The 57,671-nt window shown below is 65.8% G+C and carries 49 protein-coding genes, 2 tRNA genes, 1 other RNA gene and 2 pseudogenes (2 of these 54 running past the window's edge); 20 read left to right on the top strand and 34 right to left on the bottom strand.

Annotated elements, in window-relative coordinates; all coding sequences use genetic code 11:
- The 3 genes in view from AB0O89_RS07395 to AB0O89_RS07385 are tightly spaced (at most 46 nt apart) and all read right to left on the bottom strand, a layout consistent with a single transcriptional unit that may run on beyond the window.
- A protein-coding gene (locus AB0O89_RS07395; protein ID WP_292710230.1) for a DUF4244 domain-containing protein crosses the window boundary here: on the bottom strand, positions 1-102 show its 5' portion. Its footprint begins 96 nt before the window's first position; 102 of the gene's 198 nt are visible here — the first part of the coding sequence; the start codon lies at positions 100-102; its stop codon lies beyond the left edge, outside the window.
- Positions 103-148: 46 nt separating this feature from the next.
- Positions 149-1,099 (bottom strand): type II secretion system F family protein, encoded by a 951-nt coding sequence (locus AB0O89_RS07390; RefSeq protein ID WP_363495706.1) that lies wholly within the window; start codon positions 1,097-1,099, stop codon positions 149-151.
- On the bottom strand, positions 1,096-2,124 hold the full coding sequence (locus tag AB0O89_RS07385) for a TadA family conjugal transfer-associated ATPase (RefSeq protein ID WP_363495703.1): 1,029 nt from the start codon (positions 2,122-2,124) through the stop codon (positions 1,096-1,098). Before AB0O89_RS07385 ends, AB0O89_RS07390 begins: the two co-directional genes overlap by 4 nt.
- Positions 2,125-2,510: 386 nt before the next feature.
- Here AB0O89_RS07385 and acs point away from each other — a divergent pair, with 386 nt between their 5' ends.
- Entirely contained in the window at positions 2,511-4,475 is a 1,965-nt protein-coding gene (gene acs / locus AB0O89_RS07380; protein WP_363495700.1) for an acetate--CoA ligase, read from the top strand.
- 116 nt (positions 4,476-4,591) lie between these two features.
- Here acs and AB0O89_RS07375 read toward each other — a convergent pair whose 3' ends face one another.
- Together AB0O89_RS07375 and AB0O89_RS07370 are read right to left on the bottom strand one after the other, a co-directional pair.
- Positions 4,592-5,059: a RidA family protein gene (locus tag AB0O89_RS07375; RefSeq protein WP_300592760.1), complete on the bottom strand. Its 468-nt coding sequence runs from the start codon at positions 5,057-5,059 to the stop codon at positions 4,592-4,594.
- 4 nt (positions 5,060-5,063) lie between these two features.
- Complete coding sequence (locus AB0O89_RS07370; protein ID WP_228178003.1) at positions 5,064-5,276, bottom strand: DUF4177 domain-containing protein; 213 nt, start codon at positions 5,274-5,276, stop codon at positions 5,064-5,066.
- Positions 5,277-5,395: 119 nt separating this feature from the next.
- On the opposite strand from AB0O89_RS07370, the gene AB0O89_RS07365 reads away from it, so the two are divergent.
- The 4 genes from AB0O89_RS07365 (at position 5,396) to AB0O89_RS07350 (ending at position 9,925) form a co-directional block, all read left to right on the top strand.
- Entirely contained in the window at positions 5,396-8,008 is a 2,613-nt protein-coding gene (locus AB0O89_RS07365; RefSeq protein ID WP_363495696.1) for a transglycosylase domain-containing protein, read from the top strand.
- A complete protein-coding gene (locus AB0O89_RS07360; protein ID WP_363495692.1) occupies positions 8,005-8,961 on the top strand; it encodes a metallophosphoesterase in 957 nt (318 codons plus the stop codon). The genes AB0O89_RS07365 and AB0O89_RS07360 overlap by 4 nt, the downstream gene beginning before the upstream one ends.
- 24 nt (positions 8,962-8,985) lie before the next feature.
- Positions 8,986-9,059: transfer RNA gene (locus AB0O89_RS07355), tRNA-Pro, on the top strand.
- 89 nt (positions 9,060-9,148) lie between these two features.
- Entirely contained in the window at positions 9,149-9,925 is a 777-nt protein-coding gene (locus AB0O89_RS07350; protein ID WP_363495689.1) for an HAD-IIB family hydrolase, read from the top strand.
- Here AB0O89_RS07350 and AB0O89_RS07345 read toward each other — a convergent pair.
- Positions 9,906-10,613: an FCD domain-containing protein gene (locus AB0O89_RS07345; protein WP_300591103.1), complete on the bottom strand. Its 708-nt coding sequence runs from the start codon at positions 10,611-10,613 to the stop codon at positions 9,906-9,908. The genes AB0O89_RS07350 and AB0O89_RS07345 overlap by 20 nt on opposite strands.
- Before the next feature lie 104 nt (positions 10,614-10,717).
- Between AB0O89_RS07345 and AB0O89_RS07340 the strand changes: the two genes are divergently transcribed.
- Positions 10,718-11,560, top strand: a complete 843-nt coding sequence (locus AB0O89_RS07340) for a DUF1295 domain-containing protein (protein ID WP_300591104.1) — start codon at positions 10,718-10,720, stop codon at positions 11,558-11,560.
- A 21-nt stretch (positions 11,561-11,581) separates the two neighbouring features.
- Here AB0O89_RS07340 and AB0O89_RS07335 read toward each other — a convergent pair whose 3' ends face one another.
- From AB0O89_RS07335 to AB0O89_RS07320, 4 genes are all read right to left on the bottom strand, one after another.
- On the bottom strand, positions 11,582-12,235 hold the full coding sequence (locus tag AB0O89_RS07335; protein WP_363495686.1) for a thymidine kinase: 654 nt from the start codon (positions 12,233-12,235) through the stop codon (positions 11,582-11,584).
- A 32-nt stretch (positions 12,236-12,267) separates the two neighbouring features.
- Complete coding sequence (locus tag AB0O89_RS07330; RefSeq protein ID WP_363495683.1) at positions 12,268-13,743, bottom strand: malate:quinone oxidoreductase; 1,476 nt, start codon at positions 13,741-13,743, stop codon at positions 12,268-12,270.
- A 52-nt stretch (positions 13,744-13,795) separates the two neighbouring features.
- Complete coding sequence (locus tag AB0O89_RS07325; protein WP_300592158.1) at positions 13,796-14,866, bottom strand: aspartate-semialdehyde dehydrogenase; 1,071 nt, start codon at positions 14,864-14,866, stop codon at positions 13,796-13,798.
- Between the two features lie 125 nt (positions 14,867-14,991).
- Positions 14,992-16,278 (bottom strand): aspartate kinase, encoded by a 1,287-nt coding sequence (locus AB0O89_RS07320; protein WP_292710192.1) that lies wholly within the window; start codon positions 16,276-16,278, stop codon positions 14,992-14,994.
- Positions 16,279-16,389: 111 nt separating this feature from the next.
- On the opposite strand from AB0O89_RS07320, the gene AB0O89_RS07315 reads away from it, so the two are divergent.
- Complete coding sequence (locus tag AB0O89_RS07315) at positions 16,390-16,881, top strand: hypothetical protein (RefSeq protein WP_363495680.1); 492 nt, start codon at positions 16,390-16,392, stop codon at positions 16,879-16,881.
- 9 nt (positions 16,882-16,890) lie between these two features.
- Here AB0O89_RS07315 and recR read toward each other — a convergent pair whose 3' ends face one another.
- The 7 genes from recR to ffs form a co-directional block, all read right to left on the bottom strand.
- Positions 16,891-17,484, bottom strand: coding sequence for a recombination mediator RecR (gene recR / locus AB0O89_RS07310; protein WP_363495677.1), 594 nt, complete (start codon positions 17,482-17,484; stop codon positions 16,891-16,893).
- A gap of 2 nt (positions 17,485-17,486) precedes the next feature.
- Positions 17,487-19,544 carry a DNA polymerase III subunit gamma and tau gene (locus AB0O89_RS07305; protein WP_363495674.1) on the bottom strand — a complete coding sequence of 686 codons (2,058 nt, stop codon included), beginning with the start codon at positions 19,542-19,544 and terminating at the stop codon, positions 17,487-17,489.
- A 20-nt stretch (positions 19,545-19,564) separates the two neighbouring features.
- Positions 19,565-22,108 carry a glycosyl hydrolase family 65 protein gene (locus AB0O89_RS07300; protein ID WP_363495671.1) on the bottom strand — a complete coding sequence of 848 codons (2,544 nt, stop codon included), beginning with the start codon at positions 22,106-22,108 and terminating at the stop codon, positions 19,565-19,567.
- Positions 22,105-22,926 carry an HAD-IA family hydrolase gene (locus AB0O89_RS07295; RefSeq protein ID WP_363495808.1) on the bottom strand — a complete coding sequence of 274 codons (822 nt, stop codon included), beginning with the start codon at positions 22,924-22,926 and terminating at the stop codon, positions 22,105-22,107. The genes AB0O89_RS07300 and AB0O89_RS07295 overlap by 4 nt, the downstream gene beginning before the upstream one ends.
- 91 nt (positions 22,927-23,017) lie before the next feature.
- A complete protein-coding gene (locus tag AB0O89_RS07290) occupies positions 23,018-24,250 on the bottom strand; it encodes an acetate kinase (RefSeq protein ID WP_363495668.1) in 1,233 nt (410 codons plus the stop codon).
- Positions 24,247-26,430: a phosphate acetyltransferase gene (gene pta / locus AB0O89_RS07285; protein WP_363495665.1), complete on the bottom strand. Its 2,184-nt coding sequence runs from the start codon at positions 26,428-26,430 to the stop codon at positions 24,247-24,249. Before pta ends, AB0O89_RS07290 begins: the two co-directional genes overlap by 4 nt.
- A gap of 50 nt (positions 26,431-26,480) precedes the next feature.
- Positions 26,481-26,580: signal recognition particle sRNA small type (gene ffs / locus AB0O89_RS07280), an RNA gene on the bottom strand.
- Positions 26,581-26,721: 141 nt separating this feature from the next.
- Between ffs and AB0O89_RS07275 the strand changes: the two genes are divergently transcribed.
- The 3 genes from AB0O89_RS07275 to AB0O89_RS07265 are packed head-to-tail and all read left to right on the top strand — an operon-like array spanning position 26,722 to position 31,242.
- Positions 26,722-27,735: a MoxR family ATPase gene (locus AB0O89_RS07275; RefSeq protein ID WP_363495662.1), complete on the top strand. Its 1,014-nt coding sequence runs from the start codon at positions 26,722-26,724 to the stop codon at positions 27,733-27,735.
- Between the two features lies 1 nt (position 27,736).
- A complete protein-coding gene (locus AB0O89_RS07270) occupies positions 27,737-28,957 on the top strand; it encodes a DUF58 domain-containing protein (RefSeq protein ID WP_363495659.1) in 1,221 nt (406 codons plus the stop codon).
- Complete coding sequence (locus AB0O89_RS07265; RefSeq protein WP_363495656.1) at positions 28,954-31,242, top strand: DUF3488 and transglutaminase-like domain-containing protein; 2,289 nt, start codon at positions 28,954-28,956, stop codon at positions 31,240-31,242. The genes AB0O89_RS07270 and AB0O89_RS07265 overlap by 4 nt, the downstream gene beginning before the upstream one ends.
- A 214-nt stretch (positions 31,243-31,456) precedes the next feature.
- On the opposite strand, the gene AB0O89_RS07260 is transcribed toward AB0O89_RS07265, so the two are convergent.
- The 3 genes from AB0O89_RS07260 to AB0O89_RS07250 are packed head-to-tail and all read right to left on the bottom strand — an operon-like array spanning position 31,457 to position 32,698.
- Positions 31,457-31,606 carry a hypothetical protein gene (locus tag AB0O89_RS07260; RefSeq protein ID WP_300594632.1) on the bottom strand — a complete coding sequence of 50 codons (150 nt, stop codon included), beginning with the start codon at positions 31,604-31,606 and terminating at the stop codon, positions 31,457-31,459.
- 10 nt (positions 31,607-31,616) lie between these two features.
- Positions 31,617-32,189, bottom strand: coding sequence for a PIN domain-containing protein (locus tag AB0O89_RS07255; RefSeq protein ID WP_300594635.1), 573 nt, complete (start codon positions 32,187-32,189; stop codon positions 31,617-31,619).
- A 2-nt stretch (positions 32,190-32,191) separates the two neighbouring features.
- A complete protein-coding gene (locus tag AB0O89_RS07250) occupies positions 32,192-32,698 on the bottom strand; it encodes a helix-turn-helix domain-containing protein (RefSeq protein ID WP_300594638.1) in 507 nt (168 codons plus the stop codon).
- Positions 32,699-33,001: 303 nt separating this feature from the next.
- On the opposite strand from AB0O89_RS07250, the gene AB0O89_RS07245 reads away from it, so the two are divergent.
- Positions 33,002-33,808 carry a hypothetical protein gene (locus tag AB0O89_RS07245; RefSeq protein WP_363495652.1) on the top strand — a complete coding sequence of 269 codons (807 nt, stop codon included), beginning with the start codon at positions 33,002-33,004 and terminating at the stop codon, positions 33,806-33,808.
- On the opposite strand, the pseudogene AB0O89_RS07240 reads toward AB0O89_RS07245, so the two are convergent.
- A pseudogene (locus tag AB0O89_RS07240) lies at positions 33,776-34,024 on the bottom strand (tyrosine-type recombinase/integrase); the annotation flags it as partial. The gene AB0O89_RS07245 and the pseudogene AB0O89_RS07240 sit on opposite strands and share 33 nt — an antisense overlap.
- Before the next feature lie 39 nt (positions 34,025-34,063).
- Here AB0O89_RS07240 and AB0O89_RS07235 point away from each other — a divergent pair.
- Positions 34,064-34,555 (top strand): annotated as a pseudogene (locus AB0O89_RS07235) (transposase); the annotation flags it as partial.
- 467 nt (positions 34,556-35,022) lie between these two features.
- On the top strand, positions 35,023-35,295 hold the full coding sequence (locus AB0O89_RS07230) for a helix-turn-helix transcriptional regulator (protein WP_363495649.1): 273 nt from the start codon (positions 35,023-35,025) through the stop codon (positions 35,293-35,295).
- Between the two features lie 106 nt (positions 35,296-35,401).
- On the opposite strand, the gene AB0O89_RS07225 is transcribed toward AB0O89_RS07230, so the two are convergent.
- Entirely contained in the window at positions 35,402-36,424 is a 1,023-nt protein-coding gene (locus tag AB0O89_RS07225; protein ID WP_363495646.1) for an SIR2 family protein, read from the bottom strand.
- Between the two features lie 157 nt (positions 36,425-36,581).
- Here AB0O89_RS07225 and AB0O89_RS07220 point away from each other — a divergent pair, with 157 nt between their 5' ends.
- Complete coding sequence (locus AB0O89_RS07220) at positions 36,582-36,773, top strand: helix-turn-helix domain-containing protein (RefSeq protein ID WP_363495643.1); 192 nt, start codon at positions 36,582-36,584, stop codon at positions 36,771-36,773.
- Positions 36,774-36,775: 2 nt separating this feature from the next.
- Here the strand turns inward: AB0O89_RS07220 and AB0O89_RS07215 are convergent, their stop codons facing one another.
- Entirely contained in the window at positions 36,776-37,192 is a 417-nt protein-coding gene (locus AB0O89_RS07215; protein ID WP_363495640.1) for a hypothetical protein, read from the bottom strand.
- On the opposite strand from AB0O89_RS07215, the gene AB0O89_RS07210 reads away from it, so the two are divergent.
- The 4 genes from AB0O89_RS07210 (at position 37,145) to AB0O89_RS07195 (ending at position 45,191) form a co-directional block, all read left to right on the top strand.
- A complete protein-coding gene (locus tag AB0O89_RS07210; RefSeq protein ID WP_363495637.1) occupies positions 37,145-38,899 on the top strand; it encodes a DNA methyltransferase in 1,755 nt (584 codons plus the stop codon). The two genes, AB0O89_RS07215 and AB0O89_RS07210, sit on opposite strands and share 48 nt — an antisense overlap.
- Positions 38,899-41,478: a DEAD/DEAH box helicase family protein gene (locus tag AB0O89_RS07205; RefSeq protein ID WP_363495634.1), complete on the top strand. Its 2,580-nt coding sequence runs from the start codon at positions 38,899-38,901 to the stop codon at positions 41,476-41,478. Before AB0O89_RS07210 ends, AB0O89_RS07205 begins: the two co-directional genes overlap by 1 nt.
- A gap of 5 nt (positions 41,479-41,483) precedes the next feature.
- A complete protein-coding gene (locus AB0O89_RS07200) occupies positions 41,484-44,348 on the top strand; it encodes an SNF2-related protein (protein WP_363495631.1) in 2,865 nt (954 codons plus the stop codon).
- A 147-nt stretch (positions 44,349-44,495) separates the two neighbouring features.
- On the top strand, positions 44,496-45,191 hold the full coding sequence (locus AB0O89_RS07195; RefSeq protein WP_363495628.1) for a hypothetical protein: 696 nt from the start codon (positions 44,496-44,498) through the stop codon (positions 45,189-45,191).
- A gap of 118 nt (positions 45,192-45,309) precedes the next feature.
- Here the strand turns inward: AB0O89_RS07195 and AB0O89_RS07190 are convergent.
- The 11 genes from AB0O89_RS07190 to AB0O89_RS07140 all read right to left on the bottom strand — a co-directional run bounded on the left by AB0O89_RS07190 (position 45,310) and on the right by AB0O89_RS07140 (position 56,361).
- Positions 45,310-45,399: transfer RNA gene (locus tag AB0O89_RS07190), tRNA-Ser, on the bottom strand.
- Between the two features lie 58 nt (positions 45,400-45,457).
- Positions 45,458-46,789 carry a DUF222 domain-containing protein gene (locus AB0O89_RS07185; RefSeq protein WP_363495626.1) on the bottom strand — a complete coding sequence of 444 codons (1,332 nt, stop codon included), beginning with the start codon at positions 46,787-46,789 and terminating at the stop codon, positions 45,458-45,460.
- Between the two features lie 66 nt (positions 46,790-46,855).
- Entirely contained in the window at positions 46,856-47,269 is a 414-nt protein-coding gene (locus AB0O89_RS07180; protein WP_300591000.1) for a VOC family protein, read from the bottom strand.
- Complete coding sequence (locus AB0O89_RS07175) at positions 47,266-47,613, bottom strand: DUF2200 domain-containing protein (protein WP_300590999.1); 348 nt, start codon at positions 47,611-47,613, stop codon at positions 47,266-47,268. Before AB0O89_RS07175 ends, AB0O89_RS07180 begins: the two co-directional genes overlap by 4 nt.
- Before the next feature lie 22 nt (positions 47,614-47,635).
- Positions 47,636-48,724, bottom strand: coding sequence for a crosslink repair DNA glycosylase YcaQ family protein (locus AB0O89_RS07170; RefSeq protein ID WP_300590998.1), 1,089 nt, complete (start codon positions 48,722-48,724; stop codon positions 47,636-47,638).
- Between the two features lie 41 nt (positions 48,725-48,765).
- Positions 48,766-49,182: a GNAT family N-acetyltransferase gene (locus AB0O89_RS07165; RefSeq protein WP_300590997.1), complete on the bottom strand. Its 417-nt coding sequence runs from the start codon at positions 49,180-49,182 to the stop codon at positions 48,766-48,768.
- A gap of 53 nt (positions 49,183-49,235) precedes the next feature.
- Positions 49,236-50,135, bottom strand: a complete 900-nt coding sequence (locus tag AB0O89_RS07160; protein WP_300590996.1) for a DMT family transporter — start codon at positions 50,133-50,135, stop codon at positions 49,236-49,238.
- Positions 50,136-50,209: 74 nt separating this feature from the next.
- Complete coding sequence (locus AB0O89_RS07155; protein ID WP_363495620.1) at positions 50,210-50,932, bottom strand: ABC transporter ATP-binding protein; 723 nt, start codon at positions 50,930-50,932, stop codon at positions 50,210-50,212.
- Entirely contained in the window at positions 50,925-51,863 is a 939-nt protein-coding gene (locus AB0O89_RS07150) for an ABC transporter ATP-binding protein (protein WP_363495617.1), read from the bottom strand. Before AB0O89_RS07150 ends, AB0O89_RS07155 begins: the two co-directional genes overlap by 8 nt.
- A gap of 1 nt (position 51,864) precedes the next feature.
- Positions 51,865-54,495 carry an FtsX-like permease family protein gene (locus AB0O89_RS07145; RefSeq protein WP_363495614.1) on the bottom strand — a complete coding sequence of 877 codons (2,631 nt, stop codon included), beginning with the start codon at positions 54,493-54,495 and terminating at the stop codon, positions 51,865-51,867.
- A gap of 3 nt (positions 54,496-54,498) precedes the next feature.
- The gene (locus AB0O89_RS07140) at positions 54,499-56,361 is read right to left on the bottom strand and encodes a hypothetical protein (protein WP_300590992.1); all 1,863 of its coding nucleotides are present in this window, start codon (positions 56,359-56,361) and stop codon (positions 54,499-54,501) included.
- A 130-nt stretch (positions 56,362-56,491) separates the two neighbouring features.
- Between AB0O89_RS07140 and AB0O89_RS07135 the strand changes: the two genes are divergently transcribed.
- Entirely contained in the window at positions 56,492-57,109 is a 618-nt protein-coding gene (locus AB0O89_RS07135) for a hypothetical protein (protein ID WP_300590991.1), read from the top strand.
- A gap of 93 nt (positions 57,110-57,202) precedes the next feature.
- Positions 57,203-57,671, top strand: the 5' portion of a protein-coding gene (locus AB0O89_RS07130) for an MMPL family transporter (RefSeq protein WP_363495610.1). It continues 2,291 nt past the right edge of the window; the window shows 469 of its 2,760 coding nt (coding positions 1-469); it begins with the start codon at positions 57,203-57,205; its stop codon lies off the right edge, out of view.

The following is a 57,671-nucleotide window of genomic DNA, read 5'->3' as shown; positions in this document are numbered from 1 at the left end:
CGCCGCCATCGTGGCAATCGCGTACTCCGCAGTGGCGGCGCCGGTCTCGTCCAGAAACAGCTCGCGCGCAGTACGCGAGGTCAAACGGGGCAGCGGGGACATGGGTTCTCCAATCGGTTGAGGCGGTGGGCACGGGGGATGGGCACGGTCAGGGAAGTGGAAGTGACACGGACGGCAGGATGCTGAGGAACATCGGCGCGACGCCCAGGCACAGGAAGGCAGGGAGCGTGCAGATGCCGAGCGGCAGGAGCAGCTTCGTCGACAGGCGAGCTGCCCGCAGGCGCCCGTCGACCCGCGCACGGTGACGGTCCAGCGCAGCAGCCGAGCGCAGCAACTCGACGGCCGGTACTCCCGCCGCCTCGGAAAGGAGGAGTGTGTCCCGGACCGCCACGGAATCGTCGGCATCCTCGCCACGCGCTGCGTCAACGAGCGTTCTGGCCCGCGACACCGACACGCCGCCACTGAGCGCTATCGCGGTGAGGTCGGCATCCATTCCCGGCATCGCGGCATCTCGGTGAGCGGCGAGCGCCAGCCGCGATGTCCAGCGTCGTCCCGCGATGAGCAGGCCGATGCCGACCGCGGCGCATGCCCATCCTGCCGGCTCACGCAGCAGGGTTCCGAGGGGATCGAATCCGAGGGCGAATGCGAGACCGATACCGACAGCCGGAAGCCAGCCCAGCAGTCGCGCCGTCGACGTCGGCTCGGCGAGGGCGACCCGGATCTCATCGGCTGACTCCGCGGTATCCCGCAGCACATCAGCGAAGGAACGGAGCGCGGGCGCCAACGGCGCCCCAACCGTCGTCGCGATGGACCACGCAGCAGCCACCTCTCGCCACATCCGTCGCTCGCGTTCCTGGACCGACTCCCCCACTGCATCGGCTCGCGTGAGGCGGAATCTGCGGCGTCGCTCTGGCGCGGGCTCGGCAGCCAAACTAGCGATCGCGCTGTCGAGCCGGGTACCACCGGCAGCCGCATGGACGACGCGCGACGCCTGCTCGTCCCCTTGCCGGGCCAGATGATCCCACGCACGGGCCGGAGTGACCCCAGCCTCGAGGAGCACCGCGATGCGGAGCACTGTCTCGGCTACCCGGGTCGTCATAACTCCTCCTCTATATGGAGACGACCGTCCGGACCGAGCGTGGGGTGACCGAGCGCGCCAATGCGGCGTCTGCCGTCGCGATCGCGGGTGACGTGGATGACGACGCCGATCGCACTGGTGACCTGCCGTGCGAGCGCGTGGTCGGTGAGGCCCGCGAGCGCGCCGAGCGCCTCGAGCCGAGCTGGGACATCGGCGAGGCTGTTGGCGTGCACCGTGCCGGCACCACCATCGTGACCGGTATTGAGCGCCGACAGCAGCTCGCGGATCTCCTCGCCGCGGCACTCCCCTACGACGAGTCGGTCCGGTCTCATCCGGAGCGCTTCGCGCACGAGGCGAGCGAGGCTGATCCCGCCGGCCCCCTCAAGGTTCGGTTGTCGCGCTTCGAGGCGTACGTGGTGAGGATGCTCGAGACGCAACTCGGCGACATCCTCGATCGTGAGGATGCGTTCGTCGCGCCCGGCCTCAGACAGAAGAGCTGACAGCAGTGTCGTCTTTCCCGCCCCCGCAGCTCCCGTGACCAGCACGTTCTCTCGGGCGCCCACGATCTCTCGCAGCCGGTCGCCGACGTCGGCATCGAACATGCCGCGCCGACCGAGCTCAGCCAGCGTGATCGATTCCAGGCGTGGAACGCGAATCGACACGAGCGTCCCGCTGACCGAGACCGGAGGAAGGACGGCGTGCACCCGCACACCGCCATCAAGCCTCACGTCAACGCAGGGGTGCGATTCGTCGATGTGCCGACCACCCGCCGCGATCAGGGAGACTGCCAGATCCCGCGCGTCGGTATCGGCAAGTTCGATGCCTGCCGCGCGACGCGGCCCCTGCCCTCGGTCGACGAACACTGCTGGTCCGTTCACGAAGACGTCAGTGGTCTCGGGGTCCTCCAGGTGGGGACGCAGCAGATCCAGTGACGGATGACGCAGCCACTCGGCTCCGCGCAGAGTCTCGCCCACCCGCACTCGGGGCGCACCGCCTCCTGCGCGCCCGGTGACGGACGGCGGAAGCGGTACGAAGAGGTCAGGCATGCCTCGACGGTAGGCATCCGGTTCCTCGCAGCCGACGCGCCAGCGCGAGAGCGCGGGTAAACGCATCGACCAGGCGAACTGGGGAGGAACGCTGCCCGGGCGACAGGAAAAAGCCCTCAGCACAAAAGAGGGCGGCATCCCATCGGGGGAGAGGGATGCCGCCGTGCGACACCGTTATCGGGGGTGGTCGGTGCCGCGATGCCAGAATCAGATGTTCGGCCGCGCACAAGCATACGCAACGAAAGGGACCGTCACAATCCGTTGTGGAGAATCTACATCCCCACTTCCGGAGGTAGTGTGCCCGTGCGGTGCTGACTAGCCTTTCGCTAGCTCTCGAGACGAGACGAATCTCGAGAACCCCTCCAGCCCGCGAAGGAGCGAGCCGAATGAGCAGTCAGATTGACCACCTGCTGAACGAGACCCGACGATTTGCCCCGTCCGCCGCGTTCGCCGAGAACGCGATCGGTGGCGCCGAGCTGTACCAGCGCGCCGCTGACGATCGCGAGGGGTTCTGGGCAGAGCAGGCGCGCGAGCTGCACTGGCACACGCCGTTCACTGAGGTGCTCGACTGGTCGAATCCTCCGTTCGCGACCTGGTTCGCGGATGGCAAGCTCAACGTCGCCTACAACTGCCTCGACCGGCATGTCGAAGCCGGCAACGGTGATCGGGTAGCGCTGCTGTGGGAGGGCGAGCCCGGCGACACGCGCCGCGTCACCTACGCCGAGTTGACCGACGAGGTCAAGCGCCTCGCCAACGTCCTCGAGGGACTCGGGGTCAGCGCGGGCGACCGGGTAGCGATCTACATGCCGATGATTCCCGAGTCGGTAGCCGCCATGCTCGCCGTCGCGCGAATCGGCGCCGTCCACTCAGTCGTGTTCGGCGGTTTCTCAGCCGACAGCCTGCGGGCGCGCATCGACGACGCCGGCGCCAAGGTCGTCATTACCGCCGACGGCGGCTACCGCAAGGGCAAGGTGTCGGCGCTCAAGTCAGCCGTCGACGCCGCCCTCAGTGACCGCGGAGCGGGGGAGCAAGAGACCGTCGAGCACGTGCTGGTCGTTCGCCGCGGCGAGAACCCGGTCGAATGGACCGAGGGCAGGGACATCTGGTGGCACAACGCCGTGCCTGCGGCATCCGCCGACCACGAGGCAAGGCCCTTCCCGTCCGAGAACCCCCTCTTCATCCTCTACACCTCCGGCACCACCGGGAAGCCGAAGGGGATCCTCCACACCTCGGGCGGCTACCTGACGCAGACCGCCTTCACGAACCGCGTCGTCCACGACCTGCACCCCGAGACCGATGTGTATTGGTGCACCGCCGACATCGGGTGGATCACCGGCCACAGCTACGTCACGTACGGTCCGCTCGCCAACGGCGCGACGCAGGTCCTGTATGAGGGAACACCCGACAGCCCGCATCCGGCTCGGTGGTGGGAGCTTGTCGAGAAGTACGGCGTGACGATCCTCTACACCGCGCCCACGGCGATCCGTTCGTTCATGAAGATCGGACGCACCGCGGTGCAGAAGTTCGATCTGTCCAGCATCCGTCTGCTCGGCTCGGTGGGTGAGCCGATCAACCCCGAGGCGTGGATGTGGTACCGCGAGGTCATCGGTGGCGATGCCGCACCAATCGTCGACACGTGGTGGCAGACCGAGACTGGCGCGATCATGATCTCGGCGCTGCCCGGCGTCACCGAGGCGAAGCCCGGAAGCGCGCAGGTTCCGCTGCCAGGAATCGGTGTGGATGTCGTCGATGAGTCCGGCGAGCACGTCGGCAACGGAAACGGCGGGCTGCTGGTGCTCACCGAACCGTGGCCCAGCATGCTGCGCGGCATCTGGGGCGACCCGGAGCGGTTCGTCGAAACCTACTGGGAGAAGTTCCGCGATCAGGGCTACTTCTTCGCAGGCGACGGCGCGCGCCTGGACGAGGACGGCGACGTATGGCTGCTCGGCCGCGTGGATGACGTCATGAACGTCTCGGGTCACCGGCTGTCGACGGCAGAGATCGAGTCGGCCCTCGTCGCGCACGAGGCCACGGCTGAGGCGGCAGTGGTCGGGGCATCCGATGAGACCACCGGTCAGGCGGTCGTCGCGTTCGTCATCCTCAAAGAGAGCTTCCTCAAGACGCACTCCCCGGAGGGTCTTGCGGCGCAGCTGCGCAGCTGGGTTGCCGAACAGATCGGCCCGATCGCCCGCCCCCGCGACATCTACATCGTCGGCGAGCTACCCAAGACCCGGTCGGGCAAGATCATGCGTCGCCTCTTGCGCGATGTGGCAGAGGGCCGCGAGGTCGGCGACACCACGACCCTGGCCGACACCGCTGTTATGTCGGTCATCTCCGCGCAGGTGCGCTGAGTTCGGCATCCGGGCTGAGTCTCGGCATCCGCGAGGTAGGAGAAATCCGCTAGGTAGGACGTTTCAGACGCGAAAGGTCCTACCCTGCGGAGAACTCCTGCGCTCGAGCGCGAGGCTCAGGCGAGGGTGAAGATGACCTCGACCTCGACGGGGCTGTCCAGCGGCAGCACCGGAACGCCGACCGCTGAGCGCGCGTGGCGGCCCGCGTCGCCGAAGACCTCGCCGAGCAGTTCGCTCGCGCCGTTGATGACACCGGGCTGCCCGGTGAACTCGGGAACGGATGCCACGAAGCCGGTCACCTTGAGCACGCCGGTGAGCTTGTCCACGCCGCCCGCTGCAGCGGCTGCGGCAGCGATCGCGTTGAGCGCGGACTGTCGAGCGTAGGATGCGGCATCCGACGCCGGAACGAGCCCGTGGCCGTCGCCGACCTTGCCAGTGGCCGGCAGCGCACCCGAAACGAAGGGGAGCTGACCGGCGGTGTAGACGAGGTCGCCGTGGACCTTCGCGGGGATGTACGCGGCTACGGGTGGGGCGATCTGAGGAAGATCGATGCCGAGCTCTGCAAGGCGGGTGGATACGCTCATCGGGTCACTCTCCGAACTGCTGGGCGGCAACAGCTGCCGCATCGAGGCCGGCGTTGGCTGCTCCCCCGCCGGTAGGACGCTTGAAGTATCCGACGAGGCCACCCTCGGGACCGGGCACGACCTGCACGAGTTCCCACCCCTGCTTGCCCCAGTTGTTGAGGATCGCGGCGGTGTTGTGGATCAGCAGCGGCGTGGTCATGTACTCCCACGTGATCATCGGGGCTCCCGGGTGGTCGGTGACGGCGAGGGAACGGATGCCTCCCTGCGGCCTCGACCTGGCGGGCGCGCGCGAAGCTGTCGAGCCTTCGCACAGGAAGCTCCCTTAGCATCAAGCCTATGCCTGAAACGAAACGAACGGCTGGCGGTGTGCTCGGCGGCCTCCTCGGTGTGGTCGGCCTCAGCGCCGTCGCCGGGGTCCTCGTTGCCGCTACCGTGACGCCGGCGATCGCCATTTCTGGTGCCGCTGCATCCAGCGCGATCACGCTTTTCGACAATCTTCCCAGCGCGCTCGAGATCGACGAGCTGATGCTGCCGACGACCTTCTACTGGATGAACTACGACACGGGCGAGTACGAGGTCATGACGCAGTTCTATGACCAGAACCGCGATCCGGTGACCTTCGATGAGATCGCGCCCGTCATGTACGACGCGATCCTCTCGAGCGAAGACAAGAACTTCTACTCGCATGGCGGCGTCGATCTCGTCGGCACCGCGCGCGCCGTCATCTCCGGCGGCGAGCAGGGCGGTGGGTCATCCATCAGCCAGCAGTACGTGAAGAACATCCTCATCCAGAAGTGCGAGGCCGAGGTCGGCACCGGCGACAACGCCGACATGACGCAGGACGAGAAGGATGCCGCCAAGAAGGCATGTTTCGACGATGCGACCGTCGCGAGCGGCGTCGAGGGCTACCAGCGCAAGCTGCAAGAGATGCGCTACGCGATCGCACTCGAACAGAAGTACTCGAAGGACGAGATCCTGCTCGGCTACCTCAACATCGCGAACTTCGGCGGCCAGAACTACGGAATTGGAGCCGCCGCGCATTACTACTTCGGCGTGAGCCCCGCCGATCTGACGCTCGGCCAGGCCGCGGCGTTGGCCGGCATGGTGCAGACCCCGAACCTGTACCGCCTCGACCGGCCAGATGGGTCCTGGACCGACAAGGACGGCAATCCGATCAACAGCGCTGCTGACGGCTATTCGCTGACCAAGGACCGACAGACCTACGTGCTGACCCGGATGCTCGCCGACGGCAAGATCACTCAAGAGGAGTACGACGCCGCGGTTGCCGAGCCGATCACACCGAACATTACTCCGGCAAGCACCGGCTGCGGCGTCGTTCCTGGAAAGGCCGCGTACTTCTGCCAGTACGCGCGCGGAATCATGGAGAACGACGACGCCTTCGGTGCAACGAAGGAGGAGCGAACGAAGCTGCTCAAGCAGGGCGGCCTCAACGTCTACCTGACGATCGACCGACGCCTCCAGGCAGCAGCCGAACAGGCGATGACGGAGAACGTGCAGACCTCGATCGAGGGCTATACCAGCGCCGAGACGGGGCGCCTTGGCGCTGCGACCACAAGCATCGAGACCAAGACCGGCCGCATCCTCGAGATCACGCAGAACACGAACTTCAGCGAGACGATCACCGACGACCCGAACTACTCATCCCTGGTCTACGCGGGAAACCTCAAGTACGGCGGTTCCACCGGGTTCGAGGGTGGATCGACATTCAAGGTCTTCACCCTTTTGGAGTGGCTGCAAGAGGGTCACTCAGTCAACGAGGTCCTGAACGGCAATGTGCAGGTCTTCAAGACCTTCCGCAACAGCTGCTTCGGCGACATCACCAACAACACGACACTGATCAACAACTTCGCGAAGGGTTCCGGCTACGTAGGAACGCCCATGCGCTTCACCGCAGACTCGCTCAACACCGGATTCCTGGCGATGGCCTCGAAGCTCGATCTCTGCGGCATCGAGAAGACCGCCGCGAAGATGGGTGTCGTACGCGGAGACGGGAGCCCTGTCGAAGTGCGTGTGCCGTTCCAGGTGCTCGGCTCGAACAACATTGCGCCGATCGACGTCGCCGCAGCGTACGCGACGATTGCAAACAACGGTGTTTACTGCACGCCGAAGGCAATCGACCGCATCACTGATGCCAACGGCAACGAGGTAGCGCTGCCGGCCGCGTCGTGCACCCAGGTGCTGGAGCCGAACATCGCCGCGACAGCCGCCTACGCACTGCAAGGGGTTATGACCAACGGTTCGGGCCGCGCATCAAACCCGTATGACGGCACGCCGATCCTCGGCAAGACCGGTACGCACGAGGCGAAGCAGACGTGGCTTGTCGGGTCGAGCACGAATGTCACGACCGCCGTCTGGGTCGGCAACTCCGTCGGCGACGCCGACGTCAGCCGCTGGCCGTGGAACCACCTCTACACGAGGCACTCCGTAGCAAAGCCCATCTTGCGGGCCGCTGATGCCCTCTACGGCGGAGACGGGTTCCCCGCACCCGACCCGAACCTCACCAAGACCGTCCTGTACGACCTGCCGAACGTGGTCGGCCAGAGCGTCGAGGCAGCGACCAAGACGCTCGAGGATGCCGGATTCGAAGTCGTCGTGGGAGACCCCGTCGACTCGACCGAGGGTTCCGGAATCGTCGCACAGCAGGATCCCGGCGCAGGAAAGGTCGCGGGCGGCACCGTCGTCACGCTTCGTCCCAGCAACGGTCAGGGCGTGGCGGTCCCCGGAGTATCGGGCTTGAGCATCAGCGAGGCTCAGTCACGCCTCGCGGGCGCGGGACTCAACAGCACTGCCGGAAGCTGCCCGACCCCAGGCTCTACCGCGAAGGCGACGGGAACGAACCCGGGCGAGGGATCCGTCGTAGGGCGCGGATCGACCGTAAACATCACCGTGACCTGCTCGGCACCGCCCGCACCGGCACCGAGCCCGTGAGTTCAGCGCTCGGACGCGCCGCCCTCACGACCTTCGGGGTCGTGGGGGCGGTCGGCGTCGGCACCGCCATCTGGGGCATGGGGGTCGAACGCTACCTCTACACGGTGCGCCATCATGAGGTGCGCATCTTGCCCGCAGGCTCCGCTCCGCTTCGAATCCTGCACCTCTCCGACATCCACATGGCACCGTGGCAGCGCCGCAAGCAGCGCTGGCTCGCGGGGCTTGCCGACGAACTCCGCCCTGACCTCGTCGTGAACACCGGCGACAACCTCGGCCACGCGGAAGGGCTGACCGGCGTTCGCGCCGCGCTCGACCCGCTGCGCGGCATCCCGGGCGTCTACGTGCACGGATCGAACGATCACGACGCCCCGCTCCCCCGCAACCCGCTGCGTTATTTCTCGGGCCCCTCAACGTCGATACCGAGGCCCGACCGCCTGGATGTCGGAGCGCTCGACGACTACCTGCAGAGCACGCTCGGCTGGCACGAGCTGAACAATGCCGCCGCATCCTTCGCCGTGGACGGGCACGCCATCGCAGCCTTCGGCGTCAGCGATGCCCACCGGCACTGGGACCGCCTCGATGTCCTCCCACCGCTCGTGGCCGACCTGAAGGCGCAATCTCCCGAGCTCACGATCGGCGTCAGCCACGCGCCTTACCGTCGTGTGCTCGATTCCTTCACGGGGCTCGGCGCCGACATGATCTTCGCGGGACACACCCACGGCGGCCAGGTACGGATGCCGGGATTCGGCGCCCTGGTGGCCAACTGCGACATCCCGCTCGATCAGGCCCGGGGGCTAAGCGCCTGGACCAACGACGGACGCTCGGTACCGCTGAACGTCAGCGCCGGCGTCGGTCATTCGATCTACGCGCCGGTGCGCTTCGCCTGCCGGCCGGAGGTCTCGCTGATCACTCTCACCGCGGATACCGACGGCGGTTCGGGCGGTGCACCCTGATCGGGTAGACTCGAACGGTTGCCACGGGGTGTGGCGCAGCTTGGTAGCGCGCGTCGTTCGGGACGACGAGGCCGCAGGTTCAAATCCTGTCACCCCGACAATGTGTCATCGGTCGCACCCCGACCATCGAGCAAGATCACAACAATCAAGACCTGACGGTGTCGTCGCCCCTCCCGGAAGGATCCTGATGGCCACCCCTCCCCGCCTGGTTGCGTTCGATCTGGATGACACGCTGGCTCCCTCCAAGAGCGCGATCGACCCACGGATGGGCGATCTGCTCGTCGCTCTTGCCGAGCGCGTCGAGGTCGCTATTATCTCGGGCGGACAGCTCGCCCAGTTCACAATGCAGGTCGTTGACCGCCTGCCCGAGACGTCGGCTGACACGCTCTCGCGGCTACACCTGCTCCCCACATGCGGCACGCAGTACTACCGGCTGAACACTGACGGTATCGACACCATCTACGCGCACTCGCTCACCGACGATGAGAAGCAGCGGGCACTCGCTGCCGTCGAAGACGAGGCCAAGCGCCTAGGCCTGTGGGAGTCGGAGACCTGGGGAGACATCCTCGAAGATCGCGGCTCACAGATCACGTTCTCAGCCCTCGGGCAGCAGGCTCCCGTCGACGTCAAGATGGCCTGGGATCCCACGGGAGAGAAGAAGAACCGGCTCCGCGAGGCCGTTGCCGCTCGGGTACCCGACCTCGAGGTGCGCTCCGGCGGATCGACCTCGGTGGACATCACCGCGCGCGGGATCGACAAGGCGTACGGGATGCGCCAGCTCGCCGAACAGACCGGCATCCCCCTCGATGACATGCTCTTCGTCGGCGACCGTCTCGACCCGGACGGCAACGACTACCCGGTCCTCGCGATCGGTGTCACCTGCCAGGCCGTTGAGGGGTGGGAAGACACCGCCGAGTTCCTCGAGGCGTTCATCCCGACGTTGCCTACTCCGTCGGAGAGGTGACCGTCGCGTAATAGCCACGGATGTGGTCGGTCACGGCCGCGCGCGCACCATCGGCCTCACCCTCGCCGATGAGCTCGACGATCCGGTGATGCTCGTGGCGCAGGCGTGCGGCCGCGTCATCCCAGTCGGCGATTCGACGGATGCCGCGCGCCACGTAGCCCTCGATGGCGTCGCGTAGGCCCCCCATCATCGCCACCGTGACGCCGTTTCCAGCGGCTTCGGCCAGCGCCAGGTGTAGCTGCGCATCGAAGGCAACGAACTCCGCCGGGCTCAGCGACGGGTCATCCATCGCCCCCAGCACCCGCTGAACATCGACGAGATCGGGGGACTCTGCGGCAGCCAGATCAGCGACGACGGCCGACTCGAGAGCGATACGGGTCTGCACGACATCCTCGACCGCGAAGCTCTGCGCTGCCAGCTGCAGCCGCAGGAGGGCCGACATGCCGCCCGACGGCGTGCCGATGATGATCGCACCGGCAGTCGGGCCGGAGCCCGTGCCCGTGCGTATCAGGCCCATGACCTCCAGCACCCGTAGCGCCTCGCGAACACTCGACCTGCCGACACCCAGGGTCGTCGCCAACTCGCGTTCGGGGGGCAGGCGGTCGCCGGGACCGAGTTCTCCGCTCATCAGATCGCTCTCGATCCGATCCAGCACGATCCGCCAGGCCTTGGCCGGGGCATCCGTCACAGGCACTCCTTCGTCTGCCTCAGGCTACCCAGTGGTCTGACCACCGCCAAACGCGCACGCGGGATGACCACGCAAAACCCCGGAGCCGACGCTAGCGTGGGGGCATGGATCCCCTGCTCATCGTCATCGGCATCGCTGCCGCTGTGTCACTGTTCTGCTGGGTCGCGTCGATCATCACGAAAGACACGTCGTGGGTCGACCGGCTGTGGTCGGTTGTGCCGGCGGTCTACGTGTGGGTGTTTGCGATTGCCGCGCTCGTGGCAGGCGAAGAGGCGACGCGGCTTGTGGTGATGGCGGTTCTCGTCACGGCCTGGGGTGCGCGCTTGACGTTCAACTTCGCGCGCAAGGGCGGATACACCGGGATGGAGGACTACCGGTGGGCGATCCTGCGGGCCCGGATGACTCCCGCGCAGTTCCAGCTCTTCAACGTGTTCTTCATCGTGCTCTACCAGAACGCCCTCCTCGTACTGATCTCACTCCCGGCCCTCATCGCGTGGCAGAACCCCACGCCGTTCACCGGCTGGGATGCAGCCTTCGCTGTGCTGTTCGCCCTGTTCCTGGTGGGCGAGTTCGTTGCCGACCAGCAGCAGTGGGACTTCCACAAGGCGAAGCAGTCCGCGGGAGGGACCCTGGAGCCCGGATTCCTCACGACCGGACTCTGGCGCTACAGCCGGCATCCGAACTTCTTCTTCGAGCAGGCGCAGTGGTGGGCGTTCTATGCGCTCGGCGCCACTGCCGCGGTCGCCGCTGGCGCGGGAGTCTGGGGCGGTGTGATCAACTGGACGGTCATCGGCGCCGCGCTGCTGACCGTGCTGTTCATCGGCTCCACCGTGTTCACGGAGTCGATCTCGGCATCCAAGTACCCGGCATACGCGCAGTACCAGCGGGCGACCTCGATGCTGGTACCGCTGCCGCCGCGTCAGCGGCCTGCTGAGGCCAACGCCTGAGGCCCTCGCGGGCCGAGGGACTCAGCGACCGTCGATGCGCCCGCCAGACTCACGCAGGTAGCACTCGGCACACATCGACTCGTACGTGACGCGGTCGGTCGAGAGCTCGTCGATTGCGACCTGATCGCCGTCGAAGACGAACCTGCCGCCCACCAGGCGCGCGTTGAAGATCGCCTTACGTCCGCAGCGGCAGATTGTCTTGAGTTCCTCGAGCGAGTGGGCAAGTTCGAGCAAACGCCGGGATCCCGGGAACGCGTGGGTGCGAAAATCAGTGCGGATGCCGTACGCGAGCACCGGAACACCATCGAGCACCACGATCCGCAGCAGATCGTCGACCTGCTCGGGAGTCAGAAACTGCGCCTCGTCGATGAGGAGGCACGCGACATCCGGTCGCCGCTCTTCGGCTTCGGGAACGAGCGCTTCGTTCTCGCGGCGGACTAACCGTTCACGGTGATGCGCGAACAACGCACGGAGGTCGGCGACCGGCGGGATGAGGAAGTCCACGGGACGCGTCACACCGAGCCGGCTCGAGATGTGATCGGCTTCTTTCGTATCGATCGCGGGCTTGGCCAGCAGCACGTGCTGACCGCGCTCCTCATAGTTGTACGCGGCCTGCAGCAGGGCCGTGGACTTTCCGGAGTTCATCGCTCCGTACCGGAAGTACAGCTTTGCCACGATCGGATCTCAGCTCAGCGACAGGGCGAGCGTCACGCCTTCAGCGCGAGAACACTCGCGGTCTCAGCGAGGCTCTGCTGCGCGGCATCCGGGTTGCCGTTCAGGTGCGTGCCGTAGCTCGGGATGAGCTCGCGGAGCGTCCCCTCCCAGTCGCCGATGCGGTCGGGAAAGCTCGTCTTCAGGATGTTGAGCATGATCGACACTGCCGTCGAGGCGCCCGGCGACGCACCGAGGAGGCCGGCGATCGTGCCGTCAGCCGAACTCACGACCTCGGTGCCGAACTGCAGCACCCCACCCTTCTTCGGGTCTTTCTTCATCACCTGTGCGCGCTGACCGGCGTTGAGGAGCATCCAGTCCTCGTCCTTCGCCGTCGGCATGAACGTGCGAAGGCTATCGACCTTGCGCTTCTTGTTCTTCAACAGCTCGCCGATGAGGTACCGGATGAGGCTCGGGTTGTCGATCGCGACCTTGAGCATCGGCCACAGGTTGCCGGGGCGCACCTGGGCGATGATGTCGAAGATCGAGCCACGCTTGAGGAACTTGGGGCTGAACGTCGCGAACGGACCGAACAGCAGCGAGGTCTCGCCGTCGACGACGCGAGTGTCCAGGTGCGGCACCGACATGGGCGGCGCACCGACGGATGCCTGCGAGTAGACCTTCGCACGGTGCTGGGCGACAAGGGCCGGGTTGCTGGTCTTGAGCCATTGCCCACCGATCGGGAAGACGCCGTATCCCTTGATCTCGGGGATGCCGGACTTCTGCAGAAGCTTGATCGCCCACCCGCCGGCACCGACGAACACGAAGCGTGCCCGCGTCTTGCCGGGAGTGCGACCGACCTGGTTGCGCCACGACACCTCCCAGGTGCCGTCCTTCAGCTTCTTCAGTCCCGTCACCTGGCGGTCGGTCACGACCCGACCACCATGCTGCTTCAGGTTGTCGAACAGCTGTCTGGTGAGGGCACCGAAGTCGACATCCGTACCCGCGGGAACACGGGTCGCCGCAAAGGGCTCATCGCTCGCGAGACGCTTCTGCATCAGCAGCGGTGCCCACTGGTTGATCACGCGGGAGTCTTCGCTGTATTCGATCCCGGCGAACAGCGGCTGCGTCTTCAGCGCCTCATAGCGACGCTTGAGGTAGGCGACATCCTTCTCGCCGCGCACGAACGTCATGTGGGGCGTCGAGTTGATGAACGTCGACGGCTCGTCCAGGATGCCGCGCTCGACCAGCGACGCCCAGAACTGGCGGCTCAGCTGGAACTGCTCGTTGATCGAGATCGCCTTGGCTGGGTCCACACTGCCGTCGGCTGCCGCCGGCATGTAGTTCAGCTCGCACAGGGCGGCATGCCCCGTACCGGCGTTGTTCCAGGCGTTTGAGCTTTCCAGGGCGACATCGCCCAGCCGCTCATAGACCTCGATGGTCCAGTCGGGTTGGAGTTCAGAGATGAAGGTGCCCAGGGTGGCGCTCATCACACCGCCACCGATCAGCAGGACGTCGACGGGTTCGGTCACCGGTCAAGTCTACGGGCGGCTGGGACGATGTCTCGACGTCGAGAGATCCGGATCAGACCTGTGCACCCAGACGCGCCGCGACCAGCTCAGCGATCTGCACGGCGTTGAGCGCCGCACCCTTGCGGAGGTTGTCGTTGCTGATGAACAGCGCGAGTCCCTTCCCCTCGGGGGCCGACTGGTCGGCGCGGATGCGTCCCACAAAACTCGGGTCCTTGCCCGCAGCCTGCAGCGGGGTCGGCACCTCGTCGAGACGAACGCCCGGAGCATCGGCGAGGATCTCCCGCGCGCGCTCGGGCGTGATCTCACGCGCGAACTCGGCGTTGATGCTGAGCGAATGACCCGTGAACACAGGGACGCGCACGCAGGTTCCGGCGACGCGAAGGTCAGGAAGCTCGAGGATCTTGCGGCTCTCGTTGCGGAGCTTCTTCTCTTCGTCGGTCTCGTTCAGTCCGTCGTCGACGAGGTTGCCGGCGAAGGGGATGACGTCGAACGCGATGGGCGCAACATACTTCTCAGGCTCGGGGAAGTCGACTGCCGACCCGTCGTGCACGAGGCGGAGCGTGTCACCCTGGGCAAGCACACCCTCGACCTGGCCGAGCAGTTCCTGCGCGCCGGCAAGGCCCGAGCCGCTGACTGCCTGGTACGTCGAGACGATGAGGCGCTCGAGCCCGGCTTCGGCATCCAACACCTTCAGCACCGGCATCGCGGCCATCGTCGTGCAGTTCGGGTTGGCGATGATGCCCTTGACCGCCTGGTCGATCGCGTGCGGGTTGACCTCGCTGACGACCAGGGGAACCTCGGGATCCATCCGCCAGGCACTGGAGTTGTCGATCACGGTGGCGCCAGCAGCCGCGAAGCGCGGCGCGTGGGCGCGGCTACCGGTTGCCCCGGCAGAAAACAGTGCGATGTCGATGCCGGCCGGGTTAGCGGTGGCGACATCCTCGATGATGACGGTGTGCCCGCCGAACTCGACAGCGCTGCCGGCAGAGCGAGCGGTGGCGAACAGCCGCAACTCACCGATCGGGAACGAACGCTCCGCGAGAATCTCGCGCATGACGGTGCCGACCTGGCCGGTGGCGCCGACGACGGCGACGGAGAGTCCTGAATCGGAGATGCGGGTCATGGTCGTTCCTCGGTCCGTTCCGCTGTCACAGAATGATGCGTAAAGCGGACGTGGATCGCCGTCTGTGACAGGGGAGCTGCTGGGGTGCGAGTCGCGGATCGTGCGACTGCGGGGTTTCAGAGAGTTTAGCGGCCGGTGCCGGCGTAGACGGTCGCAGCACTGTCGGCATCCAGCCCGTAGGCGGTGTGCACGACGCGAGCCGCCTCTGCGATGTCAGAACCGCGGAGCACGACCGAGATCCGGATCTCGGAGGTCGAGATCATCTCGATGTTGATGCCTGCGACGCTCAGTGCCTCGAAGAGCGTTGCCGACACACCCGAGTGCGTGCGCATCCCGGCGCCGACCACCGAGAGCTTGCCGACCTGGTCGTCGTGCACGAGACTCTCGAACCCGACCTCGCTCTGGTCGGCGGCCAGCGCCTTCAGGGCAGGTGCGGCATCCTGCTTGGGGAGCGTGAAGGAGATATCGGTGCGGCCGGTGGTTGCGGCCGACACGTTCTGCACGATCATGTCGACGTTCGCGCCCGACTTGGCGACGATCTTGAAGATCTCGGCGGCCTTGCCCGGAACATCCGGCACCCCGATGACCGTGATCTTCGCCTGACCGAGGTCGGTGGCGACCCCTGCGACGATGGGTTCTTCCATAGTGACTCCCTCCGGAGCATCGGGACGGGACTGACCCGGACCCAGAACATAGGTGCCCTCGCTCGAGCTGAACGTCGAGCGGGCATGGATGAGGACGCCGTGACGGCGAGCATATTCGACGGCGCGAATGTAGAGCACCTTCGCGCCATTGGCGGCAAGCTCCAGCATCTCTTCGCTGGAGACGACATCGAGCTTGCGTGCCATCGGCACCACGCGCGGGTCGGCGGTGAAGATCCCGTCCACGTCGCTGTAGATCTCGCACACGTCGGCTTCGAGGGCCGCGGCGAGCGCCACAGCCGTCGTGTCGGAGCCACCGCGGCCGAGGGTCGTGATGTCACGGGTGTCCCGGTTGAAGCCCTGGAAGCCGGCGACAATCACGATTGCGCCCTCATCGAGAGCCTCGCGGAGTCGAATGGGGGTGACATCGACAATGCGGGCGGCGCCGTGCGTGGCATCCGTGATCATCCCCGCCTGGCTGCCGGTGAACGAGCGCGCCTCGAAACCCATCGATGAGATCGCCATTGCCAGCAACGCCATCGAGATCCGCTCACCACTGGAGAGCAACATGTCGAGTTCCCGGGGCGCAGGAATCGGTGCAACCTGACCCGCGAGGTCGAGAAGCTCGTCGGTCGTGTCTCCCATCGCGCTCACCGCGACGACCACGTCGTGACCGGCACGACGTGTATCGACGATCCGTTTGGCGACGCGCTTGATGCTCTCGGCGTCGGCGACCGACGACCCGCCGTACTTCTGGACGATCAGCGCCACATGCAACTCCCGGGATGACAGGCTCGGATGCCGAACCCAGCGTCCCATTCTAAAGAAGGCTCCATGCCTACCAGGTCATGTGTCTCCGCACGGCTCGGGTAGCCTGCCCTCATGGGCGAGGTCATCGAATCCTGGAGCGACTTCAATGTCGCCATGGCCGGAGCCACCGCCGCCCTCGCGGGCTTGGTGATCGTGGCGGCGAGCGTCAACATCGTCGACATCGTGAAGGAGAAGTCCCTCACGGCTCGACTCGGCGCTGCGGTTGCCACTCTGGTGTTGGCCATCGTCGCGACGATGACCGGCCTCATCCCGTCCGTGTCCCCCCTTGGTTACGGGGCGGTCGTTGTCGCGGCCACGGCAATCGCCGCCGCATTCCAGGTCGTCGCGGCACGGAGCGTCATCGCCGACCGGCGTCCCACCAATCGGCTCCGTGGAGTGAAGTCGGCAGTCGGATTCGCGCCGTTGGCCGCCTACACGGTGGGCGGCATCCTCCTCCTCGCCGGCGCACCGGCGGGCCTGGTGTGGCTTGCCGCCGGAGCCCTGCTGGCGATTGTCGTCGCGCTCGTCGTGTCCTGGGTCGTGCTGGTCGAGATCCTGCGCTAAAGGCAGAGGTCAGACCGAGCGGCGGCCCTCGAAGGCACGCCCGAGGGTGACCTCGTCGGCGTATTCGAGGTCGCCACCCACCGGCAGTCCCGAGGCAAGCCTGGTCACCGTGATCTGCAGGGAGGTCAGCAGGCGCGACAGATAGGTCGCGGTGGCCTCACCTTCGAGGTTGGGGTTCGTGGCAAGGATGACTTCCTGAACGGCGCCGTCGGCCAGGCGCTGCATGAGCGGCGTAATGCGCAGGTCATCGGGGCCGACACCCGCGATCGGGCTGATCGCGCCGCCGAGGACGTGGTACAGCCCACGGAACTCGCGCGTACGCTCAATGGCCGCGACATCCTTCGCATCCTCGACCACGCAGATCAGTGTCTGGTTACGGCGCGGGTCGCGGCAGATGCTACAGCGATCCTGCTCGGACACGTTGCCGCAGATCTCACAGAATCGAACCTTCTCGCGCACCTCGGCGAGCAGTTGCGACAGGCGCGACACGTCAAATGACGGAGTCTGCAGGATGTGGAAAGCGATCCGCTGGGCCGACTTCGGACCGATACCGGGAAGCCGACCGAACTCGTCGATCAGGTCTTGGACGATGCCGTCGTACATGTTCAGCCGAACCTCGTCGGTGACGCGTGCGGCTCTTCACGGATGAAGCGCGCATCCAGCAACTGGCGAACGACAGCCTCTCCGTAGCGCTGTGCCCCGTCGGGCGCGCGCGCGATCCGCTGTGCGATCACCGGCGCCTGGTCGAGAGCGACATCCAGATCGACTGCGTCGCTGTCTTCATCGTCGCCGGGGAGTGGTTCGTCGGCTGCCATCACGTCGCCCTCGCGGGGAGCGGGAACGTACGTAGCGACACTGGCCGGCGCATCCTCAGGCTCGTCGTCGACGGCGAGAGACGGGGCAAGGACGGCGGTCGGTGCCTCGGCGGAGGAAGGGATCGGAGCAACCGCCCAGTCCGTCACGGCGGGAGCCGCGGCCGCCGCTGTCGCTCCCCCGCGAGGTTTGGGCGCAGGCGTCGGCCCGGCAGGGCCCGACCCACCGGAGGGTCCCTCATCTGACGGGCCGGCCGAATCCGTGGAACCGGCTGCGGGGTCATGCTTGGCGAGGTACTTCACCCGGATGCCAAGTACCTGCTTGATCGCAGTCCGAAGATCCTCGCTGGGTCCTGCGCCGGCAAGAAGATGCTTGAACTTGGCAACGTCGGAGGCGTTGGCGAACGTGAGGGTGAGCACGTCGCCGGAGAAGTCGGCAACGCTCGCCACCGACACCAGCAACCACGACGACCGGCTGATGCCCTCAAGCACACCGAGTACGTCTGCCCACCGCTCACGCACAACGTCGAGCGTCACCGGCTCGGTCGGTGGCGCGGGAGGAGTCGGCGGAACGTTCGCTTCGGGGGCAGGCGTCGAAGCTGCGGGCGCTGATGCCGGAGCGGGGGCCTCGGCGGCAGCAGGAGCAGCAGCGGGGGCAGGCGCAGCGGCAGCGGGAGCTTGGGCGGGAGCAGCGGTAGCAGGAGCCGGGGCGGGAGCAGCGGCAGGTGCCGGAGCCGGAACCACCGATCCTGCGGTTGCCAGCGCAAGAACCCGCGCACACATCAGCTCGAGCTGCAGCCGAGGCGACGTAGCACCGGTCATCTCGTCGAGCGCGGCGACCACGACATCGGCAGTGCGCGAGAGCCGCTGAGCGCCGAACCGGTCGGCCTGCGCCGACATCCGGTGCAGGTCTTCGGGTGAGGCACCGCGCAGCACGGCTGCAGCACCGTCTCCGGTCGCGGCAACGACGATCAGGTCACGCAGTCGCTCGAGAAGATCGTCGACAAACCGACGCGGGTCTTGCCCGGTCTGCACGACCCGATCCACGGCGGCGAAGACCGCGCCAGCATCGGATGCCGCGAGCGCGTCGACGATCTCATCGAGTAGCTCGGCGTGCGTGTAGCCGAGAAGCGCAACCGCACGCTCGTAGGTGACCGCGCCCTCCGAGCCCGCGATGAGCTGGTCCAGCAGCGACAGCGTGTCTCGCGGCGACCCGCCGCCGGCACGCACGACCAGTGGCAGCACGCCGGGATCGACGACAACACCCTCGCTCTCGCAAAGCGTGCCCACATACTCGAGCATCGCCGCAGGCGGAACGAGCCGGAACGGGTAGTGGTGCGTGCGCGACCGGATCGTGCCGATGACCTTCTCGGGCTCGGTCGTCGCGAAGATGAACTTCACGTGGTCGGGAGGCTCTTCGACGAGCTTGAGCAGGGCATTGAAGCCCTGCGGCGTCACCATGTGCGCTTCGTCGAGGATGAAGATCTTGAACCGGTCGCGCGCGGGCGCGAAGACAGCGCGCTCCCGCAAGTCGCGAGCATCGTCGACACCGTTGTGGCTGGCGGCATCGATCTCGACGACATCCAGCGATCCCCCACCACCGCGTCCGAGCTCGATGCAACTGTCGCACTCCCCACAGGGGGTGTCGGTCGGTCCCTGGGCACAGTTCAGGCACCGCGCAAGAATGCGCGCCGAGGTCGTCTTGCCGCACCCGCGGGGACCAGAAAACAGGTAGGCGTGCCCGACGCGGTCGCCCCGCAGCGCGGTCATCAGCGGCTCGGTGACCTGACTCTGCCCGATCATCTCGCCGAACGCCTCGGGGCGGTACCGGCGGTACAGGGCGGTGGTCATTCACCCAGCCTAGGGCGTGGTCACGACATCGGGTCAGCGGCCTGCGGCAGCTGCTCCGGCACGCTCTCGAACGTCTCCGGCGAGCCGACGATCGGGATCGAGGTCGTGACCACCGGCACGGATGCCGACAGCAGCGACCCGTCGTCGCGGGTGACATCCGCAAACTGGCGAATCGACGGCCGCCCGGGGATCACCGGGCCCTGATCGGCAAGCGGAATCATCAGCTCCTGCTCGGGCTCGACGACGTATCGTGCGCCCCGCACCGAGAACTCCACCGCCTCCCCCGGCCCCGCAGCGATCCACATGCGGTCTCGGGTGATCGTGACCTGGAGCCGTGTGGCCTGCCAGTGCAGAGTGAACGAGAGCTCGGGCCAGTCGGCAGGAAGCCGGGGGTCGAAGCTCAGCTCGCCGAAGTGGTCGCGCATACCGCCGAATCCGCTCACCAGCGCTGTCCAGACGCCGCCCGCCGACGCGACATGAACGCCGTCCGCCGCGTTGTGGTGCAGGTCACCGAGATCGACATAGATCGACTCGAGGAAGTAGCGCAGCGCGAGGTCCTGGTAACCGACCTCCGCGGCGAGGATCGCCTGGACGACCGCCGACAGCGTCGAATCCCCCGTCGTCAGCGGGTCGTAGTACTCGAAGTCGGCGAGCTTTTCCTCCGCCGTGAAGTGGTTGCCCTGCAAGAACAGCGCCAGCACGACATCCGCTTGCTTGAGCACCTGGTACCGGTAGATGACGAGCGGGTGGAAGTGCAGCAGCAGCGGCCGCTGGTCGGGCGAGGTGTTCTCGAGGTCCCAGACTTCCTTCTCGAGGAAGACCGCGTCTTGGGGGTGGATACCGAAGGCATCGCTGAACGGAATGTTCATCGCCTCGGCCGCAGCCTCCCACGACTCGATCTCGTGTTCCGCGAGGCCGAGCCGATCCACCATGAGGCGGTAGTCCTCCGGCGCGTCCAGGGCCATGTCGCGCAGCGTGTGCGCGGCGAATCGCAGATTGAAGCGCGCCATGACATTCGTGAAGAGATTGTCGTTGACGACTGTCGTGTATTCGTCAGGTCCCGTCACACCGTGGATGTGGAAGGAACGCTCGGAGTCGAGCTCCGTCTCGCGCCAGAAGCCGAGGCTCGCCCACATCCGGGCTGTCTCGACGGCGATGTCGACGCCCTCGCGGTAGAGGAACTCGGTGTCGCCCGTCGCCCGCACGTACTTCGCGAGCGCAAAACTCACGTCGGCGTTGATGTGATACTGCGCGGTACCAGCGGCGTAGTAGGCCGAGGCCTCTTCACCGTTGATCGTGCGCCAAGGAAAGAGCACGCCGGCCTCGTTGAGCTGACGCGCGCGCCGACGTGCGGCCGGAAGCATGAGGTAGCGCATCCGCAGTGCATTTCTCGCCCACTGCGGAGTCGTATAAGCCAGGAACGGCAGGACGTAGATCTCGGTGTCCCAGAAGTAGTGACCCGAGTACCCCGATCCTGAAACGCCCTTTGCGGGAACGCCGAGCCCGTCGGCGCGCGCGGCAGCCTGGGCGAGCTGGAAGAGGCACCACCGCGTCGCCTGCTGCAGATCGTCGTGGCCGCCGATCCGAACGTCCGAGCGATCCCAGAAGGCATCCAGCCATTCGCGCTGGCCCGTGAAGAAGGCGTCGACGCCCTCGGCCTCCGCGCGATCGAGGGTTCGCCGGCACCGATCGACCAGTTCTCGCGCGGGGACACCGCGCGAGGTGTGATAGCTCACGAGCTTGGTGACGGTGACCGGCACACCCGCCTTCGCTCGCACCCGGAACACGTTCTTGGCGATGTCGGGTTCGATCAGGCGGCGCGGGTCGTACTCGTTGTCGGTGGTGATGATGTGGTCGGCGACGACCGCGATCGTCATCTCCGATTCGGTGGCCTTGTAGGCGAGGGCCGATCGCGCGCCGTCCTGCCAGTACTCCTGTGGTTGGAGTACGCGCTGGTGGATTCGCTCGGCTCGGCGAGGATCGAAGCCCGCCTTCTTGGGCGCGACGGGAGTGCCGCCGTAGACATCCTCGCCGTCTTGGCGGTTGATGATCTGACAGCTGATCGTGACCGGAGCATCGGCGTTCAGCACCGTGACGGTCTGCCGCAGGATCGCGAGGTGCTTCTCCTCGAAAGACACGAGCCGTTCATCCTCGATGAGGACCTCTTTGCCCGACGGTGTCACCCAGAGGATCCGTCGACGCATGACACCGTCGCGCATGTCGAGGACGCGCTCGTACTCGCGCACATCGGCGATATCCAGCGACAGCGGCTCGTCATCGACGTAGACCCGCATGATCTTGGCATCCGGGGCGTTGATGATCGTCTGGCCTACCTCGGCGAACCCATAAGCCTGCTCCGCGTGCCGGATCGGGAACACTTCGTGGAAGCCGTTGATGAAGGTGCCGTGCTCGTGCGCAAAGCGACCCTCCGGGCTGTTGCCACGCAAGCCCAGGTATCCGTTACCGACGGCGAAGAGTGTCTCAGAGACACCGACCTCGTCGTGCGAATAGCTCGTCTCGATGAGCCGCCATGGGTCGATGGGATAGCGATCACGATCGATCACGCGGACTCCTCCGGTTCGGGTGCGAGAGCAGCGGTAGGGATGCCGGCACCGTCGCCGTCGAGAAACTCAGCCAGGTCGGAGACCACCACGTGCGCACCCGCGTCGCGCAGAATCTCAGCCCCCACGCCGCGGTCGACGCCGACCACGAGCGCGAATCCGCCAGCAGCCGCGGAGCGCACCCCTGACAGGGCGTCTTCGACAGCCGCGCTGGATGCCGGGTCCACCCCGAGCATCGCGGCAGCCTCGACGAACACGTCGGGAGCGGGCTTGGAGGCCAGGCCGTCACGCTCGGCGATGACACCGTCCATGATCACCTCGAAGCGATCGATGATCCCCGCGGCGGTGAGCACTTCGCGGGCGTTCTTGGAGCTTGAGACCACGGCGATCCTGGTGCCGGCGTCCCGCAGCACATCCAGCAGCGCAAGCGAGCCCGGGTACGGCGCGATGCCCTCGCTTCGCAGCACGCTCTCAAAGACGGCGTTCTTGCGGTTGCCGATGCCGCAGACGGTGTCGAGCTCGGGCGCATCGCTCGGGTCACCCCAGGGCACCTCGACATCGCGGCTCCACAACAAGCTCGCAACACCGTCGTAGCGCTTCTTGCCGTCGAGGTGCTCGAAGTAGTCACGCTCGGTGTACTCGGGCGTGATGTTCCACGCCGCGAAGAGCTCCTGGAACATCGACTGCCACGCGTGCATGTGCACCTCGGCGGTCGGTGTCAGTACCCCGTCCAGATCGAAGAGCACCGCATCGTAGGCGGTGAGATCGGGAAGAGCGTCGGCCACAGGAATCCTCCCGGCGGGTGGCGATGTCGAAAGCATGGGCACGAGCCATGGCAATAGGTCGGGTACGGCTGACGCCGTGGTGCCAGCGTAGTAGTTCGACCCTGCCGTAATGCTGGTTTGCGGGCGCTCAGCCCTGCGCGACGCCCAGAGTTTGCCGAGCGATCTCGAGTTCTTCATTGGTCGGTACGACCAGGACGCTCACCTCAGACGCATCGGTCGAGATACGACGGATGCCGCGCTCCCGCCGCTCGTTTCGTTCGGGTTCGATCTCCACTCCCGCAAAGCCGAGGGTTTCGAGGGCTGCCGCACGAATGATGGGCGAGTTTTCACCGATGCCGGCGGTGAAGGAGATGACATCCACACCGCCGAGCTGCGCGAGATACGCACCGGCGTAGGTGCGGAGGCGATGGATGTAGACATCGAAGGCGAGTGTCGCAGCCTCATCACCATCCTCATAACGCTGTTCGATGTCGCGCATGTCGGAGGCTCCCGCAAGCCCGAGCAGCCCCGAACGCTTGTTGAGCAGGTCGTCGAGGTCGTCGATGGACAAACCTGCGCGCCGCGCGAGCTGGAAGACGATGGCCGGGTCAACGTCGCCCGAGCGGGTGCCCATGACCAGGCCCTCCAACGGCGTGAGCCCCATGGAGGTGTCCACCGACCGACCGCCATCGATCGCGGTGACCGAAGCTCCGTTCCCGAGATGGAACACGATCTGCTTGAGGTCTCCGAGCGGACGGCCGAGGAATGCCGCTGCTGCTTCGCTCACGAACTTGTGCGAGGTGCCGTGGAACCCGTACCGGCGCAGGCGATGCTGCTCGGCAAGTTCGCGGTCGATCGCATACGTGTAGGCGGCGGGGGCAAGCGTTTGGTGGAACGCGGTGTCGAAGACGGCGACGTGGGGAATCGCGTCGAAAGCTTCCTGCGCAGCACGGATGCCCTGGACCGCCCCCGGGTTGTGGAGGGGCGCGAGGACCGAGAGGTCTTCGATATTGATGAGCACGAGCGGGGTGACCAGCGTCGGCTCGAAGAAGCGCGCCCCACCGTGCACGACGCGGTGCCCAACCGCCACGGGCGGGTTCGTGTCCAGGGACGGACCATGTGCCGCGAAGGCATCGAGCATCACCTGGAAGCCTGCGGTGTGGTCGGGAATCGGCAGATCGCGCTCGGAGGTCGCGCTCACGAAGGTCGGTGCTGGCTCGTCAGCGGCAAAGTCTGCCGCGGTAACGGTGTGGCGCGAGTGACCGTTGTCTTGGCCGATCCGCTCCACGAGGCCCGAGGCGAGCACCGCTTCGTTGTCCATGTCGATCAGCTGGTACTTGAATGACGACGAACCGCTGTTGACGACGAGGACGACACTCATGCGGTGGTCCCTTCCTTCTCGGTGGATGCCGGAACCGGGGTGTCGGCATCCGCTTGAGCCTGAATCGCGGTGATCGCGATGGTGTTGACGATGTCGTCGACGAGGGCGCCGCGCGACAGATCGTTGATGGGCTTGTTCAGGCCCTGCAGCACGGGTCCGATCGCGACGGCACCTGCTGAGCGCTGAACTGCCTTATAGGTGTTGTTCCCCGTGTTGAGGTCGGGGAAGACGAACACCGTGGCTCGACCGGCGACCTGGGATCCGGGCATCTTCGCTGCGGCAACTGCCGCGTCGGCCGCTGCGTCGTACTGGATGGGACCCTCGACGAGCAGCTCTGGTGCCCGGTCGCGAACGAAGGCGGTTGCTGCGCGCACCTTCTCGACATCCGCCCCCGACCCCGACTCCCCTGTCGAGTACGACAGCATCGCGACGCGGGGGTCGATCCCGAATTGGGAGGCTGTCGCTGCAGACGAGATTGCGATGTCGGCGAGTTGCTCGGCTGTGGGGTCGGGAATCACGGCGCAGTCGCCGTAGACAAGCACCCGGTCGGCCAGAGCCATCAGGAAAACGCTCGAGACGACGGACACACCCGGCTTGGTCTTGATGATCTCGAACGCCGGACGGATCGTGTGGGCCGTCGTGTGCGCGGCCCCCGAGACCATGCCATCGGCCAGGCCGAGGTGGACCATCAGCGTCCCGAAGTAGGACACGTCGGTGACGGTGTCGGCTGCCTGATCGAGCGAGATCCCCTTGTGGGCCCGCAGGCGCGCGTACTCCTGCGCGAACTGCTCGACGTAGGCGGGGTCGAAGGGGCTGATGATTTGCGCCGCAGACAGGTCGACGCCGAGCTCCGCAGCCCGCGTCCGGATCTCACCCTCGTCACCGAGGATGACGAGATCGGCGATCCCGCGCGCAAGAACTGTGGCCGCGGCACGGATGACACGATCGTCGCCTCCCTCGGGCAGAACGATCCGGCGCCGATCCGAGCGGGACCGCTCCACCAGCTGGTACTCGAACATGAGCGGGGTTACCACTGTCGAGCGGGCAAGACCCAGCGATCTGCTCAGAACCGCGGTGTCGACGTGCTGCTCGAACATCGACAGTGCCGTGTCATAGCGCCGCTGGGATGCCGCCGCGAAACGCCCGCGCGTGTTGATGACCTTGACGGCGGTCTCGAACGTGCCCTCGTCGGTTGCGATGACCGGGAGGTTCGAGGCGACGCCATCCATCAGCCTGTCGATCTGCTCCGGCAGGGGGAAGGGTCCGTTGAGCAGGATGCCTGAGATCGAGGGGAACGTGCCCGAGGAGTGAGCAAGCAGCGTCGCCAGCAGTACTTCGGTGCGGTCGGCTGGGATCATGACGATGGAGCTTTCGCTCAGCCGCGGAAGCACATTGACCATCGACATCCCCGCGATCACGACACCGAGGACCTCGCGTGAGAGAAGTTCCGCGTCGCCCTTGATCAGGGTTCCATCGATCGCCGCCATGACTTCGCGCATCGTGGGGGCCACGAGGAACGTGTCCTCGGGGATCGCCCACACCGGCACGACACCGTCGGATGCCACGTGCTCGGGCTCGCGCGCGTGATCGACGAGCTCGCGCACCGCCCCGACGACATCGTCGATGCGATCCGGTTCGGCACGGTTGACGACCACCGCGAGCAGCCCTGCCCGGCCGTGCGCGAGCTCCGCCAACGCGAGGGCGGTGATCTGCCCGATCTCCTCAGGAGTGCGCGCGGGCGACGACCCGAGCTTTTCCGCTTCGCCGGTCCGACCACTCATGACGAGCAGAACCGGCGCGCCGAGGTTCGCCGCGATGCGGGCGTTGTAGCCGAGCTCCGCGGGGGATCCGACATCCGTATAGTCGCTCCCCACGATCACGACGGCGTCGCACTGCGCCTCGACAGCCTTGTAGCGCTCGACGATCTTGCCCAGAGCCGCGTCGGGATCGGCCCGCACTTCGTCGTAGGTCACACCGATGCAGTCCTCGTACGGCAGATCGACACCGTCGTGAGCGAGAAGCATCTCGAGCACGTAGTCGGGTTCGACAGTCGACCGAGCGATCGCTCGGAACACACCAACGCGCGGAGTGGCATGACTCAGTGCATCGAGTACGCCCAGGGCGATGGTGGACTTTCCGGAGTGACCTTCTGCCGAGGTGATGAAGATGCTCTGCGCCACGTGTTCAGTCTAGGCGCGAGCCCGGGAGCGGCGCAGGCGAGGTGCCGGATAAAAGTAAGACTCTCCGCGCACCCGGCAGAGCCTGGTTACCCTTGCTACGTTTCCGTCCTGGGGGAGTTGGCCTGGATGCCGCCGCGCGGAGAGCTTCCCCTAGTCTAACCACTCGCCCCGGCCGGGATTCGCGGCGTCCTCCCAGAGCCGCACCCACCCGGCCAAGGTTACGATTGTGCAACGACCGACGAGGCGCCGCGTATCCGACGAGGCGGCGCGCGCACAGGCGGAGGGGGCGGTATGACCGAGAGCGTCATCGGCGAGGAGCGGGTCACCGCGGGAAGCCCGCCGGTTTCGGTGGAGCGCTTCGCCGAGGTCACCGACGCGATCCTCGGGGCGATCACCTCGGTGATAGACGGCAAACCGGAAGCTGCCCGCAGCGCTCTGATCTGCCTGCTTGCCGAGGGGCACCTCCTCATCGAGGACGTTCCCGGCGTCGGCAAGACGATGCTCGCTCGGGCGCTGGCAGCATCCATCGATGCCGCCGTGCGACGCATCCAGTTCACGCCCGACTTGCTCCCGGGCGACGTCACCGGCGTTTCGGCCTTCAACCCCATCGATCGGGAGTTCGAGTTCAAGCCCGGAGCGGTATTCGCGAACATCGTGATCGCCGACGAGATCAACCGCTCCTCCCCCAAGACCCAGTCCGCGCTCCTGGAAGCTATGGAAGAGCGCCAGGTCACCGTCGATGGACACACGCACCTTGTGCCGCATCCGTTTCTGGTCGTTGCCACCCAGAACCCTCTCGAAATGGAGGGGACCTACGCTCTTCCCGAAGCGCAGCGCGACAGGTTCACGATGCGGATCTCGATGGGGTACCCGGATGCTCGCGCCGAAGCGCTCATGCTGCGCCAGCGCGAGACCGTCAACCCGCTCGAATCCGTGCGACCGGTCGTCACGACCCACGAGGTGGCGGAGTTGATCGTGGCGGCGCGGCACATCCACGTGGCACCGGCCATCGAGGAGTACACCGTCGCTCTTGCTCAGGCGACCCGCGCTCACCCTGACCTGAAGCTCGGAGCGAGCCCGCGCGCGACGCTGCAACTGGTGCGAGCCGCCAAGGTGGCGGCGGCGCTGGAAGGGCGATCCTTTGTCATTCCCGATGACATCACCGGCCTGCTGCATGCCGTGTTCGCCCACCGCCTGATCGCCACCCGAGCAGCCGGTGGCGCACACCATGGCGAGGCAGCGGTAGCAGGCGCCCTCGATCAGATCGCGGCAAGCGCCCGCGTCCCCCTCGCCTCGCGCCGGTGACATGCACTGGTGGCCGTTCACGCTTCGGGGCACCGGCGCCCTGATCCTTGCGATCGCCTCGTTCGTGATCGCGGGCGAGACCGGCGTCGTCGAGCTTATGTTCTTCGGTGTCCTCATGGCGGTGCTGTGCGCGGGGAGCCTCGCATCGCTCTGGTTTCGGGCAGCTCCCGCCGCCACACCCCGACGGATCGTCCCTGACGTCTCGACGGTCGGCAAACCCACGACGGTCACGGTCACGCTACGGCCACCGAACCGCATGATGGGTAGATCGGGGCGGTGGCACGAACTCGCCGACCCGGTTTTCATCGGCGAACTCGAGGGTGATCTGACGTGGAGCGGAGCCGAGCGGGTCGCGACGGTGACCTACAGCGTGACGCCGAGCATGCGCGGCACCCACTCTCTCGGCCCGCTGCGGGTGGTCACCGAAGACCCTTTCGGGCTGGCCCGCCGCGCGGTGCGGGTTGTCGATGCCGAATCGGTCAGGGTCGCCCCCGCGCAGGTCGAGGTCACGGCGCTGCGTGCGATGACGGCGACAGCGGGTGGGGCGCTCCACGCCACCCACACCCAGCGGGGCCATGGCGTGGACAACCTGCTGGCCCGCCCCTATCAGCCGGGGGATTCGATGCGCCGCATCCACTGGCGTGCGTCAGCTCACTACGACGGACTGATGGTGCGCCAGGAGGAGAATGAATCGGCACCGGATGCCGTCGTCGTGCTCGACCGGGACGACGCGCGCTGGGGGGCCGGGGCCGCTACCGCGCCTGGGCAGGATCCCGCTTTCGAGGCAGCGGTTGCCACAACCGTGTCGGCTGTCGCGCAACTCTCGCGCGACGGCTACACCGTCAGCGTTCTCGACAGCGACGGAACCCCGCTCCACGAGCCCATCGAACCGGGCGAAAAGGCGCTCCTCGACGCGTTCGCTGCGGACTGCGCAACCATCATCGCGGGCACCGGGCACAACATCCATGATTTGCCGCGCGCCTTCGCTCGGGTCGGCAGTGGCCCGATCGTCATCATCACCGGCTCCGTCTCTGAGTCCGATGTCGCAGCCCTGGCACCCATCGGCACACACACGACCCTGCCGATCCTGCTGGCCACCGACGCCAGCGCTGACGCCTTCGACCACGCAGCGGAGTTGGGGTGGCGAGTTCAGGCCATTCGCGTGGGACCCGAGATGCCCGGCTGGTGGGACGACGCGCGCGATCAAGGTCCGCGGCGATGAGCTTGTCGACACGATGGCGGGCAGCGCGCAGCGCCCGCCGCCGGGGGACGCGAAACGGACGCTCCGACGCCCTGCTTACCGTCGGTGTGATGATCGGGATCGTCGCCGCGCTTCTTCCCGTAACGCGAGTCATCGCGCCCGGCGCCTGGATCTGGGGAGCCCTCGCGCTGTCGGCGGCGACTATGGCCACAGGATTCCTGCTCCGCCGCACCCGGATGTCTGCGATCGGTATCAGCGCCGTCGAGCTGGCGCTGACGATCGGCGTCGTCACAGTGGTGTTCCTGCGAGAGACCGCTCTGTGGGGGATCATCCCGGTCTTTGGGAGCGTCGATCAGGCAGCGGGCCTCGTGGTCACAGCATCCGAGGAGATCCTCTACAGCGCGGCCCCCATGGTCCCCACTCCGGCGTTGAGCTTCTTGGTCGTCGGGGCGGCCGGCCTGTTCACGATTGCCGTGGATCACATCGCGTTGACAGCGCGGATGCCGCTCCTGGCCGGTGTCGCCCTGTTCACGGTGTCGCTGATTCCTGCGCTCGCGGTGCCCAGCGCCGTCAACCTCTGGTCGTTCGCGCTACTGGCAGCAGCCGTGCTGCTGATGCTTCGCGCCGAGACGCGCGGCCGGGAGCCTCGGGGAGGACGTGCAAGCGGCGCCTCCGCCGTCGCAGCAGGTATCGGCGCGCTCGCGCTCGTCGCGACCCTCCTGATCACTCCCTCCCTCCCCCAGCCAGGCCCCCGGGTTGCGTCCGGGAGCGGGACCGCCGGGATCGATGCATCCCTCTCACTCGGGCAGGATCTGCGTCGCCCCGAGCAGATCGAGGTCCTGCGGATGCGCTCGACCGCGCCGCTGCCTCCGTACCTGCGCGTGGCAACGCTCAGCGAGTTCACCGGCGCCGTCTGGGAACCCGACCGCACGTGGTCGCTTCCTTTGGAAGGCGGATCCGCGTTCGGCGATGTCGGAACCGGTCCCGGCATCGAGGTGGCCGACTACTCCACGACTGTCGAGATCACCGACCTCTCCGCATCCTGGCTTCCGGTGCCCTTCCCTGCTGTGGGAGTCGAAGGCCTGTCGGGTTCGTGGAACGTGATGCCGCTGAACCGGACGGTCGTGGGCGACAACGGAGCAACGCAGGGACAGTCGTATGTCGTCGAGACCCGCGTCCCCGAGCCGACCCTCGACCAGATCCGTGCAGCGGATGCCAACCCTGACCAGGTTCGGGACACGGCATCCGCTCTGCCCGACAATCTCCCCGAGATCATCGCCCAGACCGCGCGAGAGATCACCGCCGGCACCACGAACGACTATGACGCGCTGATCGCGATGCAGTCCTGGTTCCGCGGATCGGACTTCCGGTACTCGCTCGACGCCCCGGTCGAGCAGGGGTTCGACGGGTCAGGCGCTGACGCCGCAGCGGCATTCCTCGAGGTGAAGTCCGGGTACTGCGTGCACTACGCGTCGGCGTTCGCACTCATGGCGCGAACCCTCGATATGCCCTCGCGGATCGTGGTCGGCTATCTGCCCGGCGTCAACACGAGCACTGTCGTTGACGGGCAGAACGTGCGGTCGGTGCTCAGCGGACAGCTTCACGCGTGGCCAGAGGTGTACTTCGACGGGATCGGCTGGGTCGCGTTCGAGCCGACCAACAGTCTCGGGACGGCGACGCGGTTCGGATCGGCCACGGATGCCGCCCAGAACGACGCTGCCAACCCCACGCCGACCGCCTCATCCGCGCCGTCGGCGACGCCGCAGCCCACGCGATCGGCCCTCTCCGAGAACCTCGACACTCCGAATGCCTCGGTTCCCCTTCCCCTGCAGCGCAACCTCGCGGCGTTCGGCTGGGGAGCCTTCACCCTCGGGCTACTCGCTCTGCTAGCCGCGCCGGGCGTTGTTGCTGAGCTGCGCCGACGGCAACTGCTTGCTTCGGCCACGCGCGGTGATGCGGTGGCCACGTGGGCAGTTGTTCGGGATACGGCGGTGGATCTCGGCATCCGGGTGGCAGGTAGCGACACCCCGCGGATGCTCGGGGACCGGCTCGTGCGGGAGTACGGCGTTGATGCGGATGCCATGTCTGTGCTCGTGTCGGCTATCGAACGAGAGTCGTATGCACTGTCCGGTGCTCGCACGGTGTCGAGGCAGCGGCCCGGCGATGGCGGAACCGAGCGCGGGACGCTCGCCCAGGCGGCTCGAGAGGTTCGCGGTCAGGTGATGCTGGCGGCCTCTCCTGCGCGACGCTCGATCGCCCTCGTCGCGCCTCGGTCACTGGTGCTCGGCCTGTTTACCCGCGGGTAGACGAAAAAGCCCTGAGCCGCGACCCGTTCGTAAACGGGTCGCGGCTCAGGACAATGGCGGTGACGGTGGGATTTGAACCCCTATCGCAGGTCAACGAATGCCGGCTCGACCGGCGAGATCGGCGTGATTCCGCGGAAGTTCGGCACATGTGCGCACAGTCGAAAACACGCGCGCGCAGATATTCCGTTACCGCTGCGTTACCGCTGGCCCTCGGTCATCGACCGAAGCCACCGCGCTCGTCGTCGCTTGCGCCCGTCAGCATCTGAACAGCGCTCTTCGGGGACCCGTCGAGTGCGCGCAACTCCTCGAGCGCAGCCCTCTGGATCTCGTCGCGGTTTCGCTCGAAATTCTCGCCGCGCAGCATCTGTCCGATGCTACGCGTCGCTCTCCAGAGCCTCGCGGACCTTCTGCGCGAAGCCAGGAACTCCGCTTCGTGAAAGCCGATCAAGCAGCTGGGTGAGCTCCACGGGTGGCTGACGCATAGCGGCCGCCTGTTCCGTCACGATCCGGCAGGCACCCCGCGGCGAGAGATCGAACTGATCCAGGAGGAACGCGTCGGTCCGGATGGCCTCAAGCCCCAGCGGAGCGAGTACGGAGTCTGGGAAGTCCTTCACGTTCTCGGTGACAATGAGGTCGGCCCTGCCGAGAAGTGCGGCCGCCACAACGTGGGCATCGTTCGGGTCGGGCAGTTCGATGCCCTTGGCGAGCGGCTCCCAGCCTTCGACGAGCGCATCGTCAAAGGCTTCGTTCATTGATCGAAACCGGCTACGGAACCGGCTCGGATCGACATCCGGGTGAATGCGCTCGAGCGCTCGGAGCGCTTCGACGAGGACATTCTGCGACCAGACCGGGCGAAACGCACCCGCGTCAGCCATCCGGAGCATGGTGTCACACGGCGCAAGGGGCACGATCACACACGCATCGAGGAATGCCGTGAACCGCGCCACCGCTACGACTGCTTCCGCGCCTCAGCCAACGCCTCTTTATAGGCGTCCGCATCGACGTCATATAGCCCGTCCTCGTCCGCTTGCCGGGTGAGCTCGTCCAAGCGGCTCCGTCGGTCAGCGCGCTTTCGGTCGCGGTATGCGAGAACGTCGTGCAGTCGCAACCTGCGATGCCTGGACTCGCCAAACCGCTCGAAGGGCAGTTCATCTTCATCGAGCAACCGGACCAGGGTGTTGCGGCTGATACCGAGCAGGGTTGCCGCCTGCTGGGTCGTCAGCTGCCGATCGATGGGTTCGACGCTGACAGCCTCGCCGCGCTCCATCGCCGACACCACCTGCCGGAGCACGTCGTACGCCACCATCGGGAGCGGAATCTGCTCGCCATCAGGACCAAGCAGCAGCGCAGGAGCGGTGTGATGCTCCAGGAATCGCGCGAGCTCAAGCATCTCACTGAGGTCCTGAGGCGGGTCGACGACCAACGGGTCTCTCGTTCGTACGGATGCGGTGCTCATGGATCCATATTCGCCCAAATCGGCCAAATCCGCCATATCGTTCAGGACATTGGCGGGAAGTGGAGGACCCGAGCTTCGCTTCACCGACATCATCGGCGCACAGCCGACCGTCGCCACCCCAGAGGCACACCGCTGTGACATCGGCGTTTCCCGGCCGAGCCTGTGGCCGCGTCCAAGCATTTCCTAGCCGCACCAACGCCTGCTTCTCTACGGCGACTGCGCCCAGAGGCGGCCTCGGGACGAACCTGACAGATCAGTATGCTCAGATCTGCCACGCCCGGCCATGAACTAGGGACTCAGGTCATGACGAACAGCACCAACACCAACTACGAACTCAAGACCATCCGCGCCGTCCGCGGCATGGAAGACCGTGCTGTCAAGAAATGGCAAGCCGATGGTTGGCAAGTCGTCTCTCAAGAACGGGGCAAGCTGCGGACCGAGATTGTCCTTCGCCGCGCAAGATCGAAGGCTCGGCCTCTGCCGTGGATTATTGGCAGCGCAGCCGTGGCACTCGCCCTGGTCACCGTCATCACCATCGGAGTGCTCAGCGAACGGAACTCGGAGCCGGACACGTCGGCGCCTTCCGTCCCAGCCTCAGAGTCGCCCGTAGAACTAGCAACCAACGAGCCGGCCTCCGGCACGGCCGACGACGCCGAGTGCTCGATGTCGGGCGCATCCGCCAACTGCACGTTCGGACAAACCGTGCTCTACACGGATGAGACGCGTGAAGGTGAAGTGGCACTGGAGATCACAGTCCATGAGCCTGTCTCCTTCACACCCAGCAACGACGCGACCTTCTGGAACAGCCGCGCAACTCAAGTGCCCGCACTCCCCGTGAACGTGTACTTCCCGGTCACCATCACGAACGTTGCAGACGAGGACCGCGGTAGCGACTTCATCTTCACTCAGGCCACAAATGCAATTGAGGGAGAGACGGAGATGCTGTCGGTGAGCGACGGAGACGTCCTCGACTATCCGCGCTTCGATGCCCTCGCCCCAGGCGCAACCTACAGCTTCAACAACGGCTGGAGCATGTCAACGCTCGATGGCATCGAGTTCGAAGTCAGCATTGACGGGCTAGCCGGCGGCAGAGTCACCTTCACGCGCTGACTGCGCTTCCGCCCAGCCTATGAGCGCGTTCGAGCGCTGGCTGTCCAGCGCAACCGCGACGGAGTCGAGGTCGTCCTCGAAGAGCTCCGCATATGTATCGAGCGTCATCGCCGCGCTCGCGTGCCCCAGCATCCGCTGAACGGCCTTGACGTTCGCCCCGGCGCTGATCGCGAGCGACGCCGCGGTGTGGCGCAGGTCGTGAGGAGTCACACGCGGCATGATCGGCGGGACCTCCGCTCCACGCTCCTTCGCCTCGTTGAAGGACGACTGGTGGTCCGACGGATCCCAGACCTGAACCCCAAGCAGGTCGAGCAGCCGACCTTGTTCGACAGCTACCGGCACCACGCGTTCTTCACCACCACCGACAAGCAGACAATGGGAACCGTCGCGGCGGACAAGACCCACCGCGGGCACGCGATCATCGAGCAAGTTCACGCCGACCTGAAGGCGGGCCCGCTCGCTCACCTGCCCTCGGGAGTGTTCACCGCGAACAGCGCATGGCTCGTCCTCGCCGTGATCGCATTCAACCTCACTCGCGCCGCTGGACTCATCGCCGACCGAGGCGGGCGGCTCGCCCGGGCAACGACCGCAACGATTCGCCGCACCCTCATCTCAGTGCCGGCACGACTGGCACGGACGGCGCGCCGCATCATCCTGCACCTGCCGGACGCCTGGCCCTGGCAGACCGCGTTCGACCGACTCTTCACCGCGACGCACGCACCACCACCACCGGCCGCGGCCAGCTGACCACCGCCGCCACCAGCGGCACGACCGAGAACGAAGTGGACAACCGGGATGAGACGCCCGGAACTCACCCCTGCCCGCAGCCGATCACGCCGCGCCCATCACGCCGACGCCACCCGCCGAAGGCTCATCGGTGGATCGAGGCCTAACGCAACAACGCCTGCGGACAGGATCATCGTGGTGATCGTGCGGGCTCTGCGCGGTACTCGTGCGGCGTTCACGCGGCGCGGCGATCCTTCGTTGAGAGCGCGGAGTCTTGCGTGATCCGTGCTGCCACCGAGCGGATTCCGTCCACGATTCGTGCTGTATTCATGCCGTGCGTTCTCCCCGCGACCTTGGTGCGGCATCGTCCGTGAGCCATGAGAGATTCGTGCGACGCCGCCGCAGTTGCCATTCGAGCCTCAGCCTAGCGACCACATAGGCGCGTTTAGGTTACTGTGCAATCTTCGTTACTCAGCGACTTTTGATGGGTGCCTGCCCCGAAGCCCGACCTCCGCGCCCTCGGCGTCGGGATCGCACAGCTCCGTCGCGAGCGAGGCATGTCGATCGAGCACCTCGCCGAGGCCTCGGGCGTGCACCGCAAGACCGTCATCGAAGTTGAGGCAGGCCGCGTAGCCGCGAAGATCTCGACTTTGCACGGGATCGCACACGCGCTGGGCGTCCCGCTCCCTGAGCTGGTCGTCCCGGTCTGTGCGCGGCACGCGAAGTCAGTCGGCACGCCAACGCCGACCGTCGAGCGGTGATCTACGGATTGACCTACGACCCGTGCTGTTCGTTGTTGGAGTCGCTCAGCCAGTGATTCCGCACGAAGTGCTCGAATAGGGCGCGCAGTTGCCCCCAGCTCAACGTCTATGGGCCGAACAGCTGGCCAAACGCGGTCCCGGCTGACTCCGCGAGCACTTGCACTCGTTCGGGCCGTCCGGCCCAGAGGTCGTGCCGCAAGCCCGCGATCATGTGGCCGAACCAGTCGCTGCCGGAGGCCTCGAGCCCAGCCAGGTCGTCGGGCAGTCGTCCGGGGTCAACAACGAGAAGACGACGACTATCGTCAAGCGCGGCCCATCGATCCAACGCAACATCGACGTGAGAGTCGCGGAAGCTATAGCCGACAGCGATCACCAGTGAGCTTCGCTCGAGAAGATCGATGAAGGCTTCAAACAGCGCAGGCATCGCACCCGCTTGGGTCAGCTTATTCTCGGCGCCGAACCGCAGATCCGAGAAGACCCCTCCTCCGCCGAACCGATACTCGTCTTCGCGGGTGAGAGTCCTATACCCGCCGATCGGGATCGGGCCGGCCTTCCGGAGTTCCTGATACCAGTTCAGCGATCCATGGAGCTTCAGCAACGGCGTGGCGTCAGCTGACGAAGGCCAGTGAAACCCGCCGTCCCAGTGATCGACACCAGTTGAGATAGAGGCGTCGCACTGCAGCGCGGCGCTCTCGACCAGGGTGTCGAAGTTGAGCGTGACGATCCCGAGGACATCGGCATTCACCAGAGCATTGAGGTACGTCGTGTCCGCGTTAGCGGAGCGATCTCGAAGTGTTGTGGTGGTCCAGTCAAGGATGTCGAACTGGAGATCGGCCAACGCCTTTGCTTCGACGCTGCCAGGTACATCGACGAGGGCACGCCATTCGGGCAAGACCAACACCTGACGAAGATCACCGATTGATCGGTACAGCTGCTCGATGTCCAGCGACGTGAGGTTCAATCGGTCCCGCACAAAGGTCCACGCCTCTGGCGCACGGGACTGCTGATCGATACCCGCGATGACGAGGTCGGTGAGGTCCTTCGATACTGGCAGCCCGCCAGGGACCGAGGCGCCGGCGCCAAGAACAACGACGACCCGGCCTTCCGCCTCCGCAACCCACTCGTGCACGACACTCAGCGTAGGAGATGAGATGGCATCGATGTCCACGCTCTGCAACGACTTAGGACACTTCCATTCGTCCGCCCGTCTCTACCAACTCGACCGTGCCCTACCCGATAAAGTCGGACTAGACCCAACGTCGTTGGGTGAGCTCCGGGAGGCTGACATGACTGAAGCATGGCTTTCTGTCGAGGACATCGCCGAGCATCTCGGCGTATCGAAGGACACCGTCTACACGTGGGTCGCGAGCAAGGGGATGCCTGCGCACAAGGTTGGCCGTCTCTGGAAATTCCAGGCGAGCGAAATTGACGACTGGGTCCGCAGTGGCGGCGCGGCAACACAGGAGAACGAAGGCTGATGTCACGACTTACGGATCTTCTGCGCCAGCTTCGGAGCGCGGACGCCCAGCTCGCGGCAGACCTCGAGAAGGAGATCGCTGCGCTGACAAAGCGACGTAGCTTCGGCCTCGTCTTCGAGCGGCACCAGCCTGAGGCTGTAGAGCTTCCCGGTCAGCCCGTGCGACGCACGTCGAAGGTGCGTGTGCTGCCACAGCGCGGAGACACCGTCAAGGGCGATCAGCGCTTGTGGCGCGTTGAGTCGCTGGACGTCGAGGACGGCGCTCGCATCGCGCGTCTGGTCGAGGCAAACAGCGATGCTCCGGAGAGCGTAACCGCCGCCGTGGATGATCTCGTCGTCGTCGCGGAATTCGAAGACAAGATCTATCCCGGCTTGGTCGAGACCGGCCGCGTTGAGAACGGCGGCGATAAGCCGTTCCACACTGTCATCAACGCAGAGAACTTCCACGCGCTCGAGATGCTGACGTACACCCACCGCGGCAAAATCGACGCGATCTACATCGACCCGCCGTACAACACAGGTGCGCGTGACTGGAAGTACAACAACGACTACGTCGAGGGTGACGATCACTATCGCCACTCGAAGTGGCTCGCGTTCATGGAGCGACGGCTGCTCGTCGCGAAGGAGCTCCTGAATCCGGATGACTCGGTACTCATTGTCACCATCGATGAGAAGGAGTATCTGCGACTGGGTCTCTTGCTTGAGCAGACGTTTCCTGAAGCACGCATCCAGATGCTCGCCGCCACCATCAACCCCCGCGCCGGAGTCGCGCGGCCTGATGCATTCACCCGTGTCGAAGAGTACGTATACGTCGCACAGTTCGGTGGCTCCTCTCCTGCCATCGCAGGTCTAGCCGGAGATGCGGCGGACGACAGCAAGCCAGCGCCGATTTGGTTCTCCTTGATGCGAACTGGATCGAACAGTTCGCGACAGGCGCGCCCGAACTTGTTCTACCCGGTGTGGGTAGATCAAGGAGGTCGCCTCGCAGCCGTCGGGGAGACAATCCCCATTGACGTCGATCGAGAGACTGTCGCGCCACCGGCTCCGGGTCTGTCGCCAGTGTGGCCGATCCGACCCAACGGCGATGAGAACACCTGGCAAGTTGGCGCGTCAACTCTGCGTCGCGCATTTGCCGATGGAACCGCACGACTCAGCATCGGCCGCGAGAAGGTGACCGTCAATTATCTGAGGAACGCAGAAAAGAGGCGTATCGAACTTGGTGAGATCGATGTTCTCGGGAAGGACAAGGACGGAGCGTTAATGCTCCGACATGCTGCAGGCGCGGTTCGACGCACCCAAGCGAAGACGTTGTGGAACAGTCCCGGCCACGACGCTGGACTGTACGGATCCTCGTACATCAGGGACTTCCTGCAGGGTCGTCGGTTTCCCTTCCCAAAGTCACTCTATCTAGTAGAAGACACGCTCCGATTCTTTGTCCTGAACAAGCGCGATGCGGTCGTGCTGGACTTTTTCTCGGGCTCCGGGACCACAGCACATGCGGTGATGAGGCTCAACCATCAAGATGGCGGTCGTCGCCAGTGCATCTCAGTCACGAACAACGAAGTCAGCGCAGATGAGCAGTCCAAGCTCCGTAAGCAGGGACTCCGACCTGGTGACTTTGAGTGGGAGCAGTGGGGAATCTGCGACTACATCACCAAGCCAAGGATCCGCGCCGCGATCACCGGAAGGACTCCCGGCGGGGAACCGATCAAGGGCGACTACAAGTTCACTGACGAGTTCCCAATGGCGGACGGATTCGCCGAGAACGCGGCGTTCTTCACGCTGACTTATGAGACACCACTCTCGATCCGGCACAACCGTGCGTTCGAACGCATCGCGCCAATGCTGTGGCTGCGGGCAGGATCGATCGGCAGGATCATCAACGATCTCGGTGATCGAGGGTGGGACGTGTCCGACGTCTACGCGGTTCTCGAGGACATCGACTCCTCAGATGCTTTCCTGGAAGCCGTGCGCGGCGCCGAGACAGTACGAACGGTATTCGTGGTGACCGACAACGATGCGGCGTTCCAGATGGTATGCCGTGAACTGCCGAGCGAACTTCATGTCATCCAGCTCTACGAGTCGTACCTGCAGAACTTCGAGATTAATCAGGGCCGGGGGTTCTGATGCGCTACACCCTCAAGGACTACCAGGCTGATGCCGTCGGCGCAGTGTTGCGCAACCTGGAGCAGGCCAAGGACATGTACCACCGGTACGGTTCACGGTCGCAGTTCTCGCTCTCGGCTGTCACTGGCGCGGGGAAGACTGTCATGGCGGCTGCGGTCATCGAGGCGCTCATCTTCGGTTCCGACGAGTTTGACTTCCCCGCAGATCCCGGGGCCGTCGTGCTGTGGTTCTCTGATGATCCGGCGTTGAACGAGCAGTCACGGGACCGCATCCGAGCCGCCGCGAGTGAACTCGACTGGCGCTTGAAGCTGATCACCAACGATTTCCGCGAACCGATCTTCGAGCGGGGCAACGTCTACTTCCTCAACACTCAGAAGTTGAGCAAGAGCTCGAACCTGGTGAAGGGTGCGGGAGCTCGGCTGGAGCCGGAGAACATGCTCGCGAGCATGGAACCCCGTCCCGACGACGTGCAGTCGAACATCTACGACACGATCATCAACACGATCGAGGACAAGGAACGGACGCTGTACCTCGTGCTCGACGAGGCGCATCGAGGCATGAAGCCGCAGCGCGACCGGGCGACGATCGTGCAGCGACTCATCAACGGTCAAGGTCTCGTCCCGGCCATTCCGGTCGTCCTCGGCATCTCCGCTACGGTCGAGCGATTCGAAACCGCGATGAAGTCGGTCACGGGCCGCACCGCCCTGCCCAGCGTCCAGGTCGACAGTGCGCTGGTCCAGGCATCCGGGCTCCTCAAGGACGACATCGTTCTGTCGATTCCCGCCGAAGCCGGCGCATTCGATACGGCCCTTCTGCGCCGGGCCGTTGAGAAGACCAAGGCAGCGACGACCGAGTGGAACGCCTACACGATCGAGCAGGGCGAAGCCAACCCGGTCGTTCCGTTGCTCGTGGTACAGATGGCCGACAAGCCGAGCGACGACGTGCTCGTTCGCACCCTGGATACGATCTTCGAAGCGTGGCCTGAGCTCGGTGGCGAAGGCGTTGCCAACGTCTTCGGGGAGCATCAGGACCTGCAGATCAGCGGCTACGCCGTCCCCTACATCGAGCCGCAGCGAGTGCAGGACTCCACGCACGTGCGCGTGCTGCTCGCAAAGTCCGCGATCTCCACCGGCTGGGACTGCCCACGTGCTGAAGTGCTCGTCTCCTTCAGGCCGGGGACCGATCCAACCCACATCACGCAGCTGCTCGGGCGAATGATCCGCACACCTCTTGCACGACGCATCCCCGGAAATGAGCTGCTGAACTCCGTCGACTGCATGCTGCCGTACTTCGACCGCGAGACCGCCAAGCGCGTTGCCGAGATGCTCATGCAAGGGGCTACGGCGAAAGACGACGAGGGCGAGAGTGGCGGTGGCGAAGGCCGGCGCGTGTTGTTCGACCCGGTCCCGCTGCTGCCGAACGCGACGCTCCCACAGGAGGTGTGGGAGAAGTTCGAGTCGCTGCCGACGGTGACAATTCCGAAGCAGCGTTCGAAGCCGATCAAGCGGTTCACGGCACTCGCGGCAGCGCTGACGAAAGACAAGGTCGTCGACCAAGCTGTGAAGCGAGCCAACGACGAGATCTGCCGCGTTGTAGAGTCGCGTGCGACGCAATACAAGGAACAGGTCGACGCAGCACGCCAGGACGTGCTGACCCTGTCAGGTGAAGAGCTTCGTACACGCCTCGGCGGCGGGCAGTTCGTCAGCTCGTCATTCGAACTCACCGCCGACACCCGCGCAATCATCGAGGCGTACAAGCTGGCGAGCCGCAGCCTGAGTCCTGCCCTCTGTTCGGCCTACGTGGACTACCTGGTACCTGACGACGCCATCGAGGACGACCTCCTCGAGGCGTACATCGAGGTGGCTGCGATCGGTCTGGTTCCTGATGTCGTGCAAAGCGTCGAGGCCGAAGCGGATCGGCTCGCGCAGAAGTGGCTCACCGACACGCGCGTCGACCGGAAGAACCTCTCCGACGAGCAACAGGCGGAGTACGACCGCCTCGAGGGTATGTCCACCGAACCGGAGCGGGTAAGTCTGGTCAGTCCGAAGACCGGACAGGCAGAGACGAAGCTGCGCGAGGCTGACGGCACTGAGACGCTGCTGCCGGTGAACACCGCTCACCTGATGGTGGCCGAAGACGGCACCTTCCCTCTTGACCTCAACAAGTGGGAGACCGATGTCCTGAACGCAGAGTCGAAGCGCAACGGTTTCGTTGCGTGGTGGCGAAACCCCGACCGTGCCGTGAAGGAGTCGCTGGCGATCGCGTACACGGACGCATCCCAGAAGTGGAAGGCCCTGCGCCCTGACTTCATCTTCTTCGCTCAAGGGCAGAACGGTATCGTCGTCGACCTCGTAGATCCGCACGGGCACCACCTGGCCGACGCTATGCCGAAGCTTCGCGGGCTGGCTCAGTTCACGGAGGCCTTCGGTTCTGAGTTCCGTCGCATCGAGTCGGTCGCCGAGACGAACGGGGCGTACCGGGTACTCGATCTCAAGCGCGATCAGGTGCGTGAGGCGATCAGGACGACGCATGACGCGAAGGCGCTATACGAGTCCGATCTCGCGAGCGACTACCTGTAAGCGTCATGGCGACTCAGCTCAGCGCGCATCAGGCCAAGTTCTACGCTCATCAGCTCGAGCGCTCCTACGCGTCCGATCATGTCGGCAAGCTCGCAGGCCTGCTTTTCGACGCACAGGTCGAGCCGAAGCCGCACCAGATTGATGCTGCGCTGTTCGCATTGCAGGCGTCAACGTCGAGGGGCGTGGTGCTCGCGGACGAAGTCGGTCTGGGCAAGACGATCGAGGCCGGGATCGTTCTGTGCCAGTACTGGGCTGAGCGGAAACGCCGGATTCTGATCATCGCGCCGTCATCTCTGCGTCAGCAGTGGCAGCAGGAGCTCGACGAGAAGTTCGCGATTCCGTCCAGACTGCTCGATGCAAAGTCCAAGGATGAGCTGCTCGCTCCGCGCCCGGGTCTGCCGGCGCACGTACTCATCTGCTCCTACGAGTTCGCCCAGCGCAACACGGAGGACCTATATCGGCACTGGGATCTGATCGTTGCTGACGAGGCGCACCGTCTGCGCTCGTACTGGAAGGGCAACGCAAAGATCGCCGATGCCGTCGCCACGGTCATGAGCTCGGCCACCAAATCGCTCCTGCTCACAGCGACACCACTTCAGAATCGTCTCGAAGAGCTATTCGGCCTCGTGTCGGTGTTCGAGCCGGACTTCTTCCACTCGATCGAAGGGTTCAAGGAGCGGTACGTCGACCGCCCTGATGACTACGGCAATGACGACCTGGCGATGCGAATCTCTCACATCGCCAAACGCACCCTCCGGCGGGACGCGCAGAAATACATCCGATTCACCGAGCGTATGCCGATGACGTTCGGATTCATGCCCTCGGCCGCCGAGCTAGACCTCTATGACAAGGTGAACGCGTACCTGCAACGGCCGGTTCTATACGCCTTCGCGAGCTCACAGCGCCACCTTTCAGCGTTGATTCTGCGCAAGCGCCTGGGATCCTCCACGTACGCCGTCGCATCCACACTCGAAGCCATCGCGAACCGGCTCGAGAGCGAGCTTCGTTCCGGGCACCGTCGTGACAATCGGGGCGCGCTCATCGATGACGACATGACGGACGAGGAAGTCGAGGCCGCTGACGCCGCGCCGATCGGCGTCACTGATTCTCTCACTCTCGAAAGCCGACGCCGAGAAGCATCCGCCGAGGTGGAGGAACTGCGCGGATACGCGGCGCTGGCACGGTCGATCACGGTCAACCAGAAGGCCGTCAAGCTCCTCGACGCACTCGATCAAGGATTCAAGAAGCTCGCTGAGATCGGTGCGCCGAAGAAGGCCATCATCTTCACCGACTCGACGAAAACGCAGGAGTATCTTGCAACCGCACTGCGCGAGGCCGGCCGCGGTGACGGTCTCGTACTGTTCAACGGCAGCAACAGCTCACCGAAATCCACGCGGATCTACCAAGACTGGCTGAAGAAGAACCAGGGATCAGACCTCGTGACCGGTATCCCGGCTGCCGATCGCCGGAAGTCGCTTGTCGACGAGTTCCGCGAGCGTGGCACCATCATGATCGCAACCGAAGCAGCAGCTGAGGGCATCAATCTGCAGTTCTGCTCCATGCTGGTGAACTACGACCTTCCGTGGAACCCGCAACGCGTGGAGCAGCGCATCGGACGAGTGCACCGCTACGGGCAAGAGCACAACGTCATCGTGGTCAACTTCTCCAATCAAGGCAACCTTGCCGAGGAACGCATCCTCGAGCTCCTTACCGAGAAGTTCAACCTCTTCACGTCCGTCTTCGGGGCATCTGATGAGGTGCTCGGAACCATCGAGGACGGTCTCGACTTTGAGAAGTCAATTGCCGGCATCCTCGAACGGTGCAAGACCGCGGCGGAGATCAACGCTGCATTCGACGAGCTCGAGAGCCAGTACGCAGCTGAGATCAACGACGAGATGCAGAGGGCGCGAGCGCGCGTCTTCGACAATCTCGACCCCAATGTTCAAGACAAGCTCAAGAACTACGACGCTCAGACAGATGTCATCCTCAATGCCTTCGAGCGGCTATTGATCAAGGTCACCAGGCATGAACTCGACACGTTCGCCGAGTTCGACGACGACGAACGAACGTTCACGCTGCTGCACGCTCCTGAAGGCGGCATCCCGACGGGTCGCTACTTCTTCAAGTCCACCCCGATCCCGGGCGCGCATCAGTATCGCTACAACAGCGACCTTGGTCAGTTCGTGATCAGGGCGGCACTCGGCGAGAACACACCAGTGCGTGAGCTGATCTTCTCCGTCGGCGCCTCGGAGCGCGCGTCTGCAGATGCGCGCGCGCTCTCGGGCAGCAGCGGCATCCTGACTGTCGACCTCCTCACCTTCGAGATCAACGCAGGCAACGACACCATCGTCGAGTCCTATCTGCTTGCAGCGGGGCTGACGGATGATGGTGCGGCGCTCGATGCCGAGCAAGTCGAGCACATTCTCGATCTCGCGTGCGTCGAGAACAACGAGGCGACGATGCCCAACACCGCGGGACTGAAGCCCGCGCTCGATGCGCAGGCGGCGGCGTTCACGGGTGAAGTGCAGACCCGAACCGCGCGTTTCAGCATTGAGCAGGGCGACCTCGTCGAATCTCGGCTCAAAGACCACAAAGCGAAGTACGACGCCGAAGCCCGCAAGCTCGAACGAGCGCGAGATGAGCTCAACGCGCGCGAACGCCGGGCTGATGACCTCACGGAGCGCCTCAGGCTACGGAAGGAAGCGCAGAGGCTCTCGCGTCGAGCCGATGACCTCTACAGCGACTATCGCGAGGAGAGAGACCGTCTGCGCGACAAGGCCGATGAGTACCTCGGCATGCTCGAGGACGCCCTGGGCGGGACCGAGCGTCGCGAGCACGTATTCACGATCCGGTGGGCCGTTCGTGATTGAGATCGGCGCGTGAGTCCGTCTATGGGGAGCCGGCCGCAGCAAACTGCGATCCAACGTGCAATTTCACAGGAGGCGCATCTCTCGCGTGCGCTACTGGGCGCGGGAACCACCTCCATACGCCTATCTTCGTCGGGCGATCCAGGACGGATGTACGAGGCGTTCTTCGGCCTCGCGCACGGAATCGAGCGGATCGGAAAGCTGATCCTCGTAGCCGATCACTACGCGCGGACCGGTGTGTTCATGGCACCGGGAGAGGTCGAGCGCTACCGTCACGACCTTAAGCGTCTGGTACGAGCCGTCGAGGGCGTAGCCACCGCCAATGGTCTCACGCTCGACGACGCACCCTCAACGGACGCGGGTTCGAAGGCGGTCGTCAGGTTCCTCACGAAGTTTGCAGAGACCGACCGCTACTTCAACCTCAATCGCCTCGCGCAGGGCGACAGTGTGACGATTGACGATCCGATCGCCAGGTGGGTGAGCTTGGTTCGAGCCGAGGCGCCGCCGCGACGGAGATCTCCTGCGAGGGAGCGGCAGGAGGCCATGAATCTCTCGCTCGCGCGACACCTGGACGAGAACGTGCCGCTGGCGATCTTGGACTTCACGTCGTTGAGCGGCGCGGCTCTCAACTCGTATGAGGCGATGACGGCACAGACGCAACTTGATGAGCGGGTGGCTGTCGAAGGGATGCTCCTCGCGATCCGACCGATTCGATTCTTGTCTCGAACGATCGCGACGTTCGACTACGCGCGCGGACTCCCTGTGTTCACCGAATTCTTCGACGACTGGATGATGCCAGACTCGCATCTTCGGCGCCGGCGGCGTTTTCCACTCCATCGATCGTGAGAGTGAGTCTCCCGGCGCGCGAGATTTCTGTTACCGCTGCGTTACTGCAACCCCTCCCCCGGACATGACGAAGGCCCCGCCTCCCCAGTGTTTTCTAGGGGAGTCGGGGCCTTCGTTCTGGCGGTGACGGTGGGATTTGAACCCACGGTGCGCTTGCACGCACACACGACTTCCAATCGTGCTCCTTAGGCCGCTCAGACACGTCACCAGAACAGCCTCTCCATCGTACCCGATGCCCCTCTGGCGCCCCGACCAGCGCCGGGAGTTCAGGCTGTGAGGGCGTACCGGGAGTTGCCGGCGAGCCGGGGCGTCCGAGCGGGGTCGATCCACGCGGGAGGGATGATCCAGACCCGTCCTGCCGGGCCAGTGCTCTCGATCTCGATCTCCCATCCGTCGTCATGAACGCGATGGTGACAGCCGGTGCACAGGAGCACGCCGTTCTCGAGATCTGTCTGACCCGTATCTCGTTCCCACCACTTCGCGTGATGAACAATGCACCACCCGGGCGGAACACCGCAGAAGATGCATCCGCCGTCTCTTCCTGCGAGCGCAAGCTTCTGGGCGGGAGTGAACAAACGCTTCAGCCTTCCCCAGTCGAGAATCTCGCTCTCGCCGCCCAGCACACACGGGATGACTTGGGCGTCGGCCGCGAGCCGGCGGACGGCTCCTGCCGAGACCGGCTGGTCAAGGCCGTCGATCGTGGCAGCCCCAATCCCGCTCTGCAGTTCCTCAAGGCTCATTCGCACGACAACGGTGGTTGCGGGGCCGGTGGGGACGCGGTCACAACTCAGTCCGTGCCGACACAGGTCGGCCAGCGCGTCAGCGGCGAGCTGCTTCACGGATCGCAGGTCGCGCTCGTCGATGGCTGCATGCTCATTGCGGCGCAAGACCTGGGTGACCATCGCTTCGATCGCGGTCTTCACGGGCGCCGCGGTCTCGGCATCGAACTTTGCCGTGAGTGTCACCATGCCGTCGCGTTCCTGGATGACGAGAGAGCGCTGCGCCCTGGCATCCTCGTGCCGCGGTTCCACACCATCGGGATCGAGGTGAGCTTCGACGCGCGCGAGGAGCTTGGAGAGTTCGTCTGGCCGCATTCCTGGCGCGAGCTCAACGAGGTGCCGTTCGGCTTCGTCGATACGCGCGGCGTCTGCGCGGAGGGCCAGCCGGTCGAGGAGGGTCAGGATCGCCGCCGCCGGCGTCACGCCGAGGTCCCCCCGGGCGACAGACGCCGCCACGTACTGCCGCTTCGCGGGCAACGGATCACCCGTGAGCGTCATGCGGGGCGCGGTGGCCTCGCCGACCTGGACGATGCGCAAAGCCTCACCGATGCCGGTGCCGCTCGTGGTGGAAATCAGCGCGGCAGGCGAGGCAAACCCTTGACGCTTGGCGAAAGACTGCTTGCCGAGCTCACGCCGCGACTGACGAGCGATCTCGGCGGCAACCGGCGCGAATGCTGCATCCACGCGCCGCCGCAGCGCACCGTAAGCCTTGTTCACGGCAACGAGCTCAGCTGCAGTCAGCGACTCCGGCGACCGTTCGGCGCCGGCAGCAGCGAGCGCTTCCAGCGCTTCCGCGATGCCCACGAGCGAGTTCGTCATGCCTCGACATTAGAACATACCTCCGACATTCATCCCGGCGGTCGCCCCCTCCGTCGAGACCTGACGTCAGTCCTTCGCCTCGCGCGGCGGGTTGTGCATGAACTCGATACGGATGCCGTTCTCATCCTCGAGAAAGGATGCGTAGTACCGGGGCGTGAAGCGCGGATACCGCTTGGGATCGCGGACCGCGCCCCAGCCGGAAGCCACCGCCACCGCGTGCAGTCGGTCCACCTCTGCGCGCGAGCCGACCGCGAACGCGAGGTGCTGCCAGCCGACCCTGCCATGCTCGTGCGGACCGCTCCCGGGGTCACGAGCGGGATAGAAGATGAGTTCCGTCTCGCCCGGTCTCGTCCAGAACACTGTGGACCCGGCATCCGTGCGAACGTAGCCGAGCTCGGTGAGCACCGGCTCGAATCGGTCAGCAGTCGCCGCGACGTCGGCGACCGAGATACCCAGATGATTGACGAGCGGCAACGTCACGCCTGCCGGAGGATCTTCGGCATCGCCTTGCCCTTGGCCAGTTCGTCGATCAGCTTGTCGAGGTATCGGATCTTCTGCATCAGCGGATCCTCGATCTCCTCCACACGAACGCCGCAGACAACCCCGGTGATCGCCGAGACGCGCGGGTTGAGGTCGGCACCCGCGAAGAACTCCTCGAACGTCGTGCTCTCGTCGAGGTGTCGCGCCAGAGCGTCGTCATCGAAGCCCGTGAGCCAGGCGATGATCTCGTCGACCTCGCCCTTCGTTCGCCCCTTGCGTTCGGCCTTCGCGATGTAGAGCGGGTAGACCGACGCGAAGCTCGTGGTGAAGATCCGGTGCGCCATGATCCGAGGGTACGCGCCGGGCCTATCGGCGTCCCGAGGCAAACACCACCGGAACACCGAGCCACTCTCCAAGGTCGCGAATCTCGGCATCCACCATCTCGCGCTCCTCGTCATCGAACGGGATCAGCTCGTGGACGGCCGAGACGACGAGGTTCTCTTTCTTCTTGTCGAGTTCGGCATCCAGCAGCGCCGAGAAACGGTCACCGATGAGGATCGGATGCACGAAGTAGCCGTACACGCGTTGGGCTTTGGGCTTGAACTGCTCGAGGATGAAGTCGAAATCGAACAGTTCGGCAAGGCGCGGGCGGTCGAAGAGCATCCGGTCGTACGGGTTGAGGATCGCGACGCGGCCCCCGGGGTCGTCGTCGAGGGCGGCGATCGCCTCGGGGTCAACGCGCCACTTCCACGCGCTCCCCTCGATCTCCGCCGGCTCCCCCGCCATGCCGACGTCGCTCCAGGGCGACTTCTGGCGCGCGATCCCGGCAGCTTGAAGGCGTCGCTGCTGCATCCGCTCTTCGGCTTCCTCGGGCGTTAAGGATCCGTCATCCGGACCGTACAACCGCTCTGCCAGGTCCCACACTCGCTGCCGGTTCTCGCGTCGGACCACTGCCACCTCGCCGATGACCGAGAGCAGCTCGAGCATCCGTGGCACCTGGTTCGATCCGTACCAGCCGCTCTCGTTGCTGCGCTGCACCACGCTGGTGTCAGGGATCTCGGATGCCAGCAGCGGCCCCTCGGCGCGTAGGCGGGCAAGCACATCCTTGCGAAAGGTGGCGTTTGCCTCGAGGTACTCGCGAGATGCGGCGCGCAGCTGCCGGGCACGCATCAGCGGCACCATGTAGGGCATCAGGCTGGAGGCGAAGAACCGCCCGTCGAATTCGAACAGCAGACGATCGTCTTCAACGGCCTTCTTCAGCTGACCTGGCTCATAGCCCCACCCGATTCGGCTCCAGAATGCGGTCTGTTCCGCGGGAGCAATGGTTGCGGTCGGGTCGATCTTGATGCTCCCGAGTTGCTCGGCGACCTCGACGACGTCGCCGGGACGATCGGCATCCAGCAACTGCGCACGCACGGCGATCCGGCGCGCTTCGTCCCGCGTGAGGCGATGCATTCCGCGAGCGTACCGCGCAGCCCCGACACGCGCCCGACGTGTCAGTGGGCTCCGAGAACCATGTACTTCTCGGGCGCGCGCACGCCTTCGAATCCGAACTGGGCGTACAGTCCGTGCGCGTCGGCGGTCGCCAGCATGACACGGCGGACGCCGAGCGGTTCGACGTCCGCGACGATCCCGGCCATGAGCGCCTTTCCGATGCCCCGGCCTCGGGCATCCGGAGAGACGAAGACATCGCACAGCCAGGCGAAAGTCGCGCCGTCCGTCACGATCCGTGCGTAGCCCAACTGCGCACCAGTCTCGGAGTCATAGATCCCGTAATTGCGGGAGTTCTCGATCGCGGCATCCTGCTGCTCGCGGCTGCGTCCTCGCGCCCAATACGACAGTTCACTCAGCCAGCGGTGAACCGTGACCCGATCGACACGGCGCGGGTCAGCCGAGAATTCGTATGCAGGCATGGGGATATTCTTCCCGAGAAGATCCGCCGGTCACGTCGCTGAGCGCGAGCTGGTCACCGCGACGGCTGCGTGATCGAGGCGAGCCGCCAGACCGCCCACATGGCGCCGGCGCCGGCAACGGCGAACACGCCGAAGCTCCACAGCGGCGCTCCGACTGCCTCGCCGAGCACGGTGATGCCGAGGATGACAGCAATGAAGGGGTCGACGATCGTGAGCCCCGCGACAACTGTCTGCGGGTTGCTCACGGTATGGGCTGTCTGCACGAAGTAGATCGACAGCGCGCCGGCAACCGCGATCCCGACAAGGCAGGCGATCGTCAGCAGGTTTGTGTCGTCGATGCTGAAGTCCTGAGAGGCCCAGGCGGTCTGGACGCGCAGGATGACGGTCTTGCCGAGGGTTGCGACGAATCCTGCGAACAGCCCGCCGAGCACGACGTAGGCAACGGGAGGGATGCCGCGCCGCCGCAGCCAAGCGAGTGCTGCGAAGGTCGCGGCAAGAACGACGAGCAGGATGATGAGGATCAGGATGAGCTCACGGTCGGTGATCGTCGTCTGCACGCTGACGGCGGCGGCCACTCCGACGAACGCGGCAAGGCTCACCACGGCGACCGCGATCGCCACGATTTCGGGGCGGCGAGGCGGGCGGCGCGTGACGACCGCGGTGAGCGCAGAAGCGAAAACGAGCGCGATCACTCCCACCGGCTGGACGACGATAAGCGGGGCGAAAGCGAGAGCAGCCAGTTGCGCGAGAATGGCCAGCCCGAACAGCACAGACCCGAGGAGCCAAACGGGCGTCCTCGCGAGGGCCCAGAAACCCGCGACACCGAGGCGCCGTGAGCCCCCACCGCTGGCCCGTTCGACCCCGACCGATTGGAGGTGGTTTCCGACAGTGAGCAGCGCCGCCGACAGCACCGCAAGCGCGATACCGATGATCGGAAACGAACTCAGCTCCATGTGGATCCCCCGGTGTCTCGCCGTGTCACCTGGCGCTCAGGCTATCCGACAGCCCAGGATCTGAGAGGCGCTGATCATTCGGATGCCGAGGCCGGCGCGAGCAGGCTTCGCTCGGTGAGCACGCCGTCGTGGATCTCGAGCACGCGATCCGCGCGCGCCACGATCGATGGATCGTGGGTCGAGAGAAGCACAGCGACGCCGTCGTCATGCGCGACCGAGGCGATCAGGTCGATCATCGCCTCGGCAGTGTGTGAGTCGAGTTGGCCTGTCGGCTCATCGGCCAGCAGCACGCGCGGCGACGCCGCCAGTGCTCGCGCGATCGCGACGCGCTGACGCTGCCCCCCAGAGAGTTCTGCCGGGCGCTGCGCAGCGTGGCCTGCGAGACCGACACGCTCCAGGAGTGCGCTGACGCGCTCATCGCGCGCGCGGGGTTCAGCCCGGGCGATCCGAAGCGGAATCTCGACGTTCTCCGCGGCAGTGAGCGCATCGAGCAGCCCGAACGACTGGAAGATGAACGCGATATCGTCGCGCCTCACCCTGTCGAGGTCGCGCTCCGGGGCACCCGTGACCACCGTCTCTCCGACACGAACTGATCCGCTCGACGCCGACTCGATGCCACCGAGGACGTGCAGGAGGGTCGTCTTTCCTGCGCCCGAGGGTCCGATGAGCACGACAAGCTCCCCTGGGTACAGCTCGAGGGAGGCGCGCACGAGCGCATGCACCTCGCCAGCCGGTGTGACGTGGGTCACCGAGATGTCGGATGCCGTGACCACCGGCTCCACCGAACGCTCACTCATCCGCAGCCTCGTCTCGTCTCGTCGCCGCTCCACCCGAGTCCGGTACCGCGGATCCCTCGTGGCCTGGTCGGACAGCTACATGGTCGGCCTGAAGCTGCAGACGCACCCGGTCTCGCAGGCCGAGGTTCGTCAGGTAGTCCGCCGGTAGCTGCATCCGACCGACCCGGTCGAGCACGACGAACTCTTCGGCCATCGCGTGTTCGCGTCCTTCATCGTCGGTATGCGTCCAGCGCAGCACCTCCGTCGCGGTGCGACCGTCACGGATCTGCACCGTGCGCTGGACATGCTCCGAGACCGCGGGGTCGTGCGTCACGATCAGGGCGGTCGTGCCTAACTCGGCGTTGACGCGCTCGAAGGTCCGCAGAACCTCCACCGATGCCTCCTCGTCGAGATCGCCGGTCGGCTCGTCGGCCAGGAGCACACGAGGCTCGTTGACCAACGCAACCGCGATCGCGACGCGCTGCTGCTGTCCACCGGAGAGCTCTGCCGGGTGTCGATCGGCCAGGTGGGTCGCCCCGACAAGATCCAGCATCTGCAGCGCCCGCTCCTTCGCCCGGGGCCGGCGTCCGATGGCGGCAGCCAGCTCGACGTTCTCGAGGCCAGAAAGGTACGGAAGCAGGTTTCGGGCCGTCTGTTGCCACACGAATCCGACCACATCACGCCGGTACGCGACGCGATCGCGCCTCGTCAACGACGGCAGGTCACGGCCCGCGACGACAGCCTTGCCTGCCGTCGGCGTATCGAGTCCCGACAGAATCGCCAGCAGCGTCGACTTCCCCGATCCCGAGGCCCCAACCAACGCGACAAGCTCGCCGCGACTGACGAGAAGGTCGAGTCCTTGCAGGGCCTGCACCTCGATGTCGGCGACCGTGAAGATCCGCACGAGTCCTTCGCAGTGGATGTCGGCTTCAGCCGAGGGTGCTGGTGTCATCTCAGTCCTCCCCCGTTCGCAGCACTGTCGCCGTCGACGTCGCGCGGGCGCTCAACACACCACCGAGGACGGCGAGAGCGAGAGCTGCCAGCACGATCGCGACGAGCGTAGCGCTCAGGACGGGATCGATGAAGAGCGAGGGCTGGGCGCCCCCGCCGGTGAACGGACGCAGATCGATTGAGAACACGATCAGAAGGGGCAGCAGGACGCCGAGAACTCCGCCTGCCACGAGCGCGGTGACTCCCAGCGGAACGAACTCCCACGCCACGATGCCGCGGGTTGCGCGCCGCCCCATTCCCATCGTGCGGAGCAGCGCGATGACGCGGGAACGCGCATCGCGAGTCACGCCTGCCACGACGAGGACGGCGACAGCCGAAAGCCCAATCGCGATACCGACCGCGCTGAGTAACGCGATCCGCAGAGCCGTGACCGCGGGGGAACTGCGGATCTCATCGGTCGAGGCATCCAACAGACTCACCGAGAATGTCCCCCCGAGGATCTGGCCGACCTGATCGACCACCGGGGCGGTGTCGTACCCGGGCGCGAGGTCGAGCAGTATCGTCCGCGGGAAGAAGCCCTTGCCGGTAAGAGCCGTGTAGTCCTCGGCTCCGACGACCACGAACTCCGAAGACGCAGTGAGGCCCAAGATCTCGTTGATCGATGCGGCTCCCACAACAGAGACTCCCGAGACATCGGTGACGGCCCCACCCAGTTCGGCAGCCAGCGCTGTCGAGGGCACGACCTGCATCGGAACCTCCGCCTCAGCGACACCTGTGGGAAAGGCTCCCATCATCCCGTCTTGCACTGCGGCGAGCGCCGTCGTGTCAGTGGCGATGACCTCGGCAGTGACGCGTCCTCCGGGTCCGGCTACCGGCAGGTAGTCACCCCGCAGCAGACCCGCGGCCGCTGTAACACCATCGATGCGCCCCAGCGCGGCGAGCTGGTCGCCGTCCACGTAGGGTCCCGAGATCTGGATGTCCGCACCGACCGTGCGTTGAGCCGCGACGACGGCTCCTCTGTCGACCGTGGCCAGCACAACAGAGGAAAAGACGGCGATCGCGACCGCCACGAGCATCGCGAGCACAGCCGCGGTGCCGGCGACCGGCTCACGTACGGCTCGCGCGGCCCCAACGAGCCCCGTGACTCCCCGGCGACGCCGTTGCACGCGCAACGCAAGCGCCAGGGGGATCGGATGCAGCCGCACGACAACCAACGCGAGCGCTACCGTCAGCAGCAGCGGCGCAGCGACCGCGAGCGGGTCGAGGGCACCGGTGCCTGCCCCGCGTACGAGTAAGACGGTTACGGATGCCGCGGCGAGCACCACGACCAGGACCTGCGCAACCACCACGGTCAGCGTGCGACGCCGACGATCCAGGTCTTCGCGGCCCACGATCAGAAGATCTCGAGGAAGGGCGAGAGCGAGCGCCGCGGCCGGAACTGCACCCGCAAGGACAGCAAGCAAGACGGGCATCCAGCCAGCATCCGCGGGAGTGAGAACGACGCCGAGCCCCGCGGCGATGATGCTCACGGGAACCCCGAGGAGCACTCCCTCAAGAGCGAGCAGGCGGCGCAACTGCGATGGCGGGACGCCTCGTGCAGCCAGCAGTGCCAGCTGCTGACGACGCCGACGAACCATGAGCGCCGCCGCGAGCACCTCGAGCGAGAAGGCCACGACGACCGGACCGACCGCTGCGACCATGAGGATCGCGCGCGTAGCTTCGGTGCGCCCGATGGCGGTGCCGAGCGCGGTGACCAATCCGGACTCCAGCGAGACGCGGACATCACCGGCTGGACCGAGCGGCAGGGGCGAGGCGACGATCGCGCGAATCGCCGGAAGCAGCTGTGGGACGTCGACCTCGGCGGCGCCGTCGGCATTGACGGGGTACCACACGACCACCGTTCCGGGCGGGTCCAACGCGTCCCAGGTCCCGGGATCTATCCACGCGGCGGAGGTTGCCACGGGTCGCCGATTCCCGTCGTCGAAGACGGTTGCCGTGAGCGCCGTTGGCAGATGGAGCCAGCGCGGGTCGTCCGGATCGGTTGCTCGAACGGTTGCCGTCAATACCACCTCGAGCGGTGCGGTCGCGGTGAGAATCGTGCGCCGCTCTCCGATCGGCCAGTCCATGGTGCCGGCAGCGTCTTCGCTGAGCGCGATCTGCAGCGTCCCGCTCCCCAACCACTCCTGCGGCCACGAGCCGTTGACAACCTGCAGGTGTGCGAGGGCATCCGGCTCAGCCATGAACTGGACGTCGGCTAAGGGCGAGGTCGGCGCCAGAAGGTCGGGGGTCGCCCGCAGCGGATCCGTGTATACAGCGACCTGGCCGTCACCCACGAGGCCCTGAACGATCGACGGCCACTGATCGCTCGCGCCCGACAGTGACGATTCCAGGCCCAGGATGCCGCCCTCGGGCACGACTGCCGACACCGTCCCCGTCAGGTCTCGCGTAGTCGGGGCGAGCTGACCGACCTGGTGAGCAACCTCGTCCCGGGTGACCTGGACCAGCAAGCGCGGCGCTGCGGAGATGAGCAGCGCCGTCATCGCAGCAAGAACGACGATGACCGTTGCAGCCCCACGGGGCACACCGAAGCGACGCCGCAGCAGGCGGAGAACCAAAAGGCGATCCGGCCGCATCCGTCACTCGTCCTCTCGGACCAGTCGCGCGAGCGCTCTCGGAAGACGCACCCACCAGGCAATGGCGAGTCCACCGACCAGCAGCACCGCCAGCAGCGCGAGCAGGGTGGGACCATCGACCTGGATGCCGACGGGATAGGCAGCGGGAAGGTTACCGGATGCCCACCTCACCGCCGCAGGTACCGTCACTACTGCCGTTACCGCGCCCCCGATGATCCCGGCAACGAAACCGACGACAAGGGCTGTCGTGTTCTGCGCTGCCACCACCGTGGTCGCACCACGCCTGCCAGCGCCGACAATGGCCAGCAGCGCCGCCTCACGAGCATCGGTCCCGCTGACTCCACCGCGCAGGACGAGCAGCGTCAGGGCGATGAGGACGGACCCGATCGCCGATACCTGAAGAACCGATCCCTGCCCGACCCGGTCTGCGGCGACAGCCGGATCGGGAGTGAGCACGACGACCTGCGGGTAGTCCCGTTCGATCAGAGCGGCTGATGCACTGGGGTCGTCGGAGGCAAGCCAGAGTTGATTGGGTTCGACCGACTCCCCCGACACAACGGTCAGACGCGCGAGGTCTACGACAAAACCCCGCGAGCCCGGGGTTCCCGGGATCACGGGGACCACGCCGGCGATCACCATGTCAGCCGTGAGCGTGGGCGAGGAGGCGTCGAGGGCGAGGGAGTCGCCCTCGACGAGTCCCAGATCGTCGGCGACGTCTTGCGACACCAGGGCCGGAACCCGTCCAGCATCCGCAGGCCGACTGAGGCGTTCGAACCAATCGCCCGGATCGACGACACCGGGGATCTCCGTCATCACCTGAGAGAGCTTGTCGGATTCCAGAGCCAGGATCGGGACCCGGTCACGATCTGAGCGCGTCGAAGGCATACTCGCAACCAGTTGGCGGCCTTCCATCGCGGCCTCTGCCCGGGCTGCGTCCGCGATAGCCGAGGGCGCAACGTCGACGGGGATCGTCACGACCCGAAGGTCTGAGCCCACTCGCAGGGATTCGGGCCCGTCTCCGAGCCCGTCAGCGCTGGAGATGTAGGCGGCTGCCACGACGCTCATCCCCACGGCAATGGCGACAGCGACCATCGACGCAGCGGAGCGGCCAGGACGGCGAGAGAGTCGCCGCAGTGCCGTGACGACGATGAGGCCACGCTTCCTGGCAACGGCCCGACTCAGCATCCGGAGCACGGAAAGAGCGAGAACTGTCGATGCCGCGGCAACGACGAGCAGGAGCAGGGACGGGGCCAGGAACGAGAGGGGGTCCACACCGAAAGTCAGCAGGCGCCAGGTCGCCACCCCCGTGATGATGGCGATGACAACGATCACAGCGATGGCTACCGCGACGGCCCTCGTCGGCGGATTCTCGCGCCCGGCAAGCACACCGGCACTCACCGAGGTGCCGACGATGATCATCGCAACACCCGTAGCTGTCAGGGCGATCTGCGGAACGGTCGTCGTCAGGGCCCACACCAGCAGACCCGCTCCGAGAGCACCGGCAACGCTTGACACCGTCGTGACGACGGCGGTTTCGACTACTGCCATCGTCACCAGCCAGCGCGGCGCCATGCCGCGGGCCAGCAGCAGTCTCGTCTCGCCGGCGCGTGACCGCGTGACCTCGACCGTCGAAAGCACGACCGCCAGGGCGATCGATAGGGCGAGCAGCCCGACCGCGACCGCTGCGACTCCGCCAGACCCGCCCGTCGTGAGCCCGTCCGCCGTCGCGCGGTCGACCCGGGCGGCGTCCACGGTGGTCGCAGCAGCGACCACCGTGCCTGATAGTCCCGCGAAAACTGCCATCGCGACAAGCGACGCGCGTGCCGATGCGGCGCGGCGGAACGCGAAACGGATGACTCCGCTCACGTGCGCCTGCTCCGCATCCTGGCACTCTAGCCGAGGGTCAGAGTGCCGAGAACACCGCCGGGAGCGGTGCGTCAGTCACCCGTCAGCGCACGGTTCGCCATCCGGAAGGTCGTACGGCTGCGATGGATGAGTGAACAAGCGAGCATGGACCTGGGGCGCCATCGGCGCCGCAATCGTCATCGGAGCCGTGGTGGGATCGGAGCTGATCGTCCGGGCGAACATCGACACGAGGATTGACACCGCCACCTCCGGATTCACCGTCGAGGGGCTCTCTGTCTCCTCTGGTCCGACGCCGGCGATATGGCAAGCGCTCACCGGTCGCGTGGATCTGCAGGTCATGGTCGACAGCAGTGCCGTGGCGGCGATGGCCGCATGCCGGTTCGATACCCCCGTCGACGTCCGGATCGAGCCGACTGGCCTGTCTGTGACGGTCGAGATGCCGTACCGCGGAAGGACGATCCCGACCACGATCGGCTTTCTGCCCTCATCCACTCCCGACGGATGGAAGCTCGTGCCGAGCTCCGTCACCGTCGCCGGATTCGAGGTACCACCGGCCATGCTCTCACGGGCAGGTGACGCAGTGCCCGCAGCTCTCATCGACGGGATCGAGCTCCCGAGTGACCCGGACGCGATAGCCGTGACGACGGTATCCCTGGCACAGGACGAGCTGACGCTCTCCGTAACGGCTCCGGCTTCGGCATCCGGCGCGAGTGGTCTTGCCGGACCGCTGGCCGGGTGCGCGGACTGAATCGTCAGCTTTCCGTCAGGTTCGCCGAGCGTGGGCGGTCAGGTCGGCGGTCTCGACTGGTGACTACCGCATCCGCTCGCCCGGAAGGCTCTCATGTCACTTGCCCTGCACCGGCTCGGCCACCTGGTCGCTCGCCATCGCCTGCTCGTCATCATCGGATGGCTGGTCGTGATTCTCGCGCTCCTCGGCGCAAGCCGCGTGGCCGGAACCGCTTACGCCGACAACTTTTCGGTGCCCGGCACCGAGTCGGAGGTCGGACAGACCGTCCTCGAGGAGCGTTTCGGGTCATCGGCCGCGGGCGCGAGTGCACAGCTCCTCTTTCGCACCGACTCGGGGTCGATCGAGGATGCCGATGCCACCGCGGTCGTGGAAGAAGCCCTCAAGAGCATCGAAGACGTCCCCGGTGTCGCGAACGTCAGCAGCATGGACCGGTTGCAGATCGACGAGAACGGCGACGCAGCATTGGCCACCGTGCAGTTCGAGGATGAGAAACCCTCCGACGAGACCCTGGATGCCGTGTACGAGGCCGCGATCGTCGATGAGAACGGCGTGACCTCGACGA

Source organism: Microbacterium sp. NPDC076895 (assembly GCF_040687115.1).
Taxonomy (GTDB): domain Bacteria; phylum Actinomycetota; class Actinomycetes; order Actinomycetales; family Microbacteriaceae; genus Microbacterium.
Note: the sequence above shows the minus strand (reverse complement) of the source record. Positions and strands in the feature narration are given on the sequence as shown.

Excerpts from the sequence above, each read along its gene's own strand:
- AB0O89_RS07150 (WP_363495617.1), bottom strand. The coding sequence starts at position 51,863 with ATGACACCAGCACCCTCGGCTGAAGCCGACATCCACTGCGAAGGACTC.
- AB0O89_RS07165 (WP_300590997.1), bottom strand. The coding sequence starts at position 49,182 with ATGCCTGCATACGAATTCTCGGCTGACCCGCGCCGTGTCGATCGGGTC.
- AB0O89_RS07295 (WP_363495808.1), bottom strand. The coding sequence starts at position 22,926 with ATGCTTTCGACATCGCCACCCGCCGGGAGGATTCCTGTGGCCGACGCT.
- AB0O89_RS07270 (WP_363495659.1), top strand. The coding sequence starts at position 27,737 with ATGCACTGGTGGCCGTTCACGCTTCGGGGCACCGGCGCCCTGATCCTT.
- AB0O89_RS07265 (WP_363495656.1), top strand. The coding sequence starts at position 28,954 with ATGAGCTTGTCGACACGATGGCGGGCAGCGCGCAGCGCCCGCCGCCGG.
- AB0O89_RS07200 (WP_363495631.1), top strand. The coding sequence starts at position 41,484 with ATGGCGACTCAGCTCAGCGCGCATCAGGCCAAGTTCTACGCTCATCAG.
- AB0O89_RS07220 (WP_363495643.1), top strand. The coding sequence starts at position 36,582 with ATGACTGAAGCATGGCTTTCTGTCGAGGACATCGCCGAGCATCTCGGC.
- AB0O89_RS07205 (WP_363495634.1), top strand. The coding sequence starts at position 38,899 with ATGCGCTACACCCTCAAGGACTACCAGGCTGATGCCGTCGGCGCAGTG.
- AB0O89_RS07390 (WP_363495706.1), bottom strand. The coding sequence starts at position 1,099 with ATGACGACCCGGGTAGCCGAGACAGTGCTCCGCATCGCGGTGCTCCTC.
- AB0O89_RS07170 (WP_300590998.1), bottom strand. The coding sequence starts at position 48,724 with ATGCATCGCCTCACGCGGGACGAAGCGCGCCGGATCGCCGTGCGTGCG.
- AB0O89_RS07145 (WP_363495614.1), bottom strand. The coding sequence starts at position 54,495 with ATGCGGCCGGATCGCCTTTTGGTTCTCCGCCTGCTGCGGCGTCGCTTC.
- AB0O89_RS07315 (WP_363495680.1), top strand. The coding sequence starts at position 16,390 with ATGGGCGAGGTCATCGAATCCTGGAGCGACTTCAATGTCGCCATGGCC.
- AB0O89_RS07175 (WP_300590999.1), bottom strand. The coding sequence starts at position 47,613 with ATGGCGCACCGGATCTTCACCACGAGCTTCGCGTCGGTCTACCCGCTC.
- AB0O89_RS07195 (WP_363495628.1), top strand. The coding sequence starts at position 44,496 with ATGTACGAGGCGTTCTTCGGCCTCGCGCACGGAATCGAGCGGATCGGA.
- AB0O89_RS07290 (WP_363495668.1), bottom strand. The coding sequence starts at position 24,250 with ATGAGTGTCGTCCTCGTCGTCAACAGCGGTTCGTCGTCATTCAAGTAC.
- acs (WP_363495700.1), top strand. The coding sequence starts at position 2,511 with ATGAGCAGTCAGATTGACCACCTGCTGAACGAGACCCGACGATTTGCC.
- AB0O89_RS07340 (WP_300591104.1), top strand. The coding sequence starts at position 10,718 with ATGGATCCCCTGCTCATCGTCATCGGCATCGCTGCCGCTGTGTCACTG.
- recR (WP_363495677.1), bottom strand. The coding sequence starts at position 17,484 with ATGTACGACGGCATCGTCCAAGACCTGATCGACGAGTTCGGTCGGCTT.
- AB0O89_RS07250 (WP_300594638.1), bottom strand. The coding sequence starts at position 32,698 with ATGAGCACCGCATCCGTACGAACGAGAGACCCGTTGGTCGTCGACCCG.
- AB0O89_RS07275 (WP_363495662.1), top strand. The coding sequence starts at position 26,722 with ATGACCGAGAGCGTCATCGGCGAGGAGCGGGTCACCGCGGGAAGCCCG.
- AB0O89_RS07155 (WP_363495620.1), bottom strand. The coding sequence starts at position 50,932 with ATGAGTGAGCGTTCGGTGGAGCCGGTGGTCACGGCATCCGACATCTCG.
- AB0O89_RS07305 (WP_363495674.1), bottom strand. The coding sequence starts at position 19,544 with ATGACCACCGCCCTGTACCGCCGGTACCGCCCCGAGGCGTTCGGCGAG.
- AB0O89_RS07370 (WP_228178003.1), bottom strand. The coding sequence starts at position 5,276 with ATGATCACGTGGGAGTACATGACCACGCCGCTGCTGATCCACAACACC.
- AB0O89_RS07245 (WP_363495652.1), top strand. The coding sequence starts at position 33,002 with ATGACGAACAGCACCAACACCAACTACGAACTCAAGACCATCCGCGCC.
- AB0O89_RS07385 (WP_363495703.1), bottom strand. The coding sequence starts at position 2,124 with ATGCCTGACCTCTTCGTACCGCTTCCGCCGTCCGTCACCGGGCGCGCA.
- AB0O89_RS07160 (WP_300590996.1), bottom strand. The coding sequence starts at position 50,135 with ATGGAGCTGAGTTCGTTTCCGATCATCGGTATCGCGCTTGCGGTGCTG.
- AB0O89_RS07350 (WP_363495689.1), top strand. The coding sequence starts at position 9,149 with ATGGCCACCCCTCCCCGCCTGGTTGCGTTCGATCTGGATGACACGCTG.
- AB0O89_RS07375 (WP_300592760.1), bottom strand. The coding sequence starts at position 5,059 with ATGAGCGTATCCACCCGCCTTGCAGAGCTCGGCATCGATCTTCCTCAG.
- AB0O89_RS07185 (WP_363495626.1), bottom strand. The coding sequence starts at position 46,789 with ATGACGAACTCGCTCGTGGGCATCGCGGAAGCGCTGGAAGCGCTCGCT.
- AB0O89_RS07260 (WP_300594632.1), bottom strand. The coding sequence starts at position 31,606 with ATGCTGCGCGGCGAGAATTTCGAGCGAAACCGCGACGAGATCCAGAGG.
- AB0O89_RS07325 (WP_300592158.1), bottom strand. The coding sequence starts at position 14,866 with ATGACCCGCATCTCCGATTCAGGACTCTCCGTCGCCGTCGTCGGCGCC.
- AB0O89_RS07365 (WP_363495696.1), top strand. The coding sequence starts at position 5,396 with ATGCCTGAAACGAAACGAACGGCTGGCGGTGTGCTCGGCGGCCTCCTC.